The sequence below is a fragment of the Photobacterium sp. WH24 genome, assembly GCF_019204055.1.
GTDB classification, from domain to species: domain Bacteria; phylum Pseudomonadota; class Gammaproteobacteria; order Enterobacterales; family Vibrionaceae; genus Photobacterium; species Photobacterium arenosum.
In genome coordinates, this window is the sequence record NZ_JAGSOZ010000007.1 from 115,343 (window position 1) to 173,013 (window position 57,671).

The window sequence follows — 57,671 nt, forward strand, 5'->3', positions numbered from 1 at the left end:
GGTAACCCCAGCATAAGCCAGCCACCAGGGTATCCCCGGCGCCAACGGTGCTGACGACCTCCATGCCTGGCGGCTGTGAGTACAGCCAGCCAGATTCATCCAGCCACATCACGCCTTTTTCGCCCAGCGACACCACAACATTCGCGATATCCTGACGATAGAGCGTTTCCGCGGCGCTTTTCAGCTCAGCGGGTGTTTCCAATGTCTTGCCGTACCAGGCGGACATCTCTTCATCATTGGGCTTCACCAGCCAGGGCGAAGCCGTCAGGCCGGCTTTCAGGGCCTGATTACTGCTGTCAAACAGCACCTTTTTGCCCTGCTCTTTTAATCTTTTGATCCATTCCGCACAAACTTGCGGGCTCAGTCCCGCCGGCAGACTGCCTGCAATCACAAACACCTCATGCTGCTCGGCCAGCTCAAACAATTTGTTTTCCATGGCGGCAACATCGTCCTGGCTGACTGTCACACCGGGAAAATTGATGTCACTGACACGGCCACTGGCTTCAACCAGTTTGACATTAATCCGGCTTGCTCCCTGCACACGGACAAACGCGTCTTCAATACCGTACTGGCTGAAGAGTTCACAAAACGGATCCTGATTTTCAGTTCCCAGCAGTCCGGTCACAGTCACAGCGGCGCCCAGCTCGGCCAGTACACGGGCGACATTGACCCCTTTTCCTGCCGGGTGCAGAGATCCTCGTTCGACCAGATTGACCGTACCGGCCTCCAGCACGGATAAACTGCCGGTCAAATCCAGCGCCGGATTGAGATTGACCGCCACCACTTTGGGTTGGGTGTCATTTCGGGTTGCCTGAGTGTTCATCTATCTGCCCTCACCCAGTCCGGCAGCAATCGCATCACCGATGGCCGACAGGGCTTCAGGGGCATCCGAGCCGTCAGCCATAAATTCCAGTTCATGACCATGCTTGACACCCAGCGCAATCACTTTCATCAGGCTCTTGGCATTGACAGATTTACCGTCGCCCTGCAGATTTTTCACTTGAATCGCCGATTCGAATTTCTTCGCCACACTCACCAGCATGGCGCCGGGGCGGGCATGCAGGCCGTGCGCATTGCGAATCTTAAACACCGCAGTGTTAGCCTCATCGCTCGCCGCTGGCTGAGCGTCTGTAAACAAGGCCGACAGTTGTGCCGCATCGGCTTCAAACAGGGTGTGCAGCTGGTTCTGGTACATCTTTTGCGCCAGCAGGTTCAGCGGTTTATGACAGGCCGCGTTACAGGCAGCCAGCATGAGCAAGCCTTTCACCGGTTGTTCTTGGTGGATGGATTGTTCTTGGTGGATGATGTCTTGTGACGGCGTCACAAAAGACATGGTCGTACGGCTTACCCCTTTGCTGCTTCTGGCCAGCCACAGTCCCTGCCCCAGATACGAAGCGCCCTCAGCTATCACATCAGCAACAAATGCGTTATCGGCTGCCTGCTTATTTTTAATCAGGCCAGCTGCTACCGCTGTCAGCTGCAGTAAATCGGTCGCAGGAAAATGCAGGGCAATCAGTGACTCATCAAAATCGGCTTCCAGCTGAGTGTCGCCATTGAGCAGTGAGATTAAAGCCTCAGCAGTGTTAGATTGCCGGATCTGCTCTGCCACACCATCTGCCGACAGCACTTTCGTCAGTTGTTTCAGTATCCCGAGGTGTTCGTCCGATTTCGCAGCAATGCCAATCGCCAGATACACAGTATTACCGTCACCCCAGTTGACACCCTGCGGGTAGTGATGAATTTTCACCCCGGTTTGCTGGACAAGATCACGGGTATCGGTTGTCCCGTGAGGAATAGCAATCCCGCTACCGAGAAAGGTCGAATTTTGCGCCTCACGGGCCAGCATGCCTTTGACATAGCCTTCAGATACCAAGCCTTGTTGTGTCAGTTCACCGGCAAGGGCCGATATTGCCGCGGTTTTATCTCTGGCTGATTGATTCAGCACTATGTCTTGCTGCGTCAGTGACAACATATGTTTCACTCCCCTGTTTGTTCTCACCGGCTCTGGAGGCCGGATATACTGAATGTTTTGTCTGATAACCGATTCATGCTCAATGACAACTTAAGCCAAGCTGAAACGATTCAGCAACGAGGTAAATAAAAAGTTTCAGCGATGTACCAGAAAGTATAGAATACCTGATAAGACAGTGCTGAAACCTTTCAGCTATGATGCTGGATCGATTCAGCAAGAATTGCAAACATTGGACATTGGATCCGTTTTCAATCTATGATCCACCACACACTTTGCCAGATTTTCGAGTGAATGAGACACGATGAAGCTAGATGAAATTGCCAGACTGGCGGGCGTTTCCCGCACGACGGCCAGCTATGTGATTAACGGCAAAGCCAGCCAGTACCGGATCAGTGAAAAGACCCAGCAAAAAGTCATGGCCGTGGTTGATGAACACAACTTCAAACCTGACCATGCGGCCAGCGCGCTGCGGGCAGGCAGCTCACGTTCGCTGGGCCTGATCATCCCGGATCTGGAAAACTCCAGTTACGCAAAATTGGCCAAGCTTCTTGAGCGTGATGCCCGCAAAGCCGGCTACCAGGTGATTATCAGCTGCTCTGACGATGAACCAGAGACAGAAATGAAAGTGGCGCAGACGCTGGTCGGGCGGCGTATCGACGCTCTGATTGTGGCGAGCAGCTTACCTGCTGACAATGGTTTTTACCGCCAGATCCAGGATGCCGGTGTCCCGGTTATCGCGATTGACCGTGGATTGGATGATGAATTTTTTGCCTGTGTAATCAGTGAAGATCACGATGGTGCTTATGCGCTGACCGAGCAGCTCATACAAGCTGACACTGCTTCTATTGGCCTGATTGGCGCCGTGCCGGATCTGGGTATCTCGCAACAGCGGGAAATGGGATTCCATGCCGCCATCCGTGATCACCGGCCAGACATAGCCGTCAATACGCTGTATGGCACGCACTTCAGCCCTGAAGAAGGCCAGCGCCTACTGCAGACCTGGATTGACAGCGATCAGGTGCCGGACAGTATACTCATTACCTCCTACACCCTGTTTGAAGGCATGCTGGACTGTTTTCTGTCCCACCCCAAGCTGATGGCCACCATCAAACTGGCGACCTTTGGCGATCACAGACTGTTGGATTTTCTGCCGATGCGCATACATTCTCTGCCACAACAGTTTGAAGATATTGCTGACAGCGCACTGGAACTGGCACTCAATGCCACCGCGGGACGGTACCACCCCGGCGTCGAAGTGATTCCGCGGCAATTAAAAATTCGCTGAAGGAAAGTAGGAATAACCAAGCTGACGCACCCAAGTATACGCATCGTCTCTGTGCCAGGCGCGAACCTGCGGGTAAGGTTCGCCCTGTGCCGGGTCTGTCATTTTCCTCTCCTCCGTCATTTCTGCGCAGGCGGAAATCCACAAGGGAGGCAGCATTTTATCGAAAATATTACTAAGATTTCGGCGAGAATAAGCACTAACTCTCAACCTCACAAAGCTCTGCATCATAGCCTACACAATTAAAGCTTCTACCTAATACGTTCTCTAATTTTATTATTTGATTTTCATCTAAATCAGCACAGTTTCCTTGTAAAGGAAAACCTAATAGATCTAGTACATCGTCATCTTTAAGTTCTAGCAATTGATGTTCAACAACTAACTCTTCTGTTTTTTTGTCAAATAATTCTAGTATATACATGTTATTTCTCTATTTTTCTGGATGGATCTCGAGGTTTATTTTGCTCACCCGTTATATGGTCAAATTCTCCGATGTGCTTGCCATTTTTATCATAAACTTCGACCTTGCCATGCTGTGAATCCCACTCATAAATATGTTTTTTATCTTTCCATCGCCTTCTCTTTGACCCTCCCCCTTGAACACTGGTTTTAGACTTTACACGTATTGCATCAGGAAATGCAGGTAACGGCGGTGTTCCATCAGGTGCAAGAAAAAAATGTATATCCCTATTAAGTTTATTAAATACCAAATAAATCGGCGCAATCCCTGAATCGACAGGGAACACCAAAATCGCATCGCTCCAGTGGGCTTCTTCTGCGGCAGGATAGGTTTCAACCGTCGGGGTTGGAATATCTGATATCGGTGTGGTGTGAATATCACCCGTCTCAAAACCGTCGTCATGATCCGGTGTCAGTTGCCACTCTGGCTCGCCCTCTTCATTCGGCGTCCAGGTAATATGCGGGCCGTTTTCCTCCAGCGCAACTGAGTAGCTGTTGGTCTTTTGATCCAGTCCGACATAACGTACCGGAATGCGGGTGTCATCCATGTGATACGCACGGACCTGCGGGTAAGATTCGCCCGGTGCCGGGTCGGTCAGGCGGATGCGGTTTGAATGAAGGGAGACATTTGCCAGTAAATCGGGTTGAGGGGAGAAATACACGCCACAATCAATGGAATTCACCAATTGTGGCGTGCTGTACGTTGATTACTCAGACTTGAAGCAGGGTAAGCCCTGCTCGGCGTACCAGCGTTTTAATTCGTTAATCACTGCTTGAGGCGAGTCTTCAATTCCACATTTGGTTGGATAGAACAACAAATCACACCCTTTTGGATGACGAACATGCTCTTCAAAAAAGTCCGCCAGTGTGTCGACGTCTTCCTCTTCGGCTTCAATGGTCTGCTCCAGAATTTCGAAGAACTCAGCTTCTGTGTAGTCCTGCAAGCTATTTTTCATTGTTAACATTGAGTCTCCCCTTAGTGCCATGGATCTCCCCCCAATGCAGGCGAGGTGTCACCACTCTTAGATTGTCCAGGTCATATACCGTCCCGCCGTGCTGGATTTGCTCGACGTGGTGCAACGAGAATTTCTTTAATTTTTTTTCTTTTCCAGGCGCTCCCCAGTGAAACTCTTTTTCTGTAGCTGGCGCATTACCTTTGCGTATGAGTGCCTGGTTACGACGATTAAACTGACTCATCAGCTGTGGATCTTTAGCCACCTCCAGCCAGAACGCAGACTGGAGTTCGGAAAACCGGTTGAACTTTTGCCCTCGCAAGGCAGTGGCGATGTGAGTAGGAATATACTGCCCCTGACCTTCATCAGCCGCCTTGCCCAGCCAGTAACCATCTTCCCACGGTACATCTTTTCCTTTACCTGTGACAACACCCGGTTGATTACGCCTGTCTTCTTTGTAAACAAGATAAATCGGCGCAATCCCTGAATCGACAGGAAACACCAAAATCGCATCGCTCCAGTGTGCTTCTTCTGCGGCAGGATAGGTTTCAACCGTCGGGGTTGGCATATCAGATATCGGTATGGTGTGAATATCACCCGTCTCAAAACCGTCGTCATGATCCGGTGTCAGCTGCCACTCTGGCTTGCCCTCTTCATTCGGCGTCCAGGTAATATGCGGGCCGTTTTCCTCCAGCGCAACGGAGTAGCTGTTGGTCTTTTTATCCAGTCCGACATAACGCACCGGAATGCGGGTGTCATCCATGTGATACGCACGAACCTGCGGATAAGATTCGCCCGGCGCCGGGTCGGTCAGGCGGATGCGGATCCGGCTTTGCACGCTGTCCAGGTTGTGCAGTTCTTCTTCGGTATGCTGGGTGTCGTCATCGTGCCAGATTTTTCGCTGCATCATCAGCACTGAGGTAATCCCGCCTGAGGTCATCAGCCGATAGTCGTCCAGCACACTGCCGAGTTTACCGGTCAGCCTGATGAGAGCGTTAGCGGCATCCTTATTGGCCGAACTGAGTGCCTTGTTGCCAACCGCGCCGCCAGCACTGCTCGCAAGTGCTGACTGGGTGGCTTGCTGTGCCTGAATAACTGCGATTGGATTGGCATGAGCCGAGCTGAAAAACCACGAGAACGGCCCGAAATGGGTGATCGGCTCTGGCGATGTACCGGCGTCTGTGCATCCTTGCGGGATATCGCAGGATTTGGCAAACACCGGCGCTACCACCGACTTGATACGCACGACGGGAATGTCTGCCGCCAGCCCGCTGGGATACATCGGAATGATGCTGGTGTCTTCAATGCACGAACCGTCGTAGTGATAGCAAGTGTTGAGCGGCTGATTAACATCGGCTGGCGGCACCGGCGGCCACTCCCTGACCGGCTCGGAGGCAGCCACAGCATCCGGTGATTGTACTGTCAGAATATGTCCCGCCTCCAGCAACAAGGGGTTTTCTTCATAGCCTGGATTCAAATCCAGTAATTCGCGGGCGGTCAGGCCGTATTGCTGTGCAATATCAGACCATGATTCCCGCTGTCCGGTGGCCGGATCGCGCTGTACCGTATGAGAGCTTGTTGACTCAGTCTGACGCTGCTCATTGCTACTGTTTTCCCGCACAACAACAGGCTCTTTGATGGCATCCAGCAGCGCACCGAGATCGATTTTGACGCCGTTTTGTACCAGCCAGTCTTCACTCAGATTATCCAGATGCAGGCGGGTGATCCGCTCGCGGCGATAGACCAGATACTGATTGTCTGCCTTCTGATCGCCTCGCTTCCACGGCAGTAGGATGGCACTCTGTGCACCCTGATAAAGCGCATCACTGAGTTGATCATGAGTGGAATACGTCGCCTGAAATGCCCAGCGCTGATTACCAAGAATCTGGTATTCCTGCACCAGCTTATCGTCACAAAAATGGTAGAAGTAACCCTGTGTGGGGTGGCCCAGACGACCGTCAATTTCCACCGCAGGCATCACAGCCACGAAGGCGTCCTGCGCCTGACCGGCTCCTTTGGGATGAACGGTCACCGGCTCAACCGGAGTCACACCCAGCGATGAGCTGGCGCGGATCACGTACAAATGTTTCGGCTCTTCAACCCTGACCTCTGTGGTGTGGCGATAGCCCTGTTCAATCGGTTTGATTTGCCAATTTGTCCGCCAGTCTTCTGCTTCGGTGTTGCCTAACGCAAATTCGCAAGTGCTGTGCTGGTGCAATGACTCTGCCGAACAGGACAGATCAAAACTGTACTCAAACTGTGCCACTGGCTCCGGGTCTTCCCCTGCCGACGGCGGAGGTGCAAGGGTGGAGTAATCCTCAAGGGGCGCATAAGCCGCCCTGGGATATCTTCGCTTCACTGAATCGTCATCCGCACTCACAATGCCTCCTTAACAAAAAAGCAGCTATATCAAACATTTTGCGCAAGATTTTACCACTGGGAAGCGGTTGCGGTGTGACGGTTTTTGAGGGGGTTTGTCAGTGAAAATAACAGGTTGTTGGTTGCGAATTGCCGGTTTGGGTTGTGGAAATGAAAGAGGCGTGAGGTTTTAAGAAGCTATCTTAATCAATACCCAGTCAGTTCCATAAAACCTTGTCCGTTTTGGCTGCCGGAAGCGGTCACCGGGCCTTCCCAATACGGGAAAAGAAACGGCAGTAACTGATCTTCCCTTTGCGCCTGCACATCGAGATCGATCTGTTGTGCAGGCACTTGCAGATGCCAGCGGGTCGGAATTTCCCTGCCGGAGAGTGTGCTTGTCGCTATCGGTGTCAATGAAGCCTGATCAGAAGACAGGGCGATTGAACGGCCATCCGGCCAGCTCAGGCTGCCGAAGGCAAAAGGAACATGCTGCGTACTGCGGAGCTGATAAAGCATTAATGCGCGACCATCATCCAGATGGAGAGAAAACCAGTCCCAGCCGGTTTGATGCTCAGACATCGCCTGGCTGCTCCATTCTCGGTCAAACCAGCCCTCACCTTTCACCGCTATTGTCTCGCCGTCCAGTGTCACAACCCCGTCCAGTAACAAAAATGGCATGCTGTAGTAGTAAGACGCCAGCCGCGGATCCTTGGGGTCTTTCTGGCTGTAACCCGCCTTACCCTGTCTGACCAGGTTGCCATAGCTCCGGATATTGAGCGTTGCGGCCATGCTGCTATCGCTCATGCTCGTATCACTATTAGTGTGAGCATCGGTGTGGGCATCTGAATGACTGTCTGAAAACGTCAGGGTGGCGGGAAACGGCGATGACTCCTGCCCCTGCCAGCGCCAGTTATCCAGCCAGAGACGATACGGTTTTCCTTCCACACCGGCCTGACCAATGCCGCCGCGGGCAAACCGCTCTGCCTGCCAGCGTTTCTCCGCCGTCGTCACCACCGCATGCGCCATAAACCGCTGCGTATCTTGCCAGCCAGTGGCGCCTTCAGAGCCTGAAAGCGGCTGAGTGGCGATGCGAAACAACGTCCATTGCACCGCAATCCATTGGCCTTGTGCCGTTTCCAGGTTGGCTGTCAGATACCACCATTCGGTGCGAAACCCCGGATGGCTCAAGTGATCCCTGGGAAACACCAGAGGCAAACCGGGCAAGACCTGTTCAAAACCAGCCTGGCTCTGCTGCGACAGTATGTCTGCTGCCCGGTTTTCTGGCACACTCGTTGGTTCGCACCCCGATACGCCTGACAGGAGACACAGAACAAAAACAAGCGGTTTGAACCGCGCATCAGCAAGCAGCATCAAAATGCCTCCCTGAGCGACAGCATGGCTGAGCGCTTAACCAAACGCCACACCGGCCAGGCACCGGCCAGCAGCAATGCTGTCAGCGCCGTCCCGAGTGTCAGCAGGTACTGAAGCGGGAAAAACTGCACAGGCATGGTCCAGCCAAAAGAATACTTAAGCACCACATCGATCAGCAGTTGTGCCAGCAGCAATCCAAGGGGTAAAGCAATCATTGCCGTCAGTACGCCAATAGCAGCTAACTGCCCCCCGCCCAGCAAGGCCAGTTCTTTACCTGTCATGCCCATACAGCGCAGTAAAGCAAACTGTCTCTGGCGCGATAGCTCACCTGCGATTGTTGCAATAAACAAGCCACCGATTGACACCAACAACGTGAGTTTACCCAGCGTGGCTGTGACGACGAAAGTGCGGTCAAACACCGCCAGTGCCTGTGCCATGATATGTGCGTTATCGCGAACCTGATTAGACTTCAGGCCAAATGTTTCCTGCAAGCTGTCCTGAAACACGGAGGTGTGATCTTTGTTGTCCAGGTGGATGGCAAGACTGACTTTGCCATCCTGCTGGAACAGCCTGTGCCATTGCTCATCAGACACAAAGATCTGGCTGTACGGGTTGCCGTAATCATAATAAATCCCGGCCATCAGCCAGTTCTCTCCCAGCCTTAACGGTAAATCAACACGCTGGCCGGGCTGCCATCCCCTTTTCAGCGCCAGAGATTCACTGGCCAGAAACACTTTATCCGTGCCGTTGTTCTGCAGCGCAGACCAGTAGCCGTCTAGATGTTGTTTCATGGGCAGCGACTGTTTTTCACCGTCTGAACGGCCAACACTGAGCACCTGCAAGGTGTGTTCTTTCAGCTCGGCAGGGACTTCCTGTCGCCAGCGCCACCAAAGCTCGGTCACTTCAGGCTGTTCAGCAGCCCAGTTTGCTATTACCGGAGCCTGAGCCGTGGCAGGCTGCACATAGATATCGGCAGCCAGCCTCTGGCCCAGCCAGGTCTGAGTTGCCTGCCGAAAGCTGCCAACCATGGTATCCATGCCTATGGTGGCTGCCAGCGCCAGCATAAACGCCATCGCCGCCACGCCCCGGTAACTCAGGCTGGCGGCGGCATCACTGAAAAACCAGCGCAACCGTGGCGATTTCAGGCATCTGGCAATGGCCTTAAAGGCCGCCCACAGTATAAATGGCATGATCAAACCCGCCGCCGCTAACAGACAGCCAATCAGCACAAAGCCGGCAAACTGGCTGTGATCGACAAAGTAGACAATGATGGCAGCAATAATAAATACGCCGGACATGCCAGCCTGCCAGATAAACTCTCGCCAGTTGCCTCGTACCATAGTCATATGCGCAGTCAGCCTGATCGGTTGGGTACGAATCAACCTCATTAACGGCCAGCCACAAGCCAGCAAAGTACCCAGAACAGCGATAACCAGACTCAGCGCCCCCCATTGCCAGTGCCATCCCGTTGTCAGCGCAATATTCGCCTGATAGAGATCACTCAGTGTCACGGCGACAGAAGGTAATAACTGACGGGCCAGAAACAGTCCCAGCAGATTGCCGCCCGAGACGCCAATCATCAGCCAGATGACCACTTCAATGCATAAGGCGCCCGCCAGCTGTCTGCCCGTCACGCCAGCCTGACAGAGTAAGCCAACCAGAAACTGACGCTGGGTTAACGACAATGACATGGCCTGATAGAAGATGAACAACCCGACGACAAAAGCCAGCATCCCCATAGCAAACAAATTAAGGTGAAATGCCCGGGTAAGCGGTTCCAGCTGTGCACTGTCGTTTTCCGTCAGGATCAGACCGCCGGGCAACAGGGTATTGATATCCTGTTGCTCCTGAGCGCTCAATGCACCGCACAGCACGGCAGTGAAGCCGGAACGGGGAAATAACTGCCTGACCAGCCCCATATCAGCCAGTAGGCGCGAGCCCTGAATCCGGTTGTTGCCCACCAGCACCAGACGTCCAACTGCATCGCCAGAATCCAGCCTCAGTAGCTGGCCCTCTGTCAGTCCTTTTACCGCGGCCAGTTCGCGATTTATCCATATCGGATAAGGCTTTTGTGTCAGGGACAGTGCTCCCGTCAGCTGACCATTAGACTGCGCGAACGGCAACATAACAAACGGGTCGATACCTGCCAGCGTCAGCTCACCGGCTTCAGCCGTCTGAATCCTGTGGGTTTCGAGGGGGACACATTGTTTATATCCCAGTCGCCTCAGCTGAATGTAAAAGCCCTGTGGCACAGTCATTCCTGCCTGATGATGACGGATGGCATACTGAAACGGGTTATCAAATAACAGCTCGCCTTGCCTGTAGCTCGATTTGGCCTGCTGATTGACCGCCAGCACGCCGACGAGCAGAGCAACGCCCATCATCAACCCCAGCAGCAAGAGCACTATCTGAAGAGGGTGGCGCCGGTAATGCCCCCACAAAGCATTAAAGACGGGGCTTCGCATTCAGTACGCCCCCTTTCAGCACTATGCTGGAATTCATGTAGGAGGCAACCTGCTTGCTGTGAGTCACCAGCAGCAAGGAGCAATTTAGCTGCTCACAAAGTCCGGTCAGCAATCGCATGACAGCCTGAGCATTGCGCTCATCCAGACTGCCCGTCGGTTCATCAGCCAGCAGGATGTCGGGCTCCATATATAAGGCCCGCGCAATGGCCGCCCGTTGCTGCTGACCACCTGACATTTCCTCCGGATAGCGCTTAAGTAGAGGTTTTAAATCCAGTGCAGAGACAATCGCTCGCCACAATTCAGGCTTTTCCGGCCAGCCTTTCAACTGGCGGCAGAATTGGATATTGTCTTGTGTTGTTAAAGTAGGAAGCAAATTAAACTGCTGAAAAATAAGGCCAATATGATGACGGCGAAAAGCCGTGCGTTCACGTTCTGTCACGGCATGAATCGGGGTATCTGCCAGCCAGATTTCACCTTGGTCTGCCTTATCCAGCCCTGCAATAAGATTGAGTAATGTACTTTTTCCTGACCCGCTTTCCCCCATCAATGCAACCTGTTCGCCCCGCTGTAATGTCAGTTCGGCTCCCTGAAGCACAGAATGAAACTCATTGCCATCCTGATACCCTTTGCAGAGATCAATCAGTTTCAACATCCTTTTTCTCCAAGCGTGAATCGAATGATGCCAAACCACCTTTAAGTATCATGGGCAGACAGCCAATAGTGACTATGCTCTCACATTGGAAAACGGATTAATTTACGTCATATCAAACAAAGCTCATTGCTACTGAGGTGTTCACTTCAACACTCATCACTTAGTGTAGTATATAGCGCCAGCAGGCTTGTTCCTGTCACATTGCGCCAAGCCTCTCTTTTATAGAGCAAAAAAAAGCACCGCCAGGATGGCGATGCTTATAATTTTCTGTTGGTGTTGTGGTCTACCCAATCAGTCATCCTTTGTCTGAATAAAGAAAAAACTGATTATCATGCGATAACATCCGGATCGGAAGTTATGGGATGAAACTTTAACCTGCCACCAAATTATTCATCCAGGCTTTTGAGCGTATGCGTATGCTGGAACCGATGATTTTCACCACTTCCTCCAATACCAGCATGGCGTAAACCCATTCCAGCGGAAGTTTCAGCACAAAGGCACAAAATGCAGTCAGTGGGATCCCTATCATCCATTGCGCCGCAATATCCTGATAAAAGCAAAAACGAATGTCGCCACCTGCCCGTAACACGCCAACTATCATGGTCATCGGCAAGCTTTTCACTATCATACCGACGCAAAAAATCATGAAGAAATGTTCGGTCAACTCCCGGGTTTCCGCTGTCATGGCAGCAAACAAATCCAGTACAGGATCGCGGCTCAGAAACATCAGTCCAGCCGTGACCACAGCAAAGCCAAAATTGATCACAGTGACGGCCCAGGCCTGCCGGTAAGCCTGAACCATGTTACTGCCGCCCAACTGATTGCCAATCAGTACGGCTGATGCATTGGAAATACCAATCAGCATCGCCAGCGCCATCGACTCGATAGGCGTCATCACCGATAAGGCCACCAAACCATCGACACCGGCCTGCCCGATAATGACGTGATACATGAAGATCCCGCCCGACCAGGCAAGATGGTTAAAAGTAGTAGGCAGCGACAATTTCAGGAAGCGGTTTATCATCTGAGCATTAAGTACTTCAGGAAACAGCGACCAGCGCAGCGCAATCGGGTGATCCTTGAGATGCAGATAACCAAATAGCAGCGCGATTTCGACCAGACCACTGATCGCCGTGGCCCATGCTGCACCGGCAATACCATAAGCCGGCATCCCCAGATTACCGAAAATCAGTACCCAGTTCAGGAACAGGTTAAGCGCAATGCCTACGGCACTGAACAGCGTGCTGATCGCAGGCTGATGCATAGCCCGTAAACCCACAGAGACACTGCTGCCCCACGACACAGCGTACAAACTCACGGCGGTAATTTGCAGATACTCAGCGCCCCGGGCAATCACCTCCGGGTTATTTGTCGCCAATCCGATAACCTGCTCAGGAAGCACAAGAAATACCAGCGCAGCCAGTGTGGCGACCAGGGTTGTCATGGTCAGCGTAAGCGCAACACTTTGCTTCATCCCGTGCTGATTGCCAGCACCCCAATACTGGGCCGCCAGTAATGCACCCCCCGTCGTCACACCAAACAGCATAATAGTAACGACAAACAGTGCCCGGCCAGCAATACCAATTGCCGCCACATCCAGTTCATTTAACTGACCCAGCATCAGAATATCGACCAGGCTACGGCTGGAAAACAGCATAACCTGTAAGGCAATAGGAAAAGCAATCGCCAGCAGGCGACGGACAAACACCCCTTCAAATAAAGGAGAAGCAGATGGCGACATACATATTCCTGAAAAATAAGGAGAGAACAAGAAAAGCGACAGGCCCGGATTTTATACTGGCCCTTTCAAATCACAAGTTGAAGTCACAAGTGAATGACAACCTGAACCGACCTGTTATTTACTCTATCTGACAGGCTACAAACCGTGATAAACATAATAAAAATATAAAAAATGCAGCGACTTCGCTGCACTTTAATGTCTCTTACTCTGCTGCTCGCGTGGGAAGTTCGGGAAGATAGTCACCTGCATTATCAGGATAAAGAATATATTCACCGTGGTATTTCACCAGCGACTTATAGTCAGTAACCTTGTACAGCAGTAATCCTTGCTGATAGGCCAAATCAATGCATTGCTGGATATTGCCGCGAACATAAACAGACAATGGCTTAGCCAGTCTTCCTGCCTCATCAAATGCTTCATTTGACTGCTTCGCACACACCACCAATGACGCCTGACCATCGGTGTGGTGCGTCACTTTTCGGTTCACTTCGTATTCTGTCGCCACCACCCAGTCGAGCTGCAGCAGCGCACTGTAAAACCTGTCCAATTGTTCAGATTTCACCGGACTGGTGGTGCCTTCTTCAGTCAGCACACCCGACAGCGCCCATGCGAGGTGTTCAAACTTCAGCTTCAGCTGTGCCTGCTTACCCATACTGCGTGCCATCTGCTGCCAACCCAGCAATGTTTTCGCCACACAATGATCATAGCGTTGCTGTTTAATCACTTTGGTGATCCAGGCACTCATAAAGTGCGTTTCACTCACCGGATTGTTGGGAGTTTTGCCTGCTGTAACAGAAGACTCCAACTCAGCCAGACCTTCATCCACCAGTTTGTTCAGCTCTTGATAAAACGCAGCCATAATTTTCTTTCAAATACTCTTATTCAATCACAGGTCATCAGGCGTCTTTCGCCAGTCCCCAATAAAACAAGCAGGCTAAGACTGCACAAACGGCCATCGTTCCTGCCAGCGGCCAGGCTGTGGTATCTGGCATCGCCGCTACAATACCGCCCACCACAGTACCTGTGCCGAAACGCATTGTACCAGCCAATGACGAAGCCGTACCCGCCATATGCGGATACTTGGCTAACAAACAAGCCATTGAATTACTGGCAACGGTAGAAATCGCGCCCACAAACAGCATTACCGGTACCACAACGCCCCACAGACCGAGTTCAAGCACCTGTCCTGCAATCAACCCTGCCCCGGCGATCAATTGAATGATCAGGCCCAAACGCAGCATATAATGCGAGCCCATTTTACGTACCAGCTTGCCATTCAAGGTGGTCATGACAATCAGACAGATCACGTTCAGACCAAACAACAAGCCAAAGTTTTCGGTGCTGACATGATAAAGATCGATGTATACAAAAGAGCCGACAGTGAGGAAAACGAACATCCCCGAAAACGAAAAACCGCTGCTCACCACCAGACCGAGCGCGGGGGCTGATGTCAGCATGCGCGCATAATTTCTGAGTGTGGAGCCTAAGTTAAACGGCAGTCTTTTTTCAGCTGGCAGGGTTTCGGGGATCATTTTTAACACGGCCAGAATGACAAGCACCGAAACCAGTGCAAGAAACCAGAAAATGGAACGCCAGCCGAACCAGACAGACAGATACCCACCTATCATTGGCGCAGCCAATGGCGCAATTGTCATCACTAAGGTGACAAAAGACATGGTACGGGCGAACTCTTCCCGTTCAAACATATCCCGCACCAGCGCCTGAATGATAACGGCGGCAGAGGCACCGGCAAAGCCTTGCGCGGCACGGATCCAGGTCAGTTCATTGATGTTATGGCTCATTGCACTCACCATTGCCGCCAGTGCGAAAAGCATCACACCGATTATCAGTACCGGGCGACGGCCGTAGCTGTCTGAAAGCGGGCCATGAATAAGCTGTCCAACGGCAAAGCCGGCGGTATACGCTGTTAGAGTCACCTGCACCAAACTGGGGCTCACGCCCAGATCTTTCGCGATAGTTGGCATAGCAGGCAGGTACATATCAATTGCCAGCGGTGTGAGTGCGGCAATTGCCCCCAGGATGAGGATCAGCGAAAAGCTCAGGCCTGGACTGTCAGATTTATTCATAAACCACTTATTAGCATATTGAAAAGGAAAGGGAGTGATTGTACGACAATTTCCGCTACTTAAATCTTTCCCGACAGGAAATGATAAGTTTCTTTTTATAGTGTACTAGCGAAAAATTGTGATGCGCGTTATCACAACGTTCAAGTATTGACCAAAAAATCGCATCTATGTTGCCTGACAGCGAATTTTCGCTGTTTTTCTCTGCAACCTGAACAGAACAAATAGCAGGTATTAAAAAGGCGTCGATACCCTACAGGGCCGACGCCTTCTCGCTTTACCGCTAAGTCGTTTTACCACTAAGTCGCTATAACACTGAGTCGCTAAGCCGCTAACAGATTAAAAGCTGGCGATTTCTTCTTCCGTTAGAGGACGATACTCACCAGGTTCCAGATCTTCATCCAGCACGACAGCGCCAACCTGCTCACGGTGTAACGCCACCACTTTATTACCGATTGCAGCGAACATGCGCTTCACCTGATGGTATTTCCCTTCAGAGATAGTGATCAGTGCTGCGCACTCCTCAAGAATCTCCAGTTTTGCCGGTCGGGTCAGATCTTTCTCACCGCGCAGCTGTACACCTTCGGCGAACTCCTTGATTGCAGAGGCCGGAATTGGATCGGCCGTTTCCACGTAGTACACTTTCTCGCAAACGTGGCGCGGCGAGGTGATGCGGTGTGACCACTGGCCATCATCCGTCAGCAGCACCAACCCTGTGGTATCCGCGTCCAGCCTGCCCGCCACATGTAGTTTTTCCGGGCTGACTTCATCGAGCAACACAAAGACGGTCGGATTAAAGTCATCCACATGCGAACAAACGTAACCCTGAGGTTTGTTCAGCATAAAATATTTCGGGCCCGTCATGTGCAGCGTGCTGCCATCAAACTCAACGTCACAGTCATCCGTGATTTTCAGCGCACCGGTTTTGACGATGTCGCCATTCACTTCTATTCTTTTTTCTTTGAGTAATTTACCGGCTTCCTTGCGAGTAATTCCCAGGGCGGTACATAAAAATTTGTCAAGCCGCATTGCAGGCTCCGAGTGGTGCAAAAGCGCCATTATAAAAACCTGACCTGCGTGATGCACGAAAAATCTCAAACCTGAGCCGGCTGAAGCGATATCACTAATTGCAACCCTTGATCACAAATTTTTACATCGCATTGCCTGAACTGCCACTAAGCTCAAAAAGTAGAACATTTCTCCATTTTCACGGTCTTCACTTATAGACAGAGGGCATGAGTTATCCGTATAAACACCTGAACAACTCACCACTGTGCCATGAAAACACCGAACAACTAAGGTTGACTTATGAACATCTCACTTGTAGCGCCTAGCCTGTCTTCTGTGGACATGCTGCTTACACTAGTTGGGGAACTCTTTGAATATGAAGTCCTGCCACAAAAGCGTGAGCAAACCACACAGGCAGTACACCAGATGTTGAACAATCCTGAACTGGGTCAGGTTTGGTTTATAGAAATTGAACATGAAGGCAATACTATGATTGCCGGACATATTATCCTGAGTTACAGCTTCAGCCTTGAGCATGGCGGACGAATAGCCCTGATAGATCAGTTCTACCTGAAATCCGAATGGCGCCAGCAAGGAATAGGCACTGAGCTCATGCCTCAGATTGAACATCACTGCGCAGAAGCCGGTGTGCATGCACTGACTCTCGAAGTGAACATAGGTAATAAAGGCGCCCGCAGCTTCTATGAGAAGCACGATTTTATTCCGCGCCGCCAGTTCTGCATGATGACCAAAACCATCAAGCCCACGAAACTGCCACTGAACATGGCTTCGTAATGATTGACCACCGGGGCTCATTTCTCTGGGCCCTACTCCGATTACTTGTCTAACACCAAGAAAAGCCGTTACACTCCCCTTCGCTTTCCACTAGTGACCGTGATTGATGTATACGCTTCGTCCTTATCAGCAAGACTGTGTCAAAGCCACAGTTCACTACTTCCGTAAACACAGCTCACCTGCAGTCCTGGCTCTGCCAACCGGGGCAGGGAAAAGCCTGGTCATCGCAGAACTCGCCCGGATAGCCCGCGGCCGGGTACTGGTGCTTACCCATGTCAAAGAGCTGGTTGAACAAAACCATGCCAAGTATGAAAGCTACGGCCTGAACGCGTCCATTTTTTCAGCCGGGCTGGGCCGGAAAGAAACCGATCAGCAAGTCGTTTTTGCCTCCGTGCAATCTATGGTCAACAGCCTTGAGCAATTTAACGATGAGTTTTCCTTGCTGGTCATTGATGAATGCCACCGGGTGCCTGATGATGAAAACAGCGCCTATCAGCGGGTTATCCAGCATCTCCAGCGTATCAACGCTGGTATCAAAATCCTTGGCCTGACAGCCACGCCGTACCGGCTGGGCATGGGCTGGATTTACAAATACCACACGCGGGGGCAAGTGCGGACAGAGCAGGATCGCTTCTTCCGTGACTGTATTTTCGAGCTGCCTATTCGTTATCTGCTTGATGAAGGCTTCCTGACCGAACCCAGCATCATGGACATGGCCGTCATTGGTTATGATTTTTCCAGTCTTAAGCCTGCCAACAACGGTCACTATAAAGAGGCAGATCTGGATGCGGTGATCGCCAAGTCGTCCCGCGCCACCCCAATGATCATCGATCAGGTGATCGATTATGCCAAAGACAGAAAAGGAGTGATGATCTTCGCCTCTACGGTCAATCACGCCAAAGAAATCATGGGTTATCTGGCCGGTGAGTCTGCCGCGCTTGTGGTTGGCGATACTCCGCTGGAAGAGCGGGATCGCATCATCACAGGGTTCAAGAATCAGCAGATCAAATACCTGGTGAACGTTTCCGTTCTGACAACAGGGTTTGATGCGCCGCATGTGGATTTAATTGCCATTCTGCGCCCGACAGAATCTATCAGTCTCTACCAGCAAATTGTCGGTCGTGGTCTGCGGTTAGCCGAAGGCAAATCGGACTGTCTGGTGCTCGAATATGCCGGTAACTGTTATGACTTGTACCAGCCGGAAGTCGGCGATCCCAAACCTGACAGTAACAGTGAAGTGATCATGGTGCCCTGCCCGGCTTGCGGCTTTAAAAACAGCTTCTGGGGCAAACTCGACCCGGCCGGTTTTCTGATAGAACACTATGGCCGCCGCTGTCAGGGCTATTTCGAAGACGATGACGGAGAGCGTGAAGAGTGTGGCTATCGCTTTCGCGCCAAATTCTGCGAAGAATGCGGTACGGACAACGACATCGCCGCCAGACGCTGCCATCACTGTGATGCGGTAATGGTCGATCCGGACAAAAAACTGCGTGATGCGCTGAAACTCAAAGATGCAATGATCATGAAGTGTACCGACATGAAGCTGGAACCGGGCAAGAACCAGTACGGCAAGCCTCAGCTGAAAGTGACCTACTTCAGTGAGGAAGACGGCCATATCAGCGAAGTCTGGACATTAGCCAATAAGACGCAGAAAAATGATTTTCTGAAGAAATTCATCAATCCCCACCTGGTCGATCGCCACCGGCCCTTCACCGATACAGCGCCAACACGTGTTGCCAGCAATGAACACAGGCTGCGGCCGCCGGAAATCATTATCGCCCGGAAAAACGGCCGCTTCTGGGCGATTCGGGATAAGTTGTTCGATTTGGATCAGTACAAGCAGTAAGTCTGATGATTCAGAATGAACAAAGCCGCACAGTGATGTGCGGCTAAATTCAGACAGTGAATTCCATCAAAAAATCAGAATGCGTAATCCACATTCACACCCCAGTTGCGACCTGGTTGCGTGTGACGACCCAAGCCGGGTTCACTTGCTGTAAAGCCTTCAATGTCCTGATAACGCCAGTATTTTTTGTCAAACGCGTTAAACAAGCCAGCACGAAGCACCAGATCTTCGGTTGGTGTGTAATAAGCGGTCAGGTCAACCACAGTGTAGCTTGGCGCATCAACATTAGTATCACTCGACCAGTCTGAACCAGATTTCGATGCAACATAAACCGCATTGACCTCACTGCCCCAGTCACCACTCGGTGCGTCATAACCAAGACCCACAACCGATGTAAACGGAGCGACAGAATCTAAGGCCTCACCTGTCTTTTTATCTTCGCCTTCCTGGTAAGCCAGAGATACTTTTGCGTAAGTACCGCTAGGCGCATTCAGAACTTCGTCCAACCAGAGTTCAGATGCGAATTCAGCACCATAAATTTTGGCCGAGTCTAAGTTTTCATTACTGGTGATTTGAATACCGCTGACAACCTCAGTTTGGGAAGCAATGAAATCTTTATAGTCGGTGTAGAAAGCCGCGATGCTCATCAAACCGATGCGCCCCTGTGTTCTTGCACCAATTTCGTAAGCAAGGCTTTTCTCTGATTTCAGATTCGGGTTGGCAACAATCTTGTAACCAAGCGCACTGTTATCTTTATCTTCATACATTTCACTAATAGTTGGTGAACGGAAGCCCTGACTGATCTGAGCGTATGTATTGAAACTCTCCGTCCAGTGATATACCGCCCCCAAACGACCCGTGACAGCATCACTTTCATGGTCTGACAGACCAGAAGAGGAAGCTGGTTCAGCCTGATAGTTGTCGTAGCGGAGACCGCCTGTCACCACCAGCTGATCCTGCATTAAATACAGTTGATCCTGCAGGAAAATACCGTATTTCACAGATTTTGCATTTGGCACTTCTACAGGACCAGGTTTCTCTGTCCCTGCATCCAGGAAATAGTCTTTATAATCCAGCTCGAACTCATTTTGTACAACACTCAAGCCATAAGTCAGCTCATGACGAGTATTGGATAACGCAATGGCTTTATTAAACTGTGCATCAAACTGAGTGCTTGAATCTTCACCGCCACGGTAGCGATTCCGATTACCATATCTATCAGTATGATCGTAGTTATCGTGTTTACTTTCACTCTGCTGCCAGTTCAACGCCCAGCTCACGGAATCCACAACGGCAAGATTGGCCTGCCATTCGTGGTTCAGCCCCAATCGGATCCGAGCATCTTCATCATGACCTCGCACATTGGTATAAACAAAACCCGGCATGAAACCGCCACCAGCATCGTAATTTTCCTGGCTCAGAATTTGGGCATCTGTATCGCGTGTATAATATTCTGCAACCAGACCAACCCGGTTGGCGTCGTTCACCTGGACATACACTTTGCCAAGCACGTTATGCGATGCAAAAGTCAGCGGGTTCGCCTGCCCACGACTGCGACCTTCAATATCAGCCCCATCACCATGCGCTTTTGTTTCATGGCCATCCCGATAGGTATAAATCAGCAAACTTTCAACAGCACCGGTACGATTCGCTGCTTCAATCGTTGCTTTGTATTGATCACTGCTGCTTGCGTAACCCGTTTTGACAGCCAGATGACTGTTTTCTCCAGTCTGTAATACATCTTCAGGATTTTTCGTTCTCAGCAAGACTGTACCGCCAATGGCATCACTACCATAGAGGCTTGAGCCCGGACCTTTGCTTACTTCAACAGCGGTTAAAGTATCAACCTCGAATCCATTTGAATACTTGCGCATCTGGTCGGCACCCGGATTATACCCGGCAGGCTGCTCAACATTATCAACCATGACTTTCACGCGATTTCCGGAAACACCACGCACAGTGAAATCAGAAATCCCGAAGCGGCCATTGCCATTCACCTGGACACCGGGCTCATACTTCAGCGCATCTTGCAGATCATTCGCCAGGTTTTTTTCCATGTCCTCGGCAGTGACTTTCGATACAGACCCCGGCACATTCATAATACTTTGCTCGGTGCGCGTTGCCGTAACCACCATTTCATCTGTATAAGATTTTTTTTCCTGAGCATGCAATGAAGGAGAAAGGGCCAGCAATACAGAGCTGGCAATCAGTGAGAGTTGTTTGTGATTCATATACCCTGCTATCAATTTTTTTATCAATTAGATTCGTTATTGGTAAAGATTATACAAAAACAAATGATAATTACTATCAATCTCAATGTTATTTATATCACAGTTGGGCAATTTTATTGGAACTAAGTCCAATTTATGAAACTTGTTGGGTGTATTTTGTTGCAAGTAGAAAAGAGCTATGCATGGGATGGTTCTGATGATTTTTTCGTTGTTTAAAAGGCTTGTCAGGATTTTTTCTTGTCAGTTTCATGAGGGAGTGTTAGTATCCGCGCTCAATTTGACGGTACTCAGTAAGGTCGCATTACTGAAATACCTTCTTTTATTCACTCACTTAAGAGTAGTTATCATGAAATTTGAAGCACAAGTACGTTCAGACCTGGGTAAAGGTGCGAGCCGCCGCCTGCGTCACACTAACAAATTCCCAGCGATCATCTACGGTGGCACTGAAGCTCCAGTTGCAATCGAACTGAACCACGATGACGTGATCAACCAGATGGATAAAGAAGGCTTCTACGATGCCATCACTCTGGTAATCGACGGTAAAGAAGTGAACGTTAAGCCACAAGACATCCAGCGTCACCCATTCAAGCCAAAAGTTCAGCACATGGACTTTATCCGCATCTAATTGCGGTTGGTGTGAAAACGCTGAAGAAAAAAGCGCCTCAGGGCGCTTTTTTTGTGTCTGGTGATTTTGCATGAAACGAAATGAAATTCTAGAACAGATCTTGCTGCGGATTGTCTGGCCCGTTCGCGGCCTGCATTTCCAGATCTCGCTTGCGCTTGAGTAAACGCAGGTAACGTTGCCGGCATAATTTGATCACATGCCGTTTTTGATCGTTGCTCATCACCTGCCAGTGAAATCGCTCTTCTCGGCTTCTCAGGCAACCTTTGCAATACCCTCTGTTATTCACCTGGCAGACACCAATACACGGGCTGGGAATGGTAAAAAGTTCTAACTGCTCCATATCCCCTTCTCTGCTATCTGCGTGCTATACGGTGAAAGGTTCATAACAACCACAAACTGCTTAAATTGCATACAAACTGATAGTAACGACTTTATGCTGATAACGCCAGTCGGCCAAGGGTACGCCCAGGTGAAGTAATGCCGATCTGTCATCAGTGAGCCACTTCACACCCATCACAATTAGTTAACATAATTACCTATGTCTTTTCTACGTAGTTTACGTCACTCACTAAAACACATGACGCACTAAGTATTAGTTATTTATCAAACAGTTAAATTTAACTAAAAAGATAACCTACGTGTTAATACGTAATACCTTAGTCGCTATTTATCACGATCTTATTTGATCTCCACTCAGTGTTATTGCGCTTGTTCAGGCCTATAGTTTGTTCAATGCTTTGATTGCATAGGGATTATCCCGCTATCACAATAACAATGAGGACGTGAAACATGAGTCTGGTAAAACGCACTGTACGCAATGCTCTGGTGGCAGCCAGCGCGGTTGCGGTTTTACTTTCCAGTACCGCCGCTTATTCCGCAGAAAAAGTCTATCGCCTGAAGCTGGCTGAAACCTGGGGCGCAAACTTTCCTATTTTTGGTGACACCACCAAAACCATGGCCGAGATAGCAGAGAAAATGTCTAACGGCCGTTTGCAGATCCGAATCGATTCTGCCAATAAACACAAAGCGCCGCTAGGCGTGTTTGATATGGTAAAAGCCGGCCAGTATGACATTGGCCACTCGGCGTCTTACTACTGGAAAGGCAAAGTACCGAATACCCTTTATTTCTCCACTATGCCCTTCGGTATGGTCGCGGCCGAACAGTATGCCTGGTTCTATCACGGTGGCGGCATGGAACTGATGGAAAAAGTCTATGGCCCGCATAACCTGCTGTCATTCCCCGGTGGTAACACGGGCGTTCAGATGGGCGGCTGGTTTCAGAAAGAGATCAAAACGACTGATGATCTGAAAGGCCTGAAAATCCGTATTCCGGGCTTTGCCGGTGAGGTACTGGCTAAGTTAGGTGCCAGTCCGACCAATATTGCGCCGGGTGAGCTCTACACAGCACTTGAGCGCCGTACCATTGATGCGCTGGAATGGGTGGGACCGGGCCTGGACCTGAGAATGGGTTTCCACAAAATCGCGCCTTATTACTATACCGGCTGGCATGAGCCTGCAACTGAACTGCAATTTCTGGTTAACAAACAATCCTGGGAGCGCCTGCCGGCTGATCTGCAGGAAATTCTGCGCGTTGCGATGCGCCTCTCTGCCTATGACATGTATATCTTAAATACCCACGCCAGTGCTGAGAACTGGTCAACCATGAAGGAAGAATATCCGAACATCAAAATCATGAACTTCCCGGATGACGTCATGGCAGCCATTCGCCAGGCCAACGATGAATTGCTTGAAGAGCAGGCCAAGAGTGATCCTCTGGCAAAAGAGATCCTGGATTCACAAGCGGCCTATCTGAAAAAAGCCCGTGAATGGACGTTGATTGCTGATAAAGCCTATCTCGACAGTCAGGCTGAACAGAAATAACACTAAAGTCATGCACCGGTCTGTCCGGTGCATACTTATTTATCAGTCTGGAATGTTGCCTCGCGACGGAGTTATTATGCGAAGCTTGTTAGCCTTCGAAAAAATCATCAACCGGTTTTCTGATTTGCTTGGCTGGATGGCCAGCACTCTGTTTATCATACTGATGTTCAACGTTTTTTATGATGTTGTTATGCGGTATGCCTTTAACCATGTTTCTATTGCCATGCAGGAGATGGAGTGGCATCTGTTCTCTGCCGTTTTCCTGCTGGGCGTTCCCTACGCACTTAAGGCTGGCGGCCATGTGCGGGTAGATGTTTTCTACGAACGTTTCACTCTCAAAACCCGCGCCATTATCGACCTGCTGGGGACACTCTTTTTCCTGCTGCCATTCTGTATCCTGGTGTACTGGTATGGCGTTGATTATATGAAAGAATCCTACTCTCTTGGTGAGTCCAGCGGCGACCCGGGCGGTTTACCTTATCGCTGGCTGATTAAAGGTCTGATCCCTCTTTCTTTCCTGTTTATGGCCATTTCAGGGATCGGAATGCTGCTGCACAACATTAACCGGCTGGTAAACCCAAGCCTGTTCCACGAAAAATAAGGAATATTCCGTGGTTGGTATCATCATGTTTATCGTTGCCCTGTTTGCCCTGTTACTCGGATTTCCAGTGGCATTTACCTTCGGCGGCATCGCACTGCTGTTCGGCGTCTGGGCAGAAGGGCCGGAAATCTTTGCATTCATGCCGTTTCGTATCATGAGCATTATGCAAAATACTGTGCTCATGGCCGTACCGCTTTTCGTCTTTATGGGCCTGGTGCTGCAAAAAACCCGCCTGGCAGAACAACTGCTGGAGTCCATGGGGAAACTTTTCGGTAGTGTTCGCGGTGGTCTGGCTATCTCAACAGTATTAGTAGGATCGCTGCTGGCCGCGTCAACCGGCGTGGTCGGGGCTTCTGTTGTCGCAATGGGCCTGATATCCCTGCCTGTTATGATGAAATATCAGTACAGCAAAGGCCTGGCGACAGGCACAATTTGTGCTTCAGGTACCCTGGGTCAGATCATCCCGCCATCCATCGTATTGATTTTGTTGGGTGACGTACTGGGAATTCCGGTTGGCGATCTGTTTCAGGCCGCTATCTGGCCCGGCCTCGCACTGGTACTGGCTTATATCGTTTACATCGTCATTTACAGCTGGTTGAATCCGGAAGCCACCCAGCCGATGGAACGGGATCCCGACCAGTCTCGTCAGCAGGAAGTTATCACGGCACTGAAAGCCGTGTTGCCGCCTCTGGCGCTGATTATCGTGGTGTTAGGGTCAATTTTTGCGGGTATCGCCACCCCTACCGAGTCTGCTGCTTTGGGCGGCATGGGGGCGGTTTTGCTGTCGCTCATTTACCGCCAGTTCTCATGGCGCATGCTGTATGACAGTGCATTTGAAACCGTCAAAGTAACCGCCATGGTGTTTGGTATCCTGCTGGGTGCGACAGCTTTCTCTATGGCATTCACCTACACAGGCGGTGATTATCTGGTCGAAGAGTGGATGCTGTCTTTACCCGGTGAAGAATGGAGTTTCCTGATCCTGACCATGCTCATCATTCTGATTCTGGGATTTTTCATCGATTTCGTTGAAATCTGCTTTATTGTGGTGCCGATCCTTGCGCCTATTGCCGATGCTATGGGGATCAATATGCTTTGGTTTGCCATTCTGATTGCCATGAATCTGCAAACCTCCTTCCTGACTCCGCCCTTTGGTTTCAGCCTGTTTTACCTTAAAGGCGTTGCGCCTGACGGTATTACCACGCGGGATATTTATAAAGGTGTTATGCCCTTCATTACCATTCAGGTTCTGATCCTGGCCTCTGTCTTAATATTCCCTGGCTTCTACGGACTGTAGCCTTGCAATGAAACCCCGCAAATCTAGAGCTAGCCGGCACTTTTTCCATAAAGTGCCGCTATTTTTCTTTGATATCCCCAACAAATTGTTAACATTCAAGACAACTATGCAATCGCTCAACAGCCCTACGTTTGCAACTATGCCCCTGAAAGTGAAGCTGATCTTACTGACACTGCTCCCATTACTGCTGATCAGCGCTGCGATCAGCTGGATTGCTATCCATCAGGCAACCTCACTCGGGCAAAAAGAAATCGCCACTTTTCGTGCCAGCCTGATCGCATCTAAAGAGCAGGCATTGAAAGACACTGTCGATCTTGCCCTCGATAGCATTAATCACATCTATCAAAACGCCGCAGCCAATGATGAAAAAGCCAAGGCGGAAGTAAAACGTGTTCTGAACGACCTGAGATACGGCAATGACGGCTATTTTTTTGTTTACCATGAAGATGGCACCAATCTGGCCCACCCTGTTTTACCTGAACTGGTCGGAAAAAATTTATTGGATTTGCAGGATAATAATGACAATTACCTCATTCAGGCACTGATAGAAAAAGCCAAGTCTGGCGGTGGTTTCCATCAGTACCTCTGGCATAAACCCTCGAGTGATTTAATCGTGACGAAGCTCAGTTATGCGGCATGGTTGCCTAAATGGCGCTGGATGATAGGTACCGGCCTGTACATTGAAGATGTCGCCCGCCAAATGGCCAAGGTCGAACAGGGAGTACAGGCTAACATTCGGACGACCTTCATTTCTGTCATTGTTCTGGTTGCCATCACCACTCTGATCATTCTGATCACCACGCTGGCGATCAACCTTCATGAGCACAGGTTAGCAGACAGCCGCTTAAAAGAGCTGGCGTATAAAACTGTCATGTTTCAGGAAGAAGAGAAAAAGCATGTCGCCAGAGAACTCCACGACGGGGTGAACCAGTTGCTGGTTTCCTGCAAGTGCCATCTGGAATTGCTTCAGGACAAAATAGCCAGATCAGACATCGAACAGGCCATACGCCATCGAGGTCTGAGTGAATCCTCCCTGTTGCAGGCCATTGCCGAACTGAGGCGTATCTCGCACAGTCTGCGTCCCAGCTCGTTGGATGACATAGGACTGACTGCGGCACTGGATAACTTGCTCAGTGATTTTTCCGCTTCGACCGGCATACGTGTCAATCGTTCTCTGACACTTGGCAACGCCAGCCTCTCTACAGATATGATGACGACGCTATACCGGGTGGCTCAGGAATCACTGGTGAACATCAGCAAGCATGCTCAGTCTGACGCTATCGATGCAGAACTTTCAGTGATACAGGAAAACTTGCAGTTTATTATTCGCGATAACGGGACGGGATTTAATGTGCAACACGCCATGAATGGCAAAGGAATCGGCCTTCGCAACATGCGTGAACGGCTGGAATTTCTTGGTGGCGAATTGGATATCAGCAGTGAACCGGGGCAAGGAACGGAAATTTTGGTCAACCTCCCTCTGAAACAAGGACTGGACATTTATGGCAAAAATTCAAGTGCTGTTAGTGGATGACCATCAGGTCGTCATGGAAGGATTTAAAGCACGGCTCGACAACGAAGCCAACATCGAAGTGATTGCAACAGCAAATAATGGCGATGAAGCGCTGAAAAAAGCCGAGCAGTGCCAACCCGATGTGGTACTGATGGATATCAGTATGCCGGAAATGAACGGTATTGAAGCCACACGCCATTTCCGTCACCGCTTTCCTGAGATCAAAGTGCTGATCCTGACCATGCATGACAATCGCGAATACATTCTTCAGGTCATGCAGGCCGGTGCAAGCGGTTATATTCTCAAAGAAGTTTCCGCACAGGAAATGGTACAAGCCATAGAAGCCGTGCATCAGGGCGGACGGTATTTTTGCCGACTGGTCGCCGATACCTTATTCGCCGCGCCCATTGTGCAGGCTGAGCCTGCTGAAATGGTGCTGGCGGCATTAAGCCGGCGTGAGGAAACTGTACTGCGTCAGGTGGCGCTGGGCAAAAGCAGTAAAAAAATTGCGATGGAACTGGGGATCAGCACCCGAACAGTGGAAACCCACCGTCAGAATATCAAGCATAAACTCAACATGCACTCCACGGCTGAGCTCACCGCTTATGCCGTGAAAGAAAATCTGATTTAGAACAGCCCCAGTTGCGGTGCAATAATGTCGTCAAAATGCCGTCCGATAAACGGCAGGATCCCATCTGCAATCGGCTTCAGCTGTTTGTCTATGTAATGGTCGTAATCAATCTGGCTTTGTCTGGCTTCCACCGGTTCCGGGCCATGTGTGGTGATGACATATTCAATCCAGCCGCCAGTCTGATACTGCAATGGTCGGCCCAGCTGCTGATTAACCTCGTCGGCTCGCCGGGCGGCCCGGACATGGGGCGGTACATTCTTCTGATACTCAGACAAGTGACGGCGTAACCTTTTGCGGTACACCAGTTTGTCGTCAAATACTCCCTGCCCGGTCATTTCCACGTAAGCACGTACATACTCTTCCACGTCTTCGTCATGAAACACTTTACTGTAAAGAGTCTGCTGAAACTCCTGTGCTAAGGGAGTCCAGTCGGTGCGGACCGTCTCCAGCCCTTTAAACACCATCTCTTCAACACCGCTTCGAATCACAAGACCGGCATAACGCTTTTTACTGCCGGTTTCCTGTCCCCGAATCGTCGGCATCAGAAATTTGTGGTAATGGGTTTCGTATTCCAGCTCAAGAGCGGAGGCAAGATTGTAATGCTCTTGCAGATGCCTGGCCCACCAGGCATTGATATCAACCACCAGCCGGGCACCGATGGCATCCGCATCCTCACCGCTGTGGGCCTTTTTCAGCGACACAAACGTCGAATCCGTGTCGCCGTATATCACCTCATAACCCTGCTCTTCAATGCGCTCACGGGTCAGCTTCATAATTTCATGACCCCGCATGGTGATCGAAGAGGCCAGACGATGATCAAAAAAACGGCAGCCTGAGGAACCCAGTACGCCATAAAAAGAGTTCATGATAATTTTTATCGCCTGCGAAAACGCTTTTTCGCCGTCTCTTTTCGCCTGGTCGCGTGCGGCCCACAGCGCTTCGATCATTTCGGGCAAAAAATGTTTCTGCCGGTGAAAGCGGCCGCCCCGAAAGCCAGCAATGGCCTGCTGCTCAGATTTCCCCTCATCCAGAAGTAAACCTTCAACCAGCCCCATGGGATCAATACAGAATGTGCGGATTATCGACGGGTACAGCGATTTGAAATCCAGCACCAGCACCGAGTCATACAAACCCGGTTTCGAGTCCATCACATAACCGCCGGGGCTGGCGATCCAGTTTTCGCTTTCAAGATTAGGGGCAACATAACCGGCGCGATGTAACTGAGGTAAATATAGGTTGGTGAATGCAGCAACCGAGCCGCCGACTCTGTCCAGCTCGACGCCCGTCAGCCGGCTACGTTCCAGCGCAAAATCCAGCAAGTGTGTTTTTTCGAAGATCCGGGTAACCAGTTTACAGTCCTGCAGGTTATAGCGTGCCAGTGACACTTTATCTTCGCGGAACATCTGATTAATTTCAGCCATGCGATCGTACACATTGTGAATAGCTTTGCCTTCGCCGAGCAGTTCTTGTGCGACCGATTCCAGCGACCAGGAACGAAAGTTATAAGTGGCCGTTTTCAGCGTATCAATACCGTCCATCACCACCCGGCCCGGAATGGTGATGAAACCGGCATTCGGGTTCTGACTGGACTGGCGCCAGTGCGGCGTCTGCCTGCCACGGCCAAGCCGCAAAGGCAATTTGTGCCATTCTGCACGCCGCAGTAACAAGCGCCAGTCAAAATCCACCACGTTCCAGCCGATAATGACATCAGGATCGTAGCGGATAAACCACTCCTGCATGGCCACCAGCAGGGCTTTTTCATCCCGGACCCATTCAATCCATGTCAGTTGCTCTTGCTCTGCGTTGAGTGGCTCTCCTACCATAATCACCCGGCTGTCAGCCTCGCTGTGCAGACCGACAGAATACAAAACGCCCTTCTCTGAACATTCAATATCCAGTGAGACTACAGACAGTGAAGGCAGATAATCCGCCGATTTGGTTTTCACCTGACGAAATTCGGTATACCCGTCTCTGATAACAGCATTCCCTGCAAAGGCAATTCCACCGCGGATGAAACGCTCCATCAGATAACGGTCAGCAAGCCGGATATCATCTTCAAACACTTTAATGCCTTCTGCTAACAACAATGCGCCAATCCGAAGGCTGGAGCTGATCGTAGCACTGTAGCAGGCCGACATGGTCTGGTGCTGAAAGTCTTTCATGTCCAGCGTGCGCCAGTTGACTGAAAAACCGTGTTGGGTAAGTACAGTGTCTGCCCTTTCCTGCTCGCTGGCCGGAATAAAACACACGGGACTTTCACCGTCGATAACCAGCTGGCAAGGTCCTTGGTCCGTTTTCACCCAGATAACAATCTGAGTCTGCCCTTGCCTGTCCCGGCTTTGACGGGTGAGTACGAACCCCTCAGCTTGCTGAGATAAAGAATGTGTATTTTGCCCTGGTGGAACGTGGGGATGCTTAGCCGATTTTGCGTTCAATTTTATTCCACTCATCAACAAGCCACTGGCCAAAACCCTGCATCAAAAACAAGGAGGCCTTTTTAGGCACTTGTGTCCGGCTCATCAGAATATACGCACGCTCAACGTCGACAGCTTTATCAGGGTAATTGTTCAAAAACAGATCTGTGGCCTCTCTGACTGACAGGGCCAGCACTTTTTCCCGGTGAAACACAAGCGTATATGCCGTCCACAGCATTTTCTTCCCTATATATTCACAGTAGTCAAGGTAATGCTCAGGCACCCGTGTTTTCAGGATTTTCTCCCGGTATTCAATGAGGATGGGTTCAAAAGGCCCATTTAATGATTTTGCCGCGTCCCAGCTGGGTTCGAAGGCACCAAAGCGTCCGGACAAGTCATCGCCCTTGAGGCACACACAGCAATGTCTGAGCCAGAAACCCCACTGAAAAATACCGTCCAGTGACAAGACATCACGCGTAATGGCGAGCCTGATATCCAGACGTTTCACTGCCCTGTAACGCCTGGCAATATGAGTGCTCAGGCTGTGCAGCCGGCTTTTTTCCAGATCGTTCAGTGGCCGCTCAAACACCAGAGTCAGGTTCAGATCGGACTGCCCGGGCACAGCATCACGACGTGCAACGCTACCTGCAAGGTATACGCTGTGAAGTGTGTCTTTGAACAGGACACCGAGGTGTTGCAAAGTCTCATTAATACAGGGTTGAAACACCGGTTGAAAAGGCCGGTTGTTATCAATGACGGGAAGAAAAGTTGGCAATATCTGTTTCCTGGAGCACCGCACTGTCTGCCAGCATCATAGCATGAAAGTGGCAGCCTTAAAGTTGGCGGCAGGCTTAAACGCTGCAATCTCAACCAACTAAGGCCTGCCCGCGCCTGCTACAGCACAATCGTCTGTATCATAGCCATCAACAGGTGGCCTTGGTATACTCCCGGTTCTATTCAATAAAACTGATATTGACCCAAACATGGATAACTTAGACCTGATTTCATACGACGACGTTATTGAAGCTGCCTACGATATTTTTCTGGAAATGGCACAAGACAGTCTGGAACCCGCCGATGTCTTGCTGTTCACGGCTCAGTTTGATGACCGTGGTGCTGCAGAGGTTGTAGAAACCGGAGAAGACTGGCCAGGCCATGTTGGCTTCGCTGTTGATGGCGAAGAATATGCAGAAGTGCGGATCGGGCTGGTGAATGAAGCCAGCGATGAATTAGATGACGTCTTTGCCCGCATGCTGATAAGCCGTAATCCGGACAATAAATTCTGCCACATCTTGTGGAAACGCGACTAATCAGGTGATTAAGTCAGATACAACAAAAAACGGTGCTGATATCAGCACCGTTTTTTTAAATCATACCAATACAGGCGTTTCTTCCTGCTGACAACGTCTGACCCAGAGCAGGCTGGCAATCGCCATCAGCACCATGCACGTCATTATTGCGCCCAGACTGAACTGGTCTTTTGCACTCAGCATAGACGCTACCAGCGTCGCAACACCCGCGCCTAAGTTTTGCAAACCACCCAGCACAGCCCCTGCCGTACCGGCATGGAAAGGAAAAGGCTCCACCGCTGCTGTTGTGGTAACAGGAAAAACAATCCCGGAGCCAATGAAATACAGAAATGCGCCGCCAATCAGTGAACTAACAGTGACTAACCCTGCCATCCCAGGCAACAAAATGGTTATCGCACCGAAGCCAAGTGCTGCCAGCCCGACATAAAGCACCCGCTGCTGCCCCATATGCTTGAGCAACAAAGTCGACATCCAGGAGCCCAGCAGATATCCCGGCAATGGCATAACAAATAGCCAGCTCACTGTCGTCGGATCCAGCTTCAGTACATTACCCAGTAATACGCCAGCGGCAGCTTCAAATACAGCCAGCCCTGAAAAGGTTGCCACTAAGCACATGACATACCCCTGAAATTTACGATTACTCAGCACATATTTGTAGCTGACTGTCACACGTTCTACCCTGCGCTTCTCAGCAGGCAGGGTTTCGGTGAAGCGGGATAAAATGATCAAGGTAACGGCAGCACCCAACGCCAGTAAAAACACATAACTTGCCGACCAGCCAAATGCCTCGGACAGGTATCCGCCCAGTACCGGCGCAATCAGCGGCGAGAAAATAATGCCCATGCTGACCAGGCTGTTTACTTTGTGCAGCTCTGCACCTTCGTAACAGTCCCGGGTAATGGTTCTGCACATTGCGCCACCGCACCCGGTTCCCATGCCCTGAATAAAACTGGCAAGCAGAAAAACTTCAAACGAAGGGGCAAAAAGCGCCAGTATTGTGCCGAGTATGAAAATACACATACCGGCCAACATCACAGGCTTACGTCCAATCCGATCCGATAAAGGGCCGTAGACGAACTGAGACAAGCCGTACGGAATGAGATACGCGGCCATCACAGCCTGCAAGAAAGCGGGCTTAATGCTGAATACCGCTGCCATTTGTGGGATCGCTGGCACGTACATGGTTTGGGTCATTTGCCCAACGGCGGCCAGAATAATAATCAGGAACAACATTTTTGCCACACTGGCAGAATAAGATTGCCTTTGCACAACCTCACTCCTTACAACAATACAAAGAAAAAGATAAGTTCAAGTCATCATAAGTCAATGCGGAGAGTGAACGTTGAGAAATGGCTGCAGAATCGACCATTTGCATCAAGTAGCCTTATGACGAGCTTTCGAGCGGGATAGTAATGGCAGGCAAGGCAAACAACAAGTAAATCCTAACCTAATCAGCACGATACTTTATTATAATTCGAATTATAAAAACTAATCTTAAAATTGCGGTTTTACGGGCAAAAAAAAGCGAGCATTTCAGCTCGCTTTACAATCGGCTTTTATCCGGTTTCAGTCAAAATGAAAACGGTGTTTACCACGGCTGGCTTTGGCACGAAGGTAATTTTCATTGCCCTCTTTCAAGTGTGCTTTTGTACCCACTACTTCTTCAATCGAAATGCCTAAAGCTTCCAGGTCCTGAATTTTTTTCGGGTTATTAGTGATCAACCTGATGCTTTCAACACCTAGTGCTTTGAGCATTTGTGCCGCTTCGGAAAAATCCCGGAGATCATCACCAAATCCCAAATGATTATTCGCTTCGTAGGTATTCATGCCCTGGCTCTGCAGCAGGTAGGCATCGATTTTGTTATACAAACCAATACCACGGCCCTCCTGACGCAGATACAAGATAATGCCACCTTCTTCAGCCATCCGTTCTATGGTTTCATCTAACTGCTCACCACAGTCGCAACGTGACGAATGAAAAACATCCCCGGTAAGGCATTCAGAGTGCATCCGAACCAAAGGAGGGAGTTGTTGTTTATCTGCATCACGGAAAATAAGCGCAACATGCTCTTTTCCTGAAGCTAGGCCATCAAAAGAGAGAATATCGGCAGGGATATGGCTTTTCGTACCGACTTTAAAGGGGACTCTGGCCCTTACATTTACCATTTTGTTTTATTACCTCTCATACAACCACAGTCTGACGACAATTGATTGCTATGTTATCTACCGACACAGTTCATTAGACCGCTGACTTCAATGCGCTGTTGGTATGCATGTGGCGCTGATGATATCTAAAATTATGACACTAAAACAGTCATCACCGTTGACTTATGCTCCGGTGCCACCCACTAAAAGTGTTATAACATAACAATTAAGTCATGAGCAATAATGATTGTTGTCAGAGATAAAGGGCCCTGCATACCTCAGAGCCTCTGTTCTAGCCCTGAAACTGATCGTGAATCTCCTGACTAAAGCGAAGTAAGGTATCAAGGATACGCTCACCATCCGCCCGCAGCCCGTTATGCTCGAACTCATTCGTCATCCAGGCTTTACTGTTTGGGATACCGGCCAGAGTGTCACGGCTGTAATCGAATTCCACGTACATGTCTTCGACATAAACCGCTGCAGCCAGCGGGACCTTGTTAGCGGCCAGCTGACTGGCATCATATAACGCTGGCCAATCTGCTTTTTCTGCCAGAATAGCTGCCGCTTCACGCAATGGTTTCAGAGTGTCGAGCTGCTCAAACATCCACGGATAAACCATTTCTCCGGTAAAACAAAAATCTTGGCCGGGCTGATAATGACATTGCGGGTATTCATCGCGCACCCGGTGCGCAGACCAGCGGGACGCCTGATGCTGACAATAAATTGATTCGTGCAAAATCGCATAAATCGGATTGGTCTGGTAAGACTGCTCCGCCAGCATGGCGTTAAGGAAGCTATAGCTGAGTTCCGGTTGCCCGCTCACCTCGACAAATGCACTCTCCAGCTGATAATAGAGCGCCAGATCCCCGCCACTTCTGCCGAGATTGATGCCAATCAGCTGAAACTGCTCAACAGTAAATCGTTGCCCGTTCGGCAGAAAAACATCTTGGGTCAATACATGATCCGCAATGCGATTACACAATGCCTGAGCGGCAGGAAAACGCTGAAAGAAAGCCGCATTTTTATCCAACACCCGGCGATAGGTTGCCCGGTACACCTCATCAGCATGGCCAGAAATTGGAGGAATTCCGCCAGTTACACAGGCGCTCATCAGGCTGTCCGGGTAAAAAGAAAGATAATGCAGAGCACAAAACCCGCCAAAGCTTTGCCCAAGCAGTGACCATTGTTTGATCCCCAATGCTTCCCGAATGGCTTCTGCGTCACGCACTATATTATCTGCCCGAAAATGGCTCAGGTAATCGGCTTGCTGCTGCGCCGTTAACCCTGCCAGAGTCTGCGCATGGACCGGCTCACTCTGTCCGGTGCCCCGCTGATCGAGCAGCAGGACTCTGTAATCTTTCAGTGCCCGCTTCAACCAGCCACTTTCGGCCTCCGGTCTCGGTGATGGGAAACCCGGGCCCCCCTGCAGATAAACCAACCAGGGTAAATCGCTGCTTTCCTTGCCTCTCGCCACCACTTCACGGGCAAATACACGAATCTTTTGGCCTTCAGGGTGGTGGTAATCCAAAGGCAGTTGAAAAACGTGGGGCAGACAGAACATGTCCCCAATATAAAAACCTGATTGCATCATTTTCTCCATGTACCAACGGAGGACTTTCCGTCTCTACCTGGTGCCATGTGCCAAAGGATGGTCACTGTCACCGGTTATGGCCATCACGCTACTGGTACGTCATTGTGTATCGAGTACTGAAAATCAGGTTATTGCCTGACTGTCGTTTTGTTGTTCAGCATATCAGCAAAATACACCAAAAATTCACGGCCGATTTCCTTACCTTGCATGTAATCCAGATTCAAATCCTGCTGGCTGCTCAACAAAGCCTTACTATGCAGGGCTTTTTGCGGCGCAATCTGGATCACTTTCAGTTCCTCAGGAGGATGAATAAGGAAATCATTAACATCTTTGTAGGTTTGATAGTAGCGGTTGAGCATATCAAACACTTCAGAACGTTTACCGGTTAAGGACAGAAAACGCTCTACATTCAACCCACTGAGCCATTTACGGTAACCATTCACCGCTTTTTTCTCTTCTTCGAGCTCTTTATTCATTTCATCGGCTGCGATCATGCCTTGTGTTTCTTTATCCAGCCACAAACGCTTCCAATTATCGAAACGGTCGGTCAGTTCATGACGCACCGCTTTCACGCGGTCGAGAGATTCATTCAGGCTGAATCGCTCAATATATTCCGGCAGGGCAACTTCGATGCGCTCTCTCCAGTCATCCAGCACCCCCGGTGTTTGCTGTATCATCTGCAAAGGTTCGGTACGAACCACTATGACCAGCTCAGCCCCTCGCTTCCAGGCTTCCTTCACAGGTACAGCCGCACTTACTCCGCCATCGACCCATTCAAGTTCATTGAGACTAACGGGTAGATTATAAAGCAGTGGAATGGCACAGGACGCGCGCAGTACATCACGCCAGTTGTCTTCGTACATAGGCAGGTAGATATCCTGCAAGGTATCTTTGCGCGTGGCACAGGCAAGTGCCTGACGATACGTCAATACGCGACGGGCCGTCGAGACATCTAAAGGCGTTTTGCCATTGAGGCCAATCTGATCAAAGGCCCAGTCCAGATTCATCGGCTTTTGCTGACTCAGATAATGGTAGAGATTAAAAAACTCTTGTTGGGTAGTCAGGTTAACGATGAAGTCATGGCCAAACTTGGGTTGGCGGCTGATGAAAGAGGAAAGGTTCAGCGCGCCGGCAGATGTACCGATGTAGAGTTCGAACGGGTCAAATCCGGCTTCCAGAAAGGCATCAAAAACACCGGCAGTGAAAATGCCGCGCTGCCCGCCCCCTTGAACCACCAGTGCAATTTTTTGCTTTTTTGATTCCGACAATTTTGCAGAAAATGTGTCGACAAGACTGTCATCCAGATCCCCGAGACTAAAAGGCAAGTGATTCATACACCTAACTCACTCTGTTAAAAAACAAAAACCTTCCCCTCATTTCATTGTAAGGCGAATGCTCAACAACAGGAGAAAAATAATAACAGGGTGATATATAACGATTAATGCGTTATTGCCGTCAACCCAAATCCGAAAAGGACTATCATAATGATAACGGCAACGGTTAACGCCATTTTAAATTCAGGGGTTAAATGATTCATATACGCTCCATATTTACTATCACTGTGAGTGCGGGCTACCAGCACCATTCACTGGTACTAACACTAGCAGATTGTAGGGCTGAGCGTGCACCTTGACCATACAATAAACATGGTTTTAGGGCGACTATCACAATTATTTGATACTGGCGCAAGGAAGGAAAAATGGCATTAAATAACAATCATTTATTCATAATGTGCATTGTCTCTGCTCTGGCAATCACACCTGAAACACAAGCGAGTTCGCAAAAACCAATCTATGTGACGCCGTATTGGGGTTACTCCTTTCCGGATAGTATTGAGTCTGAGGGCGGGATGACAATATCCCCGGATAACGTGGGTCTTTTCGGTGTCACCATTGAAGGTAATTACGGAAAACAATCATTATTCAATGGCCGGATTGGATTTACTGCACAGCACATGAAAATGCAAACCAAAGGCTTTGATGACGACGGCAGTGCAACGTTTTTTCATTTTCAAAGCAGCAGCCATTATCGCGTAGCCCCTATGCTTACCAGCTTTATCGGCTTAAGTCTGGGTGGGACACTCATGGATGTCAGTTGGTCAAAACAGAATATTTTATTGTCGGGCGGCGCCTTTTTTGGTTCTGACTTTTTCATCAATAACAACACCAGAATTCGGTTAGAAGCCAGATGGTTAGCCAGCCGTGTTGACAGAAACACCACTGCTGATTGCCAAGGTACGGCAGGAATACAAGCCTGTGACGTGAATATCGATAGTGACTGGTTGAGTGTGTATCAAACCAATCTTGGTGTCAGCTTTGTGTTCTGAAAGAAAATAGTAAACTACTTACTTAGTACAATTAGTCTTCAAAATGTTGCAAAAGTCTAATTTTTGACTATTTATTAGTCATCGACGCTAAAAAATTAAAATAAAACAATTCACTCAATAATCACAGCATTACGGTGTGATCGTCTAAACATTTCGTTAACAACTTGTTATTTCCACAGTACGGAGGAATAAGTCAATAGTAATGCCTATTTATAACCAATAGTCCAAAACTTACTGTCTATTGCGCTGGTAAGTATCAGTGGTTAATCTCGTTTTAACTGCGTGGGGTTTCAAACCAAATTCCACGATACAGGAAGTAAATACTTAGAATAAAAAACTTAATAGATACTGTTTCATAGAGAAAAACAGTACACAAGGAGATACTTATGAAACGCGAACAATGGGGAACCCGAGCCGGATTTATTCTGGCAGCCGTGGGTTCTGCTATAGGATTAGGGAATATCTGGCGTTTCCCCTATATGGCTTACGAAAACGGCGGCGGCGCATTTTTTATTCCATACCTTTTCGCCATGATAACGGCCGGTATTCCATTCATGATTATGGAATTCAGCCTGGGACATAAGCTGCGTGGTGCAGCACCAAGAGCGTTTTCCAAGCTAGGTGTGAAACTGGAATGGCTGGGCTGGTTCCAGGTATTCATTGCTTCTGTCATCGCCGTTTATTACGTCGCTGTTATCGGTTGGGCCATCTCATACCTGGGCTTTGCATTCACTCAAAGCTGGGGAAGTGATACTAACGCTTTCTTCTTTAGTGAATATCTGAAACTCGGGGATAACTCGCCAAGTAATCTGGGTGGACTACAACTGCACATCGCCATTCCGATGATCATCGCTTGGGGTATCACATTCGCGGCTATTTTCACCGGTGTTAAAGGTGGTATTGAGCGCGCGAGCAAAATCATGATGCCTTTGTTGTTCCTGATGGTGCTGGCGCTAATTGCCCGAGTTATTTTCCTGGATGGTGCACTGAACGGTCTGAACTACCTGTTCCAGCCTGATTTCAGCAAAATCCTGGATGCAAAAGTGTGGTCTGCTGCCTATGGGCAAATCTTCTTCACCCTGAGTGTCGGTTTTGCCATCATGATCGCCTACTCCAGCTACCTGCCTGAGAAATCCGACATCAGTAACAATGCCTTTATGACGGTATTGATCAACTGTGGCTTCTCTATGGTAGCGGGTATTCTGATTTTCTCTGTGCTTGGCTATATGGCTCAGGAACAAGCTAAACCGCTTACTGAAGTCGTTTCTGCCGGTGTGGGTCTGGCCTTCGTCACCATTCCTGCGGCAATAAACCTGTTACCGGCTCCGTATATTCTTGGCCCGGTGTTCTTCCTGGCTCTGGTTGTTGCGGGTTTGAGCTCACACATTTCAATCATTGAAGCTGTGACCTCGGCGGTAATGGATAAGCTGAAATGGTCGCGTAAAAAAGCAGCTTCCGTAGTTTGTGGGGTTGGCTTTATCGTCTCGATGGCGTTTGCAACCAATGGTGGCCTGCTGCTGCTGGATCTGGTTGATTACTTCATCAACAACGTTGCCCTGCTGGCAAGCTGCCTGATTGAATTGCTGGTTATTGGCTGGCTGCTGAAAGTCTCTGACATTCGCAGCTATGTGAACAGCATTTCTGAGTTCTCTATCGGTAAATGGTTTGAAATTTGTATCCGCTTTATCAGCCCAATCATGCTGGCAATCATCCTGGGTACGAACCTGACCAACACCTTTAATAACGGCTACGGTGGTTACGAAACGTCTGATTTGCTAATGCTGGGTTGGGGCCTGGTAGCTGCGATGTTTGTGATTGCAGTGATTATCAATGTTGCATCTAAACCACTAGAGAATAACGAGGTATAAGTATGACTGCTGGTGCTATCATCATGATGCTATTCGGCCTGGGTATTACCTGGGGAGGCGCAGCTTACTGCATCTCAGTAGCGATGAAAAACAAGGGGTAACCCTTTGCTAACAAGAGGCCTGCGGGCCTCTTGTTGTATTCTCCTCAGACATATTACAGTTGATTCACACTCAAAAGTGCGCTTTGATTCATATTCGTTGAACGATGTGAACGAATGATACCAAGATCTCTTTCCTTTCAGACGCTTCTACCGCTACAATTTGCCAAAATACTCCGAAAGCTTGAACACCATGATGACATGGCGTTAATAGCTTCTATCAAACAGTTCAAGGAAAGACCATGAAGTTTCCAGCTCTTGTTCTCTCGTTCGCCCTGCTACCTACTACTGCTTTCGCTTCCACACAAACTTGCGAAAGCAATAAATACCATCAGTACATTGATGCTTCTCTTGAGTGGTACCAGAACCTGGTCCAGCTGACTGTGCAAAAAGATCCCGATTTACAGGAAGTCGGCGACTGGTTCATGGAAGGAAGAACCCACCATTTTGAATTGAAACGTGAAGCCGTTGACTGGTACCTGGCAAACGATAAAAGCCATTTAGACCTGTCACAATCTGTCGAATCCTGGCTTAAGCTGACTCAGCAAGACATTAAAACACTATCTGCCCAGCAAGGTAGCCTCGGCGATTACGCTAAGAAAGTCTTTGAGGATCGTCAAAGCACGCCACACCCGAAAAATTATGAGCTTCGCAGCGCTTTTGCCGACCTGTTAACCCACCCGGATGACATTGATAAGCCACTCAAAGAATACAACCGACAAATGAGCGCTATTGCTGCCACTCAGTGCGAATAACGCTCACCCGACTGGCACCGGACGTGACACGTTCGGTGCATTCTGATAAAAATTTCAAGACAATTATCCTCATTTCCAGTAAATTAGCCGGATTTGCCGACGTTAACTAAAAGTAACAACTCATTATGGCAGTGGAAAACAGACAAGCTGAAGCATCTCTTGATACCCTGCACCGTATCTTTACCGTGCCGGAAGCCCCCGACTCCACGCTTGGTCGGATCGAGAAAGAGATCTCCGAAAACCTCAACGCCTTTTTACAGACTCACATTGCCGCCCAGGAAAAGCCGCTGACTGAAATTGAAAAAGATTTCTCTTGTGCTTCTGTGCCAGAGCAACCCAGTTTTGTCTCTGAACATACACATTTCTTACTGGAAAAATTGGTTGCTCAGTCTGTTCACACATCCGCACCCACTTTCATTGGTCATATGACATCGGCTCTGCCCTACTTTTTGATGCCGCTGTCAAAGATCATGATTGGCCTCAACCAGAACCTGGTGAAAATCGAGACCTCAAAGGCCTTCACGCCACTTGAGCGGCAGGTACTGGGGATTCTCCACAATCTGATCTACGGTGAAAGAGATGCGTTTTATCAACGCTGGATGCACAGTGCTGAACATTCTTTAGGCGCATTTTGTTCGGGCGGAACAATAGCGAATATCACCGCACTATGGGTTGCCCGTAACAACCTGCTAAAGCCAGAAGGTGATTTTAAAGGGGTCGCGCAGGAAGGCCTTTTTCGGGCGATGAAACATTACGGCTATGATGATCTGGCTGTACTGGTGTCGGAACGCGGGCATTATTCACTGAAAAAAGCCGCCGATGTGCTCGGCATTGGCAGAGACTGCCTGATTGCGATCAAAACCGACGAAAATAATAAGATCTGTACCGAAGATCTGCAGAACACCATCGAAAGTCTCAAAGCCAGAAATATCAAACCCTTTGCGATTGTTGGCGTTGCCGGAACGACAGAAACAGGCAACATCGATCCGTTGGATGAATTAGCCGATATCGCTCTCGCGCACAATTGCCATTTCCATGTTGATGCGGCCTGGGGTGGTGCGACCTTGATGTCCAATAAATACCGTCCATTACTGAAAGGCATCGAGCGAGCAGATTCAGTAACCATTGATGCCCATAAACAGCTGTATATCCCTATGGGTGCGGGTATGGTGATTTTTAAAAATCCCGCCTCTATGGCTGCAATTGAACATCATGCAGAATACATACTCCGTAAAGGCTCCAAAGATCTTGGCAGCCATACGCTTGAAGGATCCAGAAATGGTATGGCGATGCTGGTGTTTGCCAGCCTGAATATTATCAGCCGCCAGGGATATGAATTACTGATCAACAACAGTATCGAGAAAGCCCGCTACTTTGCTGAGCTGATCAAATCTGACCCCGAGTTTGAACTGATATCAGCACCAGAGCTGTGCTTGCTGACTTATCGTTACGTGCCTGAAGATACACAAAAGGCACTGGCTATTGCTAACGATGAAGACAAACAGGCCATTCACGAAGCCCTGAACGATCTGACTCAGTACATCCAGAAACGTCAGCGTGAATCGGGTAAGTCTTTTGTCTCGCGAACACGTTTGATGCCAGAACAATGGGATCGCCGGATCACTACAGTCTTTCGTGTGGTACTGGCTAACCCTCTGACAACACCAGACATTCTGAGTGATGTGCTCAAAGAGCAGAAGCAGTTGGCATTAACCAGCCAGCAAAGCTTGCCAAAGATTAACGCAATAACAGCGCGCATTCTTTCTCAAGCCAATCTCAGTCATTAAAACGCACCATAAAAAAACGGACAGTAAACTGTCCGTTTTTTTGTATAAATAGCTATCAGGCTGACTTTACATCATCGCTATCATCAATGCGCTTATGCCCTTCCGTCAGGTGGACAAAATCGATCAGATCATCACCAGTCACTTGAAATGCCTGGCCGAAACCTTTAACAAACAGGCCGTGAGTCGGCTCTAGACGGAATAGTTTGAAATCCTCCAGGCCACTCAGCCCGTCAACAATCTCACCGAAACGCGCTTTTAACGCTGTAACACCCAATTGCCAGCGCTCAGTGTCACGTTCTACCAGTACAACATTGGCTTCGAATGTTAAACGGGTACGTGCATAAATCGTTTTAGAGGTTGCTTCATCTTCGATCATCATCAGAGATACCTGCGGATTTTCCAGCAGATTTCGGGCATGTCGGGCGATTTTCGAAATGAGCACATAGTATCCGTCATCCAACAAAGCAAATGGCGCATAGCTCACATTCGGCTTTCCTTCTGAGTCTACTGTTGCCAACTGCAGTGTCTGACAAGCATCTCTGAACGCCTGAATTTGTGGCTCCAGACGGTTTTGCAGACGTTCTTGTTTCACTTCGCTCATTACACTTCTTCTCCAACAAAAGCCTGTTTCAACGAATTAAATTTCTCAACTTGCTCAGGGATAAGCTGTCGCTTTTCATCCCTGCCAAGGTAAATTTTAAAAATACACTCACCATTGTCTGCCAGAAAACCAATGAAATAACTTTCATTTCCTTGCATAGGTTTACTGACTAAAACCACATCCGACACGCGATCAAGCTTCAGGTGGCCATGCATTTCACCCGCTTTCCCAATCAGATTGTAGTATCCACGCGCTTCTTTACCTTTCGGAAATGGCGCCTTTACTTCAAAGATTGATCCCATAGAGTGAACAATGGTTGTCATCATTCCCCACTCCGGCAGCACCTCTAAAATAGCCTGAGCATGCTCCCCTGCAATATGGGTAACAAGTTCATCCGGTAAGGCCAGGATGATTTCGCCCTCAGTCACACCCAGCTTTTCCGCTATCAGCACTGCGTGCAAATTCGGGTTTTCTTCCAGCATCGCACCAACTTCTGTTTTCAGCGTTGCCAAACTGAATTTCTCAAACACTCACGCTCTCCTTCATCATGCTGCTTGCAAAGTCGGCCCTCATAGCCTGTCAGCCTTATCGGCATGCAGAAGCACAGCAACACACAAAAAATAATGATAATTAATTGTATTTGTAAAAATGATAAGGTGCTCTATGTCCTTTTGCAAATGATAATTGATATTGTTTAGCATTCATGGATAATGACGCGATTAATAATAATTATCACTTGTGATAACAATATCATTTGTGTGATATTGATTTTCATCTGTATTTCATTTGAGATATTTTGTCAGAACTCCATAAGCAATTGATATTGCTTTGATTTATCAAGACTATCTGCAATCACATTGAGGGATTTTCATGAAACGCGCCGTACTGTCTGTTGCTCTTTTCTTCGCTGCCACATCTGCATGGGCAGAAGAACGAATAATCAGTGCAGGTTCCGGCATTACCGAACTCATAGTGGCAATGGGCGCAGAGAGTCAGCTTGTTGGTGTCGATATCACCAGTAAAGCTTATACCGGTAATGGCATTCCAACCCTTGGTTATCACAGACAGCTTTCTGCGGAAAGCATCATCGCTCTGACGCCCGACCGGGTCGTGGGTTCTAAAGAAATGGGGCCTGAAACTACACTCTCTCTGCTTCGCCAGGCGGGTATCTCAGTCGACATCCTTAATTCGGGCGATACCATTAATGATCTGCTCAAGCGTGTCGAGCAAGTAGGTCAACTCACGGGGAAACAGGCCCAGGCAACACAGCTAAACAGCCAGATTCAACAGCAAGTGAAGCGAATTGAATCGCGTCTGGCAGACAAACACACACCTAAACGTATTCTCTTTCTGACCATTCATGCCGGGCGAGCACCTATGGTTGGGGGACGCCACACCACTGCGGATACGGTTATCAGGCTCGCAGGCGGCATGAATCCAGCGGCTACAGCCATTGAATCTTACAAACCCTTATCTGCGGAAGCTATGGTGGAGATGCAACCTGATATCATCCTGCTAAGTACTCATGCCAGCCAGTCGATAGGCGGACTCAACGGTCTGTTAAAAAGCTTACCCTTACTGGCAGCGACACCTGCTGGTCAGAACAATGCGTTATATACCATTGACGGTACTGCCCTGATTGGCGGCTTGAACCTGAAGAGTCTTGAAGAAGCCGAGCGATTGAATCAGGTTCTGTATGGCCAGTAAAACCATGTCTGACCCAAGCATGTCTAATTCAAGGATGCAACGCATCCGTCTGTTGTCATTACTGCGATTGCCAACGTCAGCCATCATGCCCTCGACATGTCTGTTACTGGCCATTGCGGCATGTTGTTCCATCATTGTCGGACCAATGGCTATCTCGTTCTCCGACATCTGGCAGGTTATTCTGCCGGGGCAGCAGAAAGTGGCTCCCCATATTGAGTTGATTATTCAGCAAGTTCGTTTACCACGCACACTGCTGTGTATTGCCATCGGCGCTGTGCTGGCGCTTTGTGGCGCGGTCATGCAGGGACTGTTCCGAAACCCGCTGGCTGATCCCGGCATTATAGGCGTTGCCGGCGGAGCAAGTTTAGGCGCTGCATTAGCCATAGTCTTGTTCGGCTCACTGGCAGCGTCATTCCCGCTGCTGCTGACCCTTGGAACCGTACCGGTTTTTGCCTTTGCCGGTGGCGCTATCACAACCTGGGTTGTGTACTTTCTCGGCACAGATAAAACCGGCACCTCTGTCACAGTGATGTTGCTTGCTGGCGTGGCGATTGGCGCTTTATCCGGTGCAGCGCTCGGGCTGCTGAATTTCTATGCCGATGATCAGGCACTGCGTGATCTCTCACTGTGGACTATGGGTTCTTTGGCGGGGGCTACCTGGCCAGGTATTGCCCTGTCTTTTGTTACTCTAGCCACCCTGTTCTGCCTGTTCACTCGCCAGGCAAATGCATTAAATGCCCTCTTATTGGGCGAATCTGAGGCTCAGCATTTAGGTGTCAATGTACAAGCATTGAAGCGTTTACTGGTTCTATTGTGTGCAGCCGGTGTTGGCGTGGCCGTCTCGCTCTCCGGTGTGATTGGCTTCATTGGACTGATTGTGCCGCACCTTGGCCGCATGTTAACTGGCCCTAACCATAAAACACTGTTGCCCCTTTCCGCACTGCTGGGCGCACTGATCCTGTTGATTGCCGACATGCTAGCCCGCGTTGTCGCCGCGCCCGCCGAGCTGCCGGTAGGTATTATCACAGCCCTTCTGGGCGCGCCATTTTTTATCGTCCTGCTTACAAAACAGCGAGGTCGTTTGCAATGATCCACCACATAATATGTCAACCCAAAAAGCAAGCTGCCAGAAACCTGCCAGTGGCAATATCGGCCGAGAAACTGTCGCTGGCACTGGGCGGTAAAGTGTTGCTCGATAATCTGAGCATTAGTTTTCGCAGTGGTGAGCTGACCGCTTTACTCGGACCTAATGGTGCCGGTAAGAGTACTTTGCTGAAAGTGTTATCGGGGGAAATGCATGCCAAAGGCAATATCTACATCTTTGGTGAGCATCGTAAAAACTGGGATGCCCACCGTCTGGCGCATCATATGGGCGTGCTCCCCCAGCACAGTACGCTGTCTTTTGGTTTTACCGCTCAGGAAGTTGCAGAATTGGGCACTATGCCCTTAAAGCTCAGTCTTAAAGAAAGCCAGCACATAACGCGTCAAAAAATGGCCGATGTGGGTATCAGTCATCTCAGCCAGCGGCTTTATCCTTCACTTTCCGGTGGAGAGAAACAACGTGTCCACTTTGCAAGGGTACTGACGCAACTCAGCGCTGCCGGTGATCAATGTCTATTAATGCTGGATGAACCCACCTCTGCATTAGATCTTGCCCATCAGCAAACCTGCTTAAGTCTGGCAAAAAAAATGGCAGACAATGGCGCCGCGGTCATTCTTGTTATTCACGACCTGAATCTCGCTGCTGAGTATGCCGATCGTTTGATCTTACTCAACCACGGTAAAATACAAGCAGATGGCGATGCCTGGCACACATTAACAGCGGAACATATCCAATCCGTGTATGGTGCCCCTGTTATCATAGAGACTCACCCGCGCGGGCATTTCCCTGTCGTCCTGTCGGCATAACGCCACAAACCATGAGGCACATTCAACTGTGCCTTCTGCTGATTTTACACCACTAAAATTGCGTACAATTGTTGCATCCTATTATTGACCTCTATCAAGAATCATTCCACTCAACAAGAGAAACGTTGCACTGTGCGTGAGTCTCAGTAAAATGTGATCGCAAGCGATTAACCGATGAAACGAAGCGTAATGGCGGTCAAACTTTTATCCGGTTTACGCTCCCTTGGGCGATAGCCTTCGGGTTCTCTTTTACAGTGCGTTGTGGGTATCTTTTCAAGACATTGTCAGATGGCACAACACCGATAGAACATGATTAACGACCAGGCCTGAGTCATTCATTTCTTGCCGCTTTCTTATGCATAAAGCGGCTTTTTAACGTCTGGCCAACATTAAGACTCAAAGAGGCCCAAAGGGCCTGAAGACTAGAAGAACAACTATGGCAACCATTAAAGATGTTGCACGTATGGCTGGTGTATCGACAACCACAGTTTCACACGTGATCAACAAAACCCGCTTCGTAGCGGAGGCGACACAGAAGAAAGTCCTGACTGCAGTTGAGGAGCTGAATTATGCGCCTAGTGCTGTCGCACGCAGCCTGAAATGCAACACGACCAGTACAATCGGCATGTTGGTGACCAAATCGACCAATCCATTTTTTGCAGAGTTGGTGCATGGTGTCGAGGAATACTGCTATAAGGCAGGATATACGCTGATCCTTTGTAACACTGAAGGTAATCTCCACAAGCAAAAAGATTATCTGCGCATGCTGTCTGAAAAACGCGTCGACGGGCTACTGGTCATGTGCTCTGATCTGGATGATCAGTTGCTGGAACAATTAGAACGACAGCCTGATCTGCCTATGGTGATCATGGACTGGGGTCCGGCCCGCCCCAAAACGGACAATATACAAGATAACGCTGAGCTGGGCGGTTACCTGGCAACCCGCCATTTTATTGACAATGGACACACTAAAATCGGCTGCTTGTCTGGCCAGAAAGATAAATCCACCTGCCGTGAAAGGCTGAAAGGTTTTAATAAAGCGATGCGCGAAGCGAGTCTGACTGTCAATGATAGCTGGATTCTTGAAGGTGATTTCGAATGTGAATCTGCAGTTGTTGCAGCCAATGAATTTATTGCTATGAAAGATCGTCCAACAGCCATTTTTTGTTTCAATGACATTATGGCCATGGCATTAATCAGCACGTTTGAGCAAGCCGGCGTGAGAGTGCCTGAAGATGTTTCTATTATCGGTTATGACAATATAGATCTGGCCCCTTACTTCTCCCCACCCTTGACCACTATCCACCAGCCGAAGCGGCGTTTGGGCAAAACGGCAGTGGGAATCCTGATGGAAAGAGTGAAAAGCAAAAGTCACGATTTCCAGACATTTGAAATCAATCCGGAATTAGTTGTCCGCCATTCTGTAAAACGAATCACGTAAAAAATAAACGATTTTCCTCCATGTGATGTAGCGTGCAGCCGATATTAATTTGACTATCGGCTATTTGCATATGGAATATTACTACGCCATGGGGGAATTAATGAGACAATGCATCGCATTCTGTAAAATTTATACGATTTTTATTGCGATTAGCCTCACAATTTTTTTGTGCGATCCATATCAAATTAGTCTTATTGATATATGATTAAACAGTCACGAACAAGGCAAACCATTTGAAAGAATGGGACGCAAAGCTTCCGGCCTAAAAGTAACTGCTTGATTAGCTTTTACTCATGGTAGCGGGGTTGCCGATGGATGAAGTGAAGATTATAGACTGTTTTTGTCATAGCTATGACAAAGCATTCATAATCTTGTGCATAATTGAATCCTCGCTCCTTTGTTAAGTGACTTCTTTTGTTGAAAATAATTGCCGAGAAAAGAAGCATGGACAAACCATTACTGAAAGATTCAATTCGTTTATTTGAGAAATTTGGTCAAATAAAATCTCGCTCTATGTTTGGCGGGTTTGGCATTTTCGCAGGTGAAACGATGTTCGCTCTAGTTGTTAACAACAAGCTGCATCTGCGCGCTAATGCGAGAAATGAAGAAGCCTTCAAACAAGCAGACCTCAAACCGTACGTCTACCAGAAACGCGGTTTTCCTGTTGTTACGAAGCACTATGCCATTCCGGATAACTGGTGGGAAACCCCTGATGTTATCCTGGAACATGCAGAACGTTCTCTGAATGCTGCCCAGGCGGATAAAGAGAAAAAACTGCAGGCTAGCCCTAATCGCATTAAAGATCTGCCTAACCTGCGTCTGGCCAATGAGCGTATGCTCAAAAAAGCCGGTATCAGTTCTGTTGATCAACTCTTCGAGGTCGGTGCTATTGGTGCTTTCCAAGCGTTGCAGGAATCTCATCACGAGTCATTGAGTCTGGATCTGCTCTGGGCATTGGAAGGTGCAGTCAGTGGTAAACACTGGTCTGTTATTACCCCACAACGCCGAAATGAGCTATTGTCAAAGCTGGAAACATCAGCTTCAAGTGCTCATCATTAAGGTTTCCCCTGTCAGTGTTTCATTACCTGTGATGAACGCTGACGGTTTATAACCTGCTTTCCAGCCCTGACGCTCCGTCAGGGCTGTGTAAAATGAAGACTCAACTCACAAACGCAAGTTACAAGATTATCAGTTAGCTTCCCTTCAGCTCTGTCACCTTTAGAATGTATGTTTTGCCACCACCCAAGGGAGGTTTCATGCGTTCGTCATCGCCGTTTCCGGGTCAGACTGACAACATCTTCAGAGACAAATTCTGTAAATGGCCAAGACTGATGCGTTACCTGGTCTTCATCAGTTTGTTACCTCCGGCCTTTCTTGTCGCACTTGTGCACACTGACGCAGTTAACGTTAACGAGGTGCTGATCCCCAGCATTATTGCTTCTGCGCTCAATATGCTGCTTTTTTTCTGGGGCATCATATTGAAAGTCAAAGCACGTAAACACTGGTACCGAAATTATCATATCGGCAAAACCATGCTCATTGCACTTCTACCTGTAATAACAAGCAGTTATTTGTTGCTGAAACAGCACGAACCTAAAACAGCGGCGAACCACCTTGCCCCTCGCAGTGTTCAACTTTCAGTCAATTAACAACAAGAACACACAAATTTGACTGTTTTCTGAAATTTGTCCGGGTATCCGCGGTCGTGTTATTAAATCGCTTTATCCGGAGAGCTTCAGGTGCGCATCACCACAAAACAGCATTATTCGATCTTAATCCGTCCACTGCTCTGGCTGCAGACACGGCACTTTGGCAAACCCCTGAACCCGGCTTTGCTTTGGGGACGCCGCCCCTTCCTCTTTTATCTGGTTGCCAGTTTTTTTGGCTATCTCGACCGAAAGCGATCCCCTGTATCCGATGTGATACGTTCCTTGGTTTGTGTACGTGTTTCACAGTTAAATGACTGCGCATTCTGCATAGATGCCAACGGTATGCGACTGGCGCAGCGGTGCAAGTCTGTAGAAAAAGTACAATCTCTGCCTGATTGGCAGCAAAGCCCGCTGTTCGATACACAAGAAAAAGCTGTCCTTGCATATACAGAAGCCATGACTGTAACAGGCATGAAAGTCACATCAGCAATGATTGATGACCTCAAACAGTGGTATGACGAAGATGCTATCGTTGAGTTAACCGCATTAGTCAGCTTTCAAAACCTGTCTGCGAAATTTAATACTGCGTTAGATGTCCCTTCTCAGGCGTTTTGCACTATTCCTTTAACAAAGGATCATAAACACACTGAGCAAAAACAAGAGCCGTCGAATGGCAATGCAAACCAACAGCAACGCAGATAATCAATGATGAAAAATATGAAAAAACCCTTATTGCTGACATTCATCGTCAGCGCCATCGTGGCCTGGTTCGCTTTCGATCTCGGCGATTATTTCACTCTGGAACAGGCTAAGGTTTACCAGCATTCGTTACAGGCAACCATTACCGCAAACCCTCTGCTCTCCAGCGGACTTTTCTTCCTCATTTATGTTGTCATGACGGCCTTGTCCTTCCCTGGGGCTGCCATCATGACGCTGCTTGGCGCTGCACTGTTCGGTTTCTGGTGGAGCCTGCTTATCGTCTCTTTTGCCAGCTCCATCGGAGCGACACTGGCATTTCTGGCCAGTCGGTTCTTATTGCGAGACTGGGTGCAACGCAAATTTGGCCTGCGTCTGGCCGCGATTAATCGTGGCATAGAAAAAGACGGCGCTTTTTACCTCTTTACGCTGCGTTTAATTCCCGTCGTTCCCTTTTTTCTGGTAAACCTGCTGATGGGCCTGACACCTATGCGCCCGCGTCAGTTTTATTGGGTAAGCCAGTTAGGTATGCTGCCAGGTACCGCTGTCTATCTAAATGCCGGGACACAGCTGGGTGAGATTCAGTCGCTGTCCGGGCTGATTTCTTTGCCTGTTCTGCTGTCCTTGGTTTTGCTGGGTATTTTTCCCTTTATCGCCAAAGCAGTCATGGCCTTCGTCCAACAGCGGAGGGTCTATCAAGGCTGGCAAAAACCTGAGCGTTTTGATCAGAACATGGTTGTGATCGGTGCCGGTGCCGGCGGGCTGGTCAGCGCCTATATTGCCGCAGCCGTCAAAGCCAAAGTCACTCTGATTGAAAAACACCAAATGGGCGGTGACTGCCTGAATACCGGCTGCGTCCCGTCTAAGGCGCTGATCCGGGCCGCACATACTCTGCATACTATCACCCGGGCACCGGAGTTCGGGATTCGCAGCCAGCCAGCCCAGGTGGATTTTCCTGCTGTCATGCAACGTATTCACCGTGTTATCAAAGGGATAGAACCGCATGATTCCGTCGAACGTTACTCTGAGCTTGGGGTAAACTGCATTCAGGGCGAAGCGCGTATCCTTTCTCCCTGGGAAGTGGAAGTCAACGGCACACGCATCACGACACGCAACATAGTTATAGCCACCGGTGCCCGACCTGTTGTACCGCCCATCGAGGGTATTGAAAAAGTACGCTATCTGACCTCAGACACCTTGTGGTCCATCACAGAGCAACCCAAAAAGCTGCTTGTACTGGGTGGCGGCCCGATTGGCTGCGAACTGGCACAGAGTTTTCAGCGCCTGGGCAGCCAGGTCACTCAGGTTGAAATGACAGATCAGCTCTTGGTCCGGGAAGATGCAGACGTGGCAAAGCGGGTTCAGGACAGCCTGATGAAAGACGGCGTAGACATTAAACTGCAACACAAAGCGGTAAAATTTGACGCTGCAACGTCGGGTTCCGGCGAAGCCCTTCAGTATGTCATCCTTGAGGATAATCACGGACAGCAGCATCAGGTTGAATTTGATGCGGCCATCCTGGCGTTAGGCCGTGTGGCCAATGTTACAGGTTTTGGCCTGGAAGAACTTGGCATCACGCTGAACGAACGCAAAACCATAGACGTTAACGAATACCTGCAAACCCGCTATCCCAATATTTTCGCCGTCGGAGATGTTGCCGGCCCGTTCCAGTTAACGCATGCCGCCGCACACCAGGCTTGGTATGCGGCTGTAAACAGCCTGTTCGGACAGTTTAAGTCATTCAAAGTGGATTACCGTGTCCTGCCTGCCGTGACTTATACGGCTCCCGAAGTCGCTCGTGTGGGCATTAATGAGAAAGAAGCACAAGCTCAGGGCATAGACGCGGAAACCACTCAGTATGAATTGAATGATTTAGATCGCGCAATTGCTGACGGTGAAGACTATGGTTTTATTAAAGTATTGACCCCAAAAGGGAAAGATACCATCCTCGGTGCCACCATTGTGGGTAACCAGGCCGGAGAACTTCTCGCGGAGTTTACCCTGGCAATGAAACACGGGCTTGGATTGAACAAAATTCTGGGTACGGTTCACCCTTACCCCACTATGAGTGAAGCCAATAAATACACAGCAGGTGTATGGAAAAATGCCAATAAACCGGAACGGGTTTTGGCATTGCTGGAGAGATTTCATCGCTGGCGGCGAGGTGGCGACAACGGCCATCAACAAAAATCACAGAGCGACAATCTGAAAGCTCATCTGCAGGAAAGTAAGGATCAGCAATGAAAATGACATGGATAGCACTTGGGTTGGCAATCGCAGCGGCTATGCCTGCTCTGGCAAATGAAGCACAAACTGAAACCTCGCCCATCGCCGAGATGAGCTGGGATGCGATTGAACAAGAAGCGCGCGGACAGACTGTTTTCTTCAATGCCTGGGGAGGCAGCCAGCCCATCAACAGCTATTTAAGATGGGTTGCCCGCGAAGTAAAGAGTCGTTACGACATTACGCTCAACCATGTCAAAGTGGCCGACATCGCTGAAACCTCACAGCGACTGTTAGCGGAAAAAGCGGCCGGCAAACAAACCGGCGGCAGCGTCGATATGGTTTGGATCAATGGCGAAAACTTCCGCACCATGAAAGCCAATCACTTATTGGATGGCCCGTTTGTCGCCCAGTTACCCAACTGGGAGCTGGTCGATAAACAACTGCCCGTCTATGAAGATTTTACCGAAAGCACAGAAGGTCTCGAAGCCCCCTGGGGGGTAGGACAACTGGTCTTCATCCATGACAGCCAGACATTAAGCAACCCACCCAATAGTTTTGCTGAACTGTTAAGTCTGGCCGTCGCTTTTCCGGGCAAAGTGACCTACCCGCAGCCGCCTGCATTTCATGGCACCAGTTTTTTAAAAGCCGCATTGATTGAGCTGACCAACGCGGCGCCGGCGCTCTATGAGCCCATTGACCCGGCAACGGATGAAAAGAAATTCGCTCGCCTCACAGCGCCGCTCTGGAAGTACCTCAATCAGCTCCATGCCGTTGCCTGGCAGCAGGGAAAACGCTTTCCGGCCAGTTCAACGGAAATGATGCAACTGTTAGATGACAGGCAGCTTCTGGTCGCCATTACGTTTAATCCGAATGAAGCCAAAGCCGCAATCGAGCGCGGCGATCTGCCTGAATCAGCCAAGGCATTTGCCTTTGAGCAAGGCGCCCTCTCTAACATTCATTTTCTGGCCATCCCCTGGAATGCCAGCGCGAAAGCAGGTGCCCGGGTTGTGATTAACTTTCTCATGAGCCCTGAAGCGCAACAACGAAAAGCAAATATTCAGATCTGGGGTGATCCTGCCGTGCTGACACCGGAGGCTATGGGAGTCGACCAAGCACAAAGTTTAGAACTGTATCGTGCAATCCCTGAGCCACACCCTAGCTGGCAAACTGCGCTGGAGGCCGCCTGGCAGCAAAAATATGGACACTGAGCGTTTCCTGACACCCTGTAAGTTTATCCCTGACACCCATTAGGCGAACGTTGCAATATGTTGTACTTGATGTTTATTGCCACGCTGTTGATCTGCTGTTTGCCGTTATTACCGGGCCTGTTCGGCATTTTGCTGCCAGCCCTGTCCTGGTTACCCTTTGCTGGCCTGACTCAGCCCGGGCCACAGGCTTTCTATCAGGCATTGGCCTGGCCCGGTTTGTCTGCTTCTGTTCTGCTGACGCTTTCCACTGGCGTCATCAGTACTTTATTGGCATTAGCTTTTACCTTCTTGATCCTGCAGAGATATTGGGGCTCCCGCCGCTGGCAGAGTATAGAATCCTGGCTCTCTCCGATGCTGGCGATTCCGCATGTGGCCTTCGCGATTGGCTTTGCTTTCACCTTTTCATCCACGGGGATCATCACCCGTTTCGTCTCAGCATTGGGCGGCGATCCCGGTCAGTTTTCTCTGCTGCAGGACTCTTACGGCATAGGGCTCACTCTGGCTCTGGCGATCAAAGAGACTCCATTCCTGTTATTAATGAGTATCTCTGTCCTGCAGCAACTGAATGTCGGCCGCTTGCTGGCTGCAGGCAATGGCCTGGGCTATAACCGGGCATCAACATGGATCACTATTATACTGCCGCAATGGCTCCCCAGGATGCGACTGCCGATCTATGCCGTGCTGGCTTATGGCATCTCTGTGGTAGACATGGCCATGATTCTGGGCCCGACCCGTCCTCCCACTTTTGCCGTTCTGGTCTGGCAGTGGTTCAATGAACCGGATGTCGCTTTGCTGCCCAGAGCCGCTGTCGGCGCATTAATGCTGCTCATGCTGGGCCTTTGCCTGCTTGCTGTGTTTCGCGTGCTGGAATGGCTGATTCTGCGTGGCTTTCAAGGCTGGCAATATGCCGGCCATCGCGAGCAACGATTGCCAGGGCGTTACTTTCACTGGCCGTTAATAGCGGTGCCGCTGCTTGTCATTCCTGTTCTCATGCTCTGGTCCGTGGCGCTGCGCTGGCGGTTTCCTGATCTGTTACCAAGCCGGTTCAGTGTGCAATTCTGGCAACAGGAAACCGCCGTGTTTACCGATCTGGCGTCTACCAGCCTAATGCTGGCCGGTATCAGTACAGCGATTGCGCTTTGTCTGGCCATTGGTTGTCTGGAATACAGGGACAAAACAGGAACCGGTATCCCAGGCTGGCTGATAGCCATGCCCATGGTGTTGCCACAGGTTTCTTTACTGTTCGGTATTCAGGTCACCACTTATATGATCCCCGGCCAGCATCACCTGCTATGGGTGATATGGAGCCATGTGCTCTTTGTGTTTCCCTACCTGTACCTTGCGCTGGATGGCCCATGGCGCAGTTTTGATCGCCGGTATACGCAAACAGCCAACAGCCTTGGCTTATCGGAGTTCCAGGCCTGGTGGCGGGTCAAGCGTCCTATGCTGATGCCGGCAATTTGTCTGGCACTGGCCGTAGGCTGTAGTGTCAGCCTGGCTCAGTATCTGCCGACACTCAGTCTTGGTGCAGGCCGGGTCAGCACCCTGACCACAGAAGCCGTTGCGCTCGCCAGCGGACAGGACAGAAGAGTCAGTGCGATTTACGGACTGCTGCAGGGACTGGTGCCCTTCATGCTCTTCGCGCTTGCCACTTTCGCAAGCCGTTACTATCAATCGAGAATGACCTCCGGAACATACACAAGGAATGCAAAAGCCAATGTGCTTGTCAGTCAAAAACCTCACTATAAATAATGGACATCAGCGGTTGCTCAGTTCGCTGACGCTGTCGGTTGAGCAGGGACAGGTACTGACGATTATGGGACCCAGCGGCTGTGGGAAGTCGACCCTGTTGGGTGTGATTGCCGGCCATATTCCGCCCGACTGCCTCTATCAGGGCGAGATCAACCTCAATAACAGATTGCTCAATGAACTGGCTCCGGATAAACGGCGCATTGGCCTGCTGTTTCAGGATGACCTGCTATTCCCGCACCTGAATGTGTGGCAGAACCTGGCATTTGGTTTACCGTCCAGTGTGAAAAAGCCTGAACGAAAAACCAGAGCTTATGACACCTTAGCTGCGTTAGGCCTGATAGAACTGGCCTCTCATTGCCCGAGCCAGATTTCTGGCGGACAGCGCGCCAGGATCAGTCTGATGCGTTGTCTGCTGGCAGAGCCGGACGCCATCTTACTGGATGAGCCTTTCAGTAAACTGGACAAAGATCTGCGTATCCAGTTTCGCGACCTGGTGTTTAAGGAGATCCGGCAGCTGAATATCCCAGCGCTGATGGTCACCCATGATCAGGATGACGTGCCACCTGACGGTCAGGTATTGCACTGGCCCGCCGCGCTGAAGGAGGAACAGCCCCATGCTTGATCGCTACGCCATCAAACTCATCAAAGCGCCGGTTAACTGTGTAGGCTTACTGCTGGCGAAAACGCCTTTCACCGCCAATCAAATTACAGTAGCCGGGTTTGGTATTGGGCTGCTGACATTGCCTGCACTCCTCTACCAGCAATATTGGCTGGCACTGTGTTTTATCATTATCAACCGCATTTTTGACGGTTTGGATGGCGCTCTGGCCCGGCGCAGGGGCATCACAGACTGTGGTGGTTTTCTGGATATCACACTGGATTTTCTGTTTTATTCTCTTGTGCCCTTTGGCTTCATTCTGGCAGACCCGACGCAAAATGCAGTTGCTGGTGCGTTTTTGATCTTCGCCTTTGTCGGCACAGGTTCCAGCTTTCTGGCTTTTGCCATCATGGCAGGTAAGCGCGATATTGATAATCCGGTTTATCAACACAAATCTTTGTTTTACTTGGGAGGTTTGACTGAGGGCACAGAAACTATCGCGTGTTTTGTTCTCTTTTGCCTGTTCCCGGCACATTTTGCGCCCATCGCTTGGATTTTCGGATCACTGTGCTGGGTGACAACCGCAACACGGATCTGGGCTGGCTATCAGACCCTGAAAACACCGGCCGGATAGCACCGGCAGAAACACATGTCAGCAACAGAAAACGGCGACCCAGGCCTGCCCAGCCGCCGTTTTCAGTCACCAGTCCTCTAGCTGAAGGCCGGTATGCTCTGATTGTGTTTTCCCTGCCGGCTGTGAAATTTATTAATTTCGATATCAATAGCGTTATAGCTGCTGTTCATCAACTCGCCCAGACATGCCGGAGAATCAGGATTCTGACTTTGCAGAAAAGCCGCCAGCAGCTTGACGTCATCAGGTCTGGGGCGATAGCTCAGGTTCGGAAAGGCCTGGTAGATATAATCAATAGCGATTGCCAACATCTCTCTATTCTTTTCTGTCGTTCTGTTCATCGTCAACACAGTATTTTTATTCATCTTCATCGGAAGTAATGGATTTGACGAAGGGCATCCTAAGCGGTCTGAATGAAAGAATTATGACTTGGCGCTGTTTTTAGGATTTTTTTATCCTCTCGCTTGTTTTTCATACCAATATTCACGTATTCAATCTGTTGTTTTAAACGAACAACATCGACTGAGCGCTTTGAATACTGTGTTTTTTTCTGCTATCGCATCCACTCTCGGTGCAATTGTTCGCTATCTCCCAGGTACTCCAGCAGCCAGCTCAGGGCGGGGTTAAGGCTGGCTTTGTTCCATGCCAGACAGCAGGGACTGACCGGCGGGGCATGAGGGAGCGTGCGGGCCACCAGCTTGCCTCTTTTCAACTTGGGGGCGGCCATATGTTCCGGCACAACGCCTATGCCCAGCCCGGCTTCAAGACACTGAAACGCGCTGGACCAGTCCGGCACCATAATGCGGCGCTGATTATTCATCAGCCAGGTTGTGCGCTTAGGTAATGTACGTGAGGTATCTTCAAGACAGATAGCGGGATACTTAGCCAGTTCTGAGTCTGGCAGAGGCAGCGGACTTTCCGTCAACGGATGATCCGGCGCCATCACAAACACCCAGTGCAGGTTTCCCATATCGGTGTAATCGAAATCCCCGCTGACCGGAATGGCCGCCGTCGCCCCAATCACCAGATCTGCCCGGCCGTCTGCCAGGGCGTCCCACACCCCGTTATAGACCTCCATCGTCAGATGCAGCTCAACATCCGGGAACGCCTGATAAAAATCTCGTACCATAGTGCTGACACGGCTTTGTCTGACCACAGTGTCCAGTGCCACCGACACATTTTCAGCCCAGCCATTGGC

Annotated in this window: 52 protein-coding genes and 1 riboswitch (2 of these 53 running past the window's edge); of the genes, 27 read left to right on the top strand and 25 right to left on the bottom strand. The window is 49.6% G+C overall.

Annotation, left to right across the window (positions count from 1 at the left end; genetic code table 11):
- Positions 1 to 823, bottom strand: the 5' portion of a protein-coding gene (gene pfkB, locus KCG43_RS10470) for a 1-phosphofructokinase (protein ID WP_218384703.1). Its footprint begins 167 nt before the window's first position; 823 of the gene's 990 nt are visible here — the first part of the coding sequence; it begins with the start codon at positions 821 to 823; the stop codon falls past the left edge of the window.
- Positions 824 to 1,972: a fused PTS fructose transporter subunit IIA/HPr protein gene (gene fruB / locus KCG43_RS10475; RefSeq protein WP_218384705.1), complete on the bottom strand. Its 1,149-nt coding sequence runs from the start codon at positions 1,970 to 1,972 to the stop codon at positions 824 to 826.
- 301 nt (positions 1,973 to 2,273) lie between these two features.
- Between fruB and cra the strand changes: the two genes are divergently transcribed.
- On the top strand, positions 2,274 to 3,257 hold the full coding sequence (gene cra / locus KCG43_RS10480; protein ID WP_218384707.1) for a catabolite repressor/activator: 984 nt from the start codon (positions 2,274 to 2,276) through the stop codon (positions 3,255 to 3,257).
- Positions 3,258 to 3,453: 196 nt separating this feature from the next.
- Here the strand turns inward: cra and KCG43_RS10485 are convergent, their stop codons facing one another.
- The 11 genes from KCG43_RS10485 to rsuA form a co-directional block, all read right to left on the bottom strand.
- Positions 3,454 to 3,675, bottom strand: a complete 222-nt coding sequence (locus KCG43_RS10485) for a hypothetical protein (protein WP_218384708.1) — start codon at positions 3,673 to 3,675, stop codon at positions 3,454 to 3,456.
- Position 3,676: 1 nt separating this feature from the next.
- Positions 3,677 to 4,396: a colicin E3/pyocin S6 family cytotoxin gene (locus KCG43_RS10490; RefSeq protein WP_218384709.1), complete on the bottom strand. Its 720-nt coding sequence runs from the start codon at positions 4,394 to 4,396 to the stop codon at positions 3,677 to 3,679.
- A 24-nt stretch (positions 4,397 to 4,420) separates the two neighbouring features.
- On the bottom strand, positions 4,421 to 4,678 hold the full coding sequence (locus tag KCG43_RS10495) for a bacteriocin immunity protein (protein WP_218384710.1): 258 nt from the start codon (positions 4,676 to 4,678) through the stop codon (positions 4,421 to 4,423).
- Positions 4,659 to 7,046 (bottom strand): S-type pyocin domain-containing protein, encoded by a 2,388-nt coding sequence (locus KCG43_RS21515; protein ID WP_218384711.1) that lies wholly within the window; start codon positions 7,044 to 7,046, stop codon positions 4,659 to 4,661. The genes KCG43_RS10495 and KCG43_RS21515 overlap by 20 nt, the downstream gene beginning before the upstream one ends.
- A gap of 185 nt (positions 7,047 to 7,231) precedes the next feature.
- The gene (locus KCG43_RS10505; protein ID WP_218384712.1) at positions 7,232 to 8,395 is read right to left on the bottom strand and encodes a lipocalin-like domain-containing protein; all 1,164 of its coding nucleotides are present in this window, start codon (positions 8,393 to 8,395) and stop codon (positions 7,232 to 7,234) included.
- Entirely contained in the window at positions 8,395 to 10,860 is a 2,466-nt protein-coding gene (locus tag KCG43_RS10510) for an ABC transporter permease (RefSeq protein ID WP_218384714.1), read from the bottom strand. The genes KCG43_RS10505 and KCG43_RS10510 overlap by 1 nt, the downstream gene beginning before the upstream one ends.
- Positions 10,841 to 11,512 (bottom strand): ABC transporter ATP-binding protein, encoded by a 672-nt coding sequence (locus KCG43_RS10515; protein ID WP_192016603.1) that lies wholly within the window; start codon positions 11,510 to 11,512, stop codon positions 10,841 to 10,843. Before KCG43_RS10515 ends, KCG43_RS10510 begins: the two co-directional genes overlap by 20 nt.
- A gap of 370 nt (positions 11,513 to 11,882) precedes the next feature.
- Positions 11,883 to 13,253, bottom strand: coding sequence for an MATE family efflux transporter (locus tag KCG43_RS10520; RefSeq protein WP_218384716.1), 1,371 nt, complete (start codon positions 13,251 to 13,253; stop codon positions 11,883 to 11,885).
- 202 nt (positions 13,254 to 13,455) lie between these two features.
- Positions 13,456 to 14,112 carry a DUF2913 family protein gene (locus KCG43_RS10525; protein ID WP_218384718.1) on the bottom strand — a complete coding sequence of 219 codons (657 nt, stop codon included), beginning with the start codon at positions 14,110 to 14,112 and terminating at the stop codon, positions 13,456 to 13,458.
- A 37-nt stretch (positions 14,113 to 14,149) separates the two neighbouring features.
- On the bottom strand, positions 14,150 to 15,340 hold the full coding sequence (locus KCG43_RS10530; protein WP_218384719.1) for a Bcr/CflA family multidrug efflux MFS transporter: 1,191 nt from the start codon (positions 15,338 to 15,340) through the stop codon (positions 14,150 to 14,152).
- A 336-nt stretch (positions 15,341 to 15,676) separates the two neighbouring features.
- Positions 15,677 to 16,366, bottom strand: a complete 690-nt coding sequence (rsuA, locus tag KCG43_RS10535; protein WP_192016599.1) for a 16S rRNA pseudouridine(516) synthase RsuA — start codon at positions 16,364 to 16,366, stop codon at positions 15,677 to 15,679.
- 279 nt (positions 16,367 to 16,645) lie between these two features.
- Between rsuA and KCG43_RS10540 the strand changes: the two genes are divergently transcribed.
- Both KCG43_RS10540 and KCG43_RS10545 read left to right on the top strand, forming a co-directional pair.
- Positions 16,646 to 17,140, top strand: coding sequence for an N-acetyltransferase (locus tag KCG43_RS10540; protein WP_027252305.1), 495 nt, complete (start codon positions 16,646 to 16,648; stop codon positions 17,138 to 17,140).
- Positions 17,141 to 17,246: 106 nt separating this feature from the next.
- Complete coding sequence (locus tag KCG43_RS10545; protein ID WP_218384720.1) at positions 17,247 to 18,986, top strand: DEAD/DEAH box helicase; 1,740 nt, start codon at positions 17,247 to 17,249, stop codon at positions 18,984 to 18,986.
- 74 nt (positions 18,987 to 19,060) lie between these two features.
- Here KCG43_RS10545 and KCG43_RS10550 read toward each other — a convergent pair whose 3' ends face one another.
- The gene (locus tag KCG43_RS10550) at positions 19,061 to 21,217 is read right to left on the bottom strand and encodes a TonB-dependent hemoglobin/transferrin/lactoferrin family receptor (protein WP_218384721.1); all 2,157 of its coding nucleotides are present in this window, start codon (positions 21,215 to 21,217) and stop codon (positions 19,061 to 19,063) included.
- Between the two features lie 346 nt (positions 21,218 to 21,563).
- On the opposite strand from KCG43_RS10550, the gene rplY reads away from it, so the two are divergent.
- Positions 21,564 to 21,842 carry a 50S ribosomal protein L25 gene (gene rplY, locus KCG43_RS10555; RefSeq protein WP_192016596.1) on the top strand — a complete coding sequence of 93 codons (279 nt, stop codon included), beginning with the start codon at positions 21,564 to 21,566 and terminating at the stop codon, positions 21,840 to 21,842.
- A gap of 88 nt (positions 21,843 to 21,930) precedes the next feature.
- Here rplY and KCG43_RS10560 read toward each other — a convergent pair whose 3' ends face one another.
- A complete protein-coding gene (locus tag KCG43_RS10560) occupies positions 21,931 to 22,182 on the bottom strand; it encodes a DUF1289 domain-containing protein (protein WP_192016595.1) in 252 nt (83 codons plus the stop codon).
- Between the two features lie 449 nt (positions 22,183 to 22,631).
- Here KCG43_RS10560 and KCG43_RS10565 point away from each other — a divergent pair, with 449 nt between their 5' ends.
- The 5 genes from KCG43_RS10565 to KCG43_RS10585 all read left to right on the top strand — a co-directional run bounded on the left by KCG43_RS10565 (position 22,632) and on the right by KCG43_RS10585 (position 27,762).
- On the top strand, positions 22,632 to 23,723 hold the full coding sequence (locus KCG43_RS10565) for a TRAP transporter substrate-binding protein (RefSeq protein WP_218384722.1): 1,092 nt from the start codon (positions 22,632 to 22,634) through the stop codon (positions 23,721 to 23,723).
- Between the two features lie 76 nt (positions 23,724 to 23,799).
- Positions 23,800 to 24,324, top strand: a complete 525-nt coding sequence (locus tag KCG43_RS10570) for a TRAP transporter small permease subunit (protein WP_192016593.1) — start codon at positions 23,800 to 23,802, stop codon at positions 24,322 to 24,324.
- Between the two features lie 10 nt (positions 24,325 to 24,334).
- Complete coding sequence (locus KCG43_RS10575) at positions 24,335 to 25,618, top strand: TRAP transporter large permease subunit (RefSeq protein ID WP_218384723.1); 1,284 nt, start codon at positions 24,335 to 24,337, stop codon at positions 25,616 to 25,618.
- 139 nt (positions 25,619 to 25,757) lie between these two features.
- Entirely contained in the window at positions 25,758 to 27,152 is a 1,395-nt protein-coding gene (locus KCG43_RS10580) for a cache domain-containing protein (RefSeq protein ID WP_218384821.1), read from the top strand.
- A complete protein-coding gene (locus tag KCG43_RS10585; RefSeq protein ID WP_218384725.1) occupies positions 27,121 to 27,762 on the top strand; it encodes a response regulator transcription factor in 642 nt (213 codons plus the stop codon). The genes KCG43_RS10580 and KCG43_RS10585 overlap by 32 nt, the downstream gene beginning before the upstream one ends.
- On the opposite strand, the gene KCG43_RS10590 is transcribed toward KCG43_RS10585, so the two are convergent.
- Together KCG43_RS10590 and KCG43_RS10595 are read right to left on the bottom strand one after the other, a co-directional pair.
- The gene (locus KCG43_RS10590) at positions 27,759 to 30,197 is read right to left on the bottom strand and encodes a DNA polymerase II (RefSeq protein ID WP_237794450.1); all 2,439 of its coding nucleotides are present in this window, start codon (positions 30,195 to 30,197) and stop codon (positions 27,759 to 27,761) included. The genes KCG43_RS10585 and KCG43_RS10590 overlap by 4 nt on opposite strands.
- A complete protein-coding gene (locus tag KCG43_RS10595; RefSeq protein ID WP_218384730.1) occupies positions 30,178 to 30,951 on the bottom strand; it encodes a nucleotidyltransferase domain-containing protein in 774 nt (257 codons plus the stop codon). The genes KCG43_RS10590 and KCG43_RS10595 overlap by 20 nt, the downstream gene beginning before the upstream one ends.
- Positions 30,952 to 31,159: 208 nt before the next feature.
- Here KCG43_RS10595 and KCG43_RS10600 point away from each other — a divergent pair, with 208 nt between their 5' ends.
- On the top strand, positions 31,160 to 31,486 hold the full coding sequence (locus KCG43_RS10600) for an HI1450 family dsDNA-mimic protein (RefSeq protein ID WP_192016588.1): 327 nt from the start codon (positions 31,160 to 31,162) through the stop codon (positions 31,484 to 31,486).
- Positions 31,487 to 31,546: 60 nt separating this feature from the next.
- Here KCG43_RS10600 and emrD read toward each other — a convergent pair whose 3' ends face one another.
- The 4 genes from emrD to KCG43_RS10620 all read right to left on the bottom strand — a co-directional run bounded on the left by emrD (position 31,547) and on the right by KCG43_RS10620 (position 36,556).
- Complete coding sequence (gene emrD / locus KCG43_RS10605) at positions 31,547 to 32,755, bottom strand: multidrug efflux MFS transporter EmrD (RefSeq protein ID WP_192016587.1); 1,209 nt, start codon at positions 32,753 to 32,755, stop codon at positions 31,547 to 31,549.
- Between the two features lie 297 nt (positions 32,756 to 33,052).
- Positions 33,053 to 33,652, bottom strand: coding sequence for a GTP cyclohydrolase II (gene ribA / locus KCG43_RS10610; protein WP_192016586.1), 600 nt, complete (start codon positions 33,650 to 33,652; stop codon positions 33,053 to 33,055).
- A gap of 271 nt (positions 33,653 to 33,923) precedes the next feature.
- On the bottom strand, positions 33,924 to 35,219 hold the full coding sequence (locus tag KCG43_RS10615; RefSeq protein WP_218384822.1) for an alpha/beta fold hydrolase: 1,296 nt from the start codon (positions 35,217 to 35,219) through the stop codon (positions 33,924 to 33,926).
- Positions 35,220 to 35,350: 131 nt separating this feature from the next.
- Positions 35,351 to 36,556: a patatin family protein gene (locus KCG43_RS10620; protein ID WP_192016585.1), complete on the bottom strand. Its 1,206-nt coding sequence runs from the start codon at positions 36,554 to 36,556 to the stop codon at positions 35,351 to 35,353.
- 365 nt (positions 36,557 to 36,921) lie between these two features.
- Between KCG43_RS10620 and KCG43_RS10625 the strand changes: the two genes are divergently transcribed.
- The 5 genes from KCG43_RS10625 to panP all read left to right on the top strand — a co-directional run bounded on the left by KCG43_RS10625 (position 36,922) and on the right by panP (position 42,056).
- Positions 36,922 to 37,548, top strand: coding sequence for a hypothetical protein (locus KCG43_RS10625; protein ID WP_218384732.1), 627 nt, complete (start codon positions 36,922 to 36,924; stop codon positions 37,546 to 37,548).
- A gap of 386 nt (positions 37,549 to 37,934) precedes the next feature.
- Complete coding sequence (locus KCG43_RS10630) at positions 37,935 to 39,416, top strand: sodium-dependent transporter (protein WP_218384734.1); 1,482 nt, start codon at positions 37,935 to 37,937, stop codon at positions 39,414 to 39,416.
- Between the two features lie 2 nt (positions 39,417 to 39,418).
- Positions 39,419 to 39,517, top strand: a complete 99-nt coding sequence (locus KCG43_RS10635) for a MetS family NSS transporter small subunit (protein ID WP_120510723.1) — start codon at positions 39,419 to 39,421, stop codon at positions 39,515 to 39,517.
- A 239-nt stretch (positions 39,518 to 39,756) separates the two neighbouring features.
- The gene (locus tag KCG43_RS10640) at positions 39,757 to 40,269 is read left to right on the top strand and encodes a hypothetical protein (protein WP_192016582.1); all 513 of its coding nucleotides are present in this window, start codon (positions 39,757 to 39,759) and stop codon (positions 40,267 to 40,269) included.
- 125 nt (positions 40,270 to 40,394) lie between these two features.
- Positions 40,395 to 42,056 (top strand): pyridoxal-dependent aspartate 1-decarboxylase PanP, encoded by a 1,662-nt coding sequence (gene panP / locus KCG43_RS10645; RefSeq protein WP_192016581.1) that lies wholly within the window; start codon positions 40,395 to 40,397, stop codon positions 42,054 to 42,056.
- Positions 42,057 to 42,111: 55 nt separating this feature from the next.
- Here panP and hutZ read toward each other — a convergent pair whose 3' ends face one another.
- Complete coding sequence (gene hutZ, locus KCG43_RS10650; protein WP_192016580.1) at positions 42,112 to 42,657, bottom strand: heme utilization protein HutZ; 546 nt, start codon at positions 42,655 to 42,657, stop codon at positions 42,112 to 42,114.
- Positions 42,657 to 43,139 carry a heme utilization cystosolic carrier protein HutX gene (gene hutX, locus KCG43_RS10655; protein WP_192016644.1) on the bottom strand — a complete coding sequence of 161 codons (483 nt, stop codon included), beginning with the start codon at positions 43,137 to 43,139 and terminating at the stop codon, positions 42,657 to 42,659. The genes hutZ and hutX overlap by 1 nt, the downstream gene beginning before the upstream one ends.
- A 388-nt stretch (positions 43,140 to 43,527) precedes the next feature.
- Here hutX and KCG43_RS10660 point away from each other — a divergent pair, with 388 nt between their 5' ends.
- The 12 genes from KCG43_RS10660 to KCG43_RS10715 all read left to right on the top strand — a co-directional run bounded on the left by KCG43_RS10660 (position 43,528) and on the right by KCG43_RS10715 (position 56,476).
- Positions 43,528 to 44,364 (top strand): hemin ABC transporter substrate-binding protein, encoded by an 837-nt coding sequence (locus KCG43_RS10660; protein ID WP_192016579.1) that lies wholly within the window; start codon positions 43,528 to 43,530, stop codon positions 44,362 to 44,364.
- 43 nt (positions 44,365 to 44,407) lie between these two features.
- Positions 44,408 to 45,454 (top strand): FecCD family ABC transporter permease, encoded by a 1,047-nt coding sequence (locus KCG43_RS10665; RefSeq protein WP_370630682.1) that lies wholly within the window; start codon positions 44,408 to 44,410, stop codon positions 45,452 to 45,454.
- Complete coding sequence (locus KCG43_RS10670; protein WP_192016578.1) at positions 45,451 to 46,272, top strand: heme ABC transporter ATP-binding protein; 822 nt, start codon at positions 45,451 to 45,453, stop codon at positions 46,270 to 46,272. The genes KCG43_RS10665 and KCG43_RS10670 overlap by 4 nt, the downstream gene beginning before the upstream one ends.
- Before the next feature lie 436 nt (positions 46,273 to 46,708).
- On the top strand, positions 46,709 to 47,713 hold the full coding sequence (locus KCG43_RS10675) for a substrate-binding domain-containing protein (RefSeq protein ID WP_218384737.1): 1,005 nt from the start codon (positions 46,709 to 46,711) through the stop codon (positions 47,711 to 47,713).
- Positions 47,714 to 47,926: 213 nt separating this feature from the next.
- A riboswitch (cyclic di-GMP riboswitch) is annotated at positions 47,927 to 48,026 on the top strand.
- Positions 48,027 to 48,157: 131 nt separating this feature from the next.
- Positions 48,158 to 48,772 (top strand): TfoX/Sxy family DNA transformation protein, encoded by a 615-nt coding sequence (locus KCG43_RS10680; RefSeq protein WP_192016576.1) that lies wholly within the window; start codon positions 48,158 to 48,160, stop codon positions 48,770 to 48,772.
- A gap of 197 nt (positions 48,773 to 48,969) precedes the next feature.
- Positions 48,970 to 49,362 (top strand): hypothetical protein, encoded by a 393-nt coding sequence (locus KCG43_RS10685; RefSeq protein WP_218384738.1) that lies wholly within the window; start codon positions 48,970 to 48,972, stop codon positions 49,360 to 49,362.
- Positions 49,363 to 49,452: 90 nt separating this feature from the next.
- Positions 49,453 to 50,064 carry a carboxymuconolactone decarboxylase family protein gene (locus KCG43_RS10690; protein WP_218384739.1) on the top strand — a complete coding sequence of 204 codons (612 nt, stop codon included), beginning with the start codon at positions 49,453 to 49,455 and terminating at the stop codon, positions 50,062 to 50,064.
- A gap of 15 nt (positions 50,065 to 50,079) precedes the next feature.
- Positions 50,080 to 52,302, top strand: coding sequence for an FAD-dependent oxidoreductase (locus KCG43_RS10695; protein WP_255557989.1), 2,223 nt, complete (start codon positions 50,080 to 50,082; stop codon positions 52,300 to 52,302).
- 41 nt (positions 52,303 to 52,343) lie between these two features.
- Positions 52,344 to 53,492 carry an ABC transporter substrate-binding protein gene (locus KCG43_RS10700; RefSeq protein ID WP_237794565.1) on the top strand — a complete coding sequence of 383 codons (1,149 nt, stop codon included), beginning with the start codon at positions 52,344 to 52,346 and terminating at the stop codon, positions 53,490 to 53,492.
- A gap of 57 nt (positions 53,493 to 53,549) precedes the next feature.
- Complete coding sequence (locus KCG43_RS10705) at positions 53,550 to 55,244, top strand: ABC transporter permease (RefSeq protein ID WP_218384741.1); 1,695 nt, start codon at positions 53,550 to 53,552, stop codon at positions 55,242 to 55,244.
- Positions 55,210 to 55,866 carry an ATP-binding cassette domain-containing protein gene (locus KCG43_RS10710; RefSeq protein WP_218384742.1) on the top strand — a complete coding sequence of 219 codons (657 nt, stop codon included), beginning with the start codon at positions 55,210 to 55,212 and terminating at the stop codon, positions 55,864 to 55,866. The genes KCG43_RS10705 and KCG43_RS10710 overlap by 35 nt, the downstream gene beginning before the upstream one ends.
- Positions 55,859 to 56,476 (top strand): CDP-alcohol phosphatidyltransferase family protein, encoded by a 618-nt coding sequence (locus KCG43_RS10715; RefSeq protein WP_218384743.1) that lies wholly within the window; start codon positions 55,859 to 55,861, stop codon positions 56,474 to 56,476. The genes KCG43_RS10710 and KCG43_RS10715 overlap by 8 nt, the downstream gene beginning before the upstream one ends.
- Positions 56,477 to 56,553: 77 nt before the next feature.
- Here KCG43_RS10715 and KCG43_RS10720 read toward each other — a convergent pair whose 3' ends face one another.
- Together KCG43_RS10720 and punR are read right to left on the bottom strand one after the other, a co-directional pair.
- Positions 56,554 to 56,784, bottom strand: a complete 231-nt coding sequence (locus tag KCG43_RS10720) for a hypothetical protein (protein ID WP_192016569.1) — start codon at positions 56,782 to 56,784, stop codon at positions 56,554 to 56,556.
- Positions 56,785 to 57,026: 242 nt separating this feature from the next.
- Positions 57,027 to 57,671, bottom strand: partial view of a DNA-binding transcriptional activator PunR gene (punR, locus tag KCG43_RS10725; RefSeq protein WP_218384744.1) — the 3' portion only. 258 nt of this gene lie beyond the right edge of the window; the window shows 645 of its 903 coding nt (coding positions 259–903); the start codon falls outside the window, past its right edge; its stop codon occupies positions 57,027 to 57,029.

Bases quoted from the DNA above. Each gene is read 5' to 3' on its own strand.
- fruB (WP_218384705.1), bottom strand. From the start codon at position 1,972: ATGTTGTCACTGACGCAGCAAGACATAGTGCTGAATCAATCAGCCAGA.
- cra (WP_218384707.1), top strand. From the start codon at position 2,274: ATGAAGCTAGATGAAATTGCCAGACTGGCGGGCGTTTCCCGCACGACG.
- KCG43_RS10485 (WP_218384708.1), bottom strand. From the start codon at position 3,675: ATGTATATACTAGAATTATTTGACAAAAAAACAGAAGAGTTAGTTGTT.
- KCG43_RS10495 (WP_218384710.1), bottom strand. From the start codon at position 4,678: ATGTTAACAATGAAAAATAGCTTGCAGGACTACACAGAAGCTGAGTTC.
- KCG43_RS10505 (WP_218384712.1), bottom strand. From the start codon at position 8,395: ATGCTGCTTGCTGATGCGCGGTTCAAACCGCTTGTTTTTGTTCTGTGT.
- KCG43_RS10510 (WP_218384714.1), bottom strand. From the start codon at position 10,860: ATGCGAAGCCCCGTCTTTAATGCTTTGTGGGGGCATTACCGGCGCCAC.
- KCG43_RS10515 (WP_192016603.1), bottom strand. From the start codon at position 11,512: ATGTTGAAACTGATTGATCTCTGCAAAGGGTATCAGGATGGCAATGAG.
- KCG43_RS10520 (WP_218384716.1), bottom strand. From the start codon at position 13,253: ATGTCGCCATCTGCTTCTCCTTTATTTGAAGGGGTGTTTGTCCGTCGC.
- KCG43_RS10525 (WP_218384718.1), bottom strand. From the start codon at position 14,112: ATGGCTGCGTTTTATCAAGAGCTGAACAAACTGGTGGATGAAGGTCTG.
- KCG43_RS10530 (WP_218384719.1), bottom strand. From the start codon at position 15,340: ATGAATAAATCTGACAGTCCAGGCCTGAGCTTTTCGCTGATCCTCATC.
- rsuA (WP_192016599.1), bottom strand. From the start codon at position 16,366: ATGCGGCTTGACAAATTTTTATGTACCGCCCTGGGAATTACTCGCAAG.
- KCG43_RS10540 (WP_027252305.1), top strand. From the start codon at position 16,646: ATGAACATCTCACTTGTAGCGCCTAGCCTGTCTTCTGTGGACATGCTG.
- KCG43_RS10545 (WP_218384720.1), top strand. From the start codon at position 17,247: ATGTATACGCTTCGTCCTTATCAGCAAGACTGTGTCAAAGCCACAGTT.
- KCG43_RS10550 (WP_218384721.1), bottom strand. From the start codon at position 21,217: ATGAATCACAAACAACTCTCACTGATTGCCAGCTCTGTATTGCTGGCC.
- rplY (WP_192016596.1), top strand. From the start codon at position 21,564: ATGAAATTTGAAGCACAAGTACGTTCAGACCTGGGTAAAGGTGCGAGC.
- KCG43_RS10560 (WP_192016595.1), bottom strand. From the start codon at position 22,182: ATGGAGCAGTTAGAACTTTTTACCATTCCCAGCCCGTGTATTGGTGTC.
- KCG43_RS10565 (WP_218384722.1), top strand. From the start codon at position 22,632: ATGAGTCTGGTAAAACGCACTGTACGCAATGCTCTGGTGGCAGCCAGC.
- KCG43_RS10570 (WP_192016593.1), top strand. From the start codon at position 23,800: ATGCGAAGCTTGTTAGCCTTCGAAAAAATCATCAACCGGTTTTCTGAT.
- KCG43_RS10580 (WP_218384821.1), top strand. From the start codon at position 25,758: ATGCCCCTGAAAGTGAAGCTGATCTTACTGACACTGCTCCCATTACTG.
- KCG43_RS10585 (WP_218384725.1), top strand. From the start codon at position 27,121: ATGGCAAAAATTCAAGTGCTGTTAGTGGATGACCATCAGGTCGTCATG.
- KCG43_RS10600 (WP_192016588.1), top strand. From the start codon at position 31,160: ATGGATAACTTAGACCTGATTTCATACGACGACGTTATTGAAGCTGCC.
- ribA (WP_192016586.1), bottom strand. From the start codon at position 33,652: ATGGTAAATGTAAGGGCCAGAGTCCCCTTTAAAGTCGGTACGAAAAGC.
- KCG43_RS10615 (WP_218384822.1), bottom strand. From the start codon at position 35,219: ATGCAATCAGGTTTTTATATTGGGGACATGTTCTGTCTGCCCCACGTT.
- KCG43_RS10620 (WP_192016585.1), bottom strand. From the start codon at position 36,556: ATGAATCACTTGCCTTTTAGTCTCGGGGATCTGGATGACAGTCTTGTC.
- KCG43_RS10625 (WP_218384732.1), top strand. From the start codon at position 36,922: ATGGCATTAAATAACAATCATTTATTCATAATGTGCATTGTCTCTGCT.
- KCG43_RS10630 (WP_218384734.1), top strand. From the start codon at position 37,935: ATGAAACGCGAACAATGGGGAACCCGAGCCGGATTTATTCTGGCAGCC.
- KCG43_RS10635 (WP_120510723.1), top strand. From the start codon at position 39,419: ATGACTGCTGGTGCTATCATCATGATGCTATTCGGCCTGGGTATTACC.
- KCG43_RS10640 (WP_192016582.1), top strand. From the start codon at position 39,757: ATGAAGTTTCCAGCTCTTGTTCTCTCGTTCGCCCTGCTACCTACTACT.
- panP (WP_192016581.1), top strand. From the start codon at position 40,395: ATGGCAGTGGAAAACAGACAAGCTGAAGCATCTCTTGATACCCTGCAC.
- hutZ (WP_192016580.1), bottom strand. From the start codon at position 42,657: ATGAGCGAAGTGAAACAAGAACGTCTGCAAAACCGTCTGGAGCCACAA.
- hutX (WP_192016644.1), bottom strand. From the start codon at position 43,139: ATGCTGGAAGAAAACCCGAATTTGCACGCAGTGCTGATAGCGGAAAAG.
- KCG43_RS10660 (WP_192016579.1), top strand. From the start codon at position 43,528: ATGAAACGCGCCGTACTGTCTGTTGCTCTTTTCTTCGCTGCCACATCT.
- KCG43_RS10670 (WP_192016578.1), top strand. From the start codon at position 45,451: ATGATCCACCACATAATATGTCAACCCAAAAAGCAAGCTGCCAGAAAC.
- KCG43_RS10675 (WP_218384737.1), top strand. From the start codon at position 46,709: ATGGCAACCATTAAAGATGTTGCACGTATGGCTGGTGTATCGACAACC.
- KCG43_RS10680 (WP_192016576.1), top strand. From the start codon at position 48,158: ATGGACAAACCATTACTGAAAGATTCAATTCGTTTATTTGAGAAATTT.
- KCG43_RS10685 (WP_218384738.1), top strand. From the start codon at position 48,970: ATGCGTTCGTCATCGCCGTTTCCGGGTCAGACTGACAACATCTTCAGA.
- KCG43_RS10695 (WP_255557989.1), top strand. From the start codon at position 50,080: ATGAAAAAACCCTTATTGCTGACATTCATCGTCAGCGCCATCGTGGCC.
- KCG43_RS10700 (WP_237794565.1), top strand. From the start codon at position 52,344: ATGCCTGCTCTGGCAAATGAAGCACAAACTGAAACCTCGCCCATCGCC.
- KCG43_RS10705 (WP_218384741.1), top strand. From the start codon at position 53,550: ATGTTGTACTTGATGTTTATTGCCACGCTGTTGATCTGCTGTTTGCCG.
- KCG43_RS10710 (WP_218384742.1), top strand. From the start codon at position 55,210: ATGTGCTTGTCAGTCAAAAACCTCACTATAAATAATGGACATCAGCGG.
- KCG43_RS10715 (WP_218384743.1), top strand. From the start codon at position 55,859: ATGCTTGATCGCTACGCCATCAAACTCATCAAAGCGCCGGTTAACTGT.
- KCG43_RS10720 (WP_192016569.1), bottom strand. From the start codon at position 56,784: ATGTTGGCAATCGCTATTGATTATATCTACCAGGCCTTTCCGAACCTG.